The 56,892-nt window shown below is 62.6% G+C and carries 52 protein-coding genes (1 of these 52 only partly in view); 26 read left to right on the top strand and 26 right to left on the bottom strand.

Annotated features, from left to right (window positions below):
• From VGO04_RS04335 to mnhG, 9 genes are all read left to right on the top strand, one after another.
• Nucleotides 1-677 carry the final stretch of a cisplatin damage response ATP-dependent DNA ligase gene (locus VGO04_RS04335; protein ID WP_327494728.1) on the top strand. 946 nt of this gene lie to the left of the window's left edge, so 677 of the gene's 1,623 nt are visible here — the last part of the coding sequence; the start codon falls outside the window, past its left edge; its stop codon occupies nt 675-677.
• Nucleotides 678-783: 106 nt separating this feature from the next.
• A complete protein-coding gene (locus VGO04_RS04330) occupies nt 784-981 on the top strand; it encodes a DUF3008 family protein (protein ID WP_327494727.1) in 198 nt (65 codons plus the stop codon).
• A 123-nt stretch (nt 982-1,104) separates the two neighbouring features.
• A complete protein-coding gene (locus VGO04_RS04325; RefSeq protein WP_327494726.1) occupies nt 1,105-3,744 on the top strand; it encodes a bifunctional diguanylate cyclase/phosphodiesterase in 2,640 nt (879 codons plus the stop codon).
• A 331-nt stretch (nt 3,745-4,075) separates the two neighbouring features.
• A complete protein-coding gene (locus VGO04_RS04320; RefSeq protein WP_414650510.1) occupies nt 4,076-6,982 on the top strand; it encodes a monovalent cation/H+ antiporter subunit A in 2,907 nt (968 codons plus the stop codon).
• Complete coding sequence (locus VGO04_RS04315) at nt 6,982-7,329, top strand: Na+/H+ antiporter subunit C (RefSeq protein ID WP_327494725.1); 348 nt, start codon at nt 6,982-6,984, stop codon at nt 7,327-7,329. Before VGO04_RS04320 ends, VGO04_RS04315 begins: the two co-directional genes overlap by 1 nt.
• Entirely contained in the window at nt 7,322-8,941 is a 1,620-nt protein-coding gene (locus VGO04_RS04310; RefSeq protein ID WP_327494724.1) for a monovalent cation/H+ antiporter subunit D, read from the top strand. The genes VGO04_RS04315 and VGO04_RS04310 overlap by 8 nt, the downstream gene beginning before the upstream one ends.
• Nucleotides 8,942-8,944: 3 nt before the next feature.
• Nucleotides 8,945-9,430 (top strand): Na+/H+ antiporter subunit E, encoded by a 486-nt coding sequence (locus VGO04_RS04305; protein ID WP_327494723.1) that lies wholly within the window; start codon nt 8,945-8,947, stop codon nt 9,428-9,430.
• Nucleotides 9,427-9,708: a K+/H+ antiporter subunit F gene (locus VGO04_RS04300; RefSeq protein WP_327494722.1), complete on the top strand. Its 282-nt coding sequence runs from the start codon at nt 9,427-9,429 to the stop codon at nt 9,706-9,708. The genes VGO04_RS04305 and VGO04_RS04300 overlap by 4 nt, the downstream gene beginning before the upstream one ends.
• Nucleotides 9,705-10,076 carry a monovalent cation/H(+) antiporter subunit G gene (mnhG, locus tag VGO04_RS04295; RefSeq protein ID WP_327494721.1) on the top strand — a complete coding sequence of 124 codons (372 nt, stop codon included), beginning with the start codon at nt 9,705-9,707 and terminating at the stop codon, nt 10,074-10,076. The genes VGO04_RS04300 and mnhG overlap by 4 nt, the downstream gene beginning before the upstream one ends.
• A 2-nt stretch (nt 10,077-10,078) precedes the next feature.
• On the opposite strand, the gene cobM is transcribed toward mnhG, so the two are convergent.
• Both cobM and cbiE read right to left on the bottom strand, forming a co-directional pair.
• On the bottom strand, nt 10,079-10,840 hold the full coding sequence (gene cobM / locus VGO04_RS04290) for a precorrin-4 C(11)-methyltransferase (RefSeq protein WP_327494720.1): 762 nt from the start codon (nt 10,838-10,840) through the stop codon (nt 10,079-10,081).
• Between the two features lie 16 nt (nt 10,841-10,856).
• Entirely contained in the window at nt 10,857-12,098 is a 1,242-nt protein-coding gene (gene cbiE / locus VGO04_RS04285; protein ID WP_327494719.1) for a precorrin-6y C5,15-methyltransferase (decarboxylating) subunit CbiE, read from the bottom strand.
• On the opposite strand from cbiE, the gene VGO04_RS04280 reads away from it, so the two are divergent.
• On the top strand, nt 12,067-12,852 hold the full coding sequence (locus VGO04_RS04280) for a cobalt-precorrin-6A reductase (protein WP_327494718.1): 786 nt from the start codon (nt 12,067-12,069) through the stop codon (nt 12,850-12,852). The genes cbiE and VGO04_RS04280 overlap by 32 nt on opposite strands.
• Here the strand turns inward: VGO04_RS04280 and VGO04_RS04275 are convergent.
• The 6 genes from VGO04_RS04275 to ung all read right to left on the bottom strand — a co-directional run bounded on the left by VGO04_RS04275 (nt 12,831) and on the right by ung (nt 18,018).
• On the bottom strand, nt 12,831-13,595 hold the full coding sequence (locus tag VGO04_RS04275) for a precorrin-3B C(17)-methyltransferase (protein ID WP_327494717.1): 765 nt from the start codon (nt 13,593-13,595) through the stop codon (nt 12,831-12,833). The two genes, VGO04_RS04280 and VGO04_RS04275, sit on opposite strands and share 22 nt — an antisense overlap.
• The gene (locus VGO04_RS04270; RefSeq protein WP_327494716.1) at nt 13,592-14,329 is read right to left on the bottom strand and encodes a precorrin-2 C(20)-methyltransferase; all 738 of its coding nucleotides are present in this window, start codon (nt 14,327-14,329) and stop codon (nt 13,592-13,594) included. Before VGO04_RS04270 ends, VGO04_RS04275 begins: the two co-directional genes overlap by 4 nt.
• Nucleotides 14,326-14,958, bottom strand: a complete 633-nt coding sequence (locus VGO04_RS04265) for a precorrin-8X methylmutase (RefSeq protein WP_327494715.1) — start codon at nt 14,956-14,958, stop codon at nt 14,326-14,328. Before VGO04_RS04265 ends, VGO04_RS04270 begins: the two co-directional genes overlap by 4 nt.
• 2 nt (nt 14,959-14,960) lie before the next feature.
• Entirely contained in the window at nt 14,961-16,334 is a 1,374-nt protein-coding gene (gene cobG, locus VGO04_RS04260) for a precorrin-3B synthase (protein ID WP_414650511.1), read from the bottom strand.
• A 108-nt stretch (nt 16,335-16,442) separates the two neighbouring features.
• On the bottom strand, nt 16,443-17,213 hold the full coding sequence (gene cobF / locus VGO04_RS04255) for a precorrin-6A synthase (deacetylating) (protein WP_327494714.1): 771 nt from the start codon (nt 17,211-17,213) through the stop codon (nt 16,443-16,445).
• 100 nt (nt 17,214-17,313) lie between these two features.
• Nucleotides 17,314-18,018, bottom strand: coding sequence for a uracil-DNA glycosylase (ung, locus tag VGO04_RS04250; RefSeq protein ID WP_327494713.1), 705 nt, complete (start codon nt 18,016-18,018; stop codon nt 17,314-17,316).
• 235 nt (nt 18,019-18,253) lie between these two features.
• Here ung and modA point away from each other — a divergent pair, with 235 nt between their 5' ends.
• The 3 genes from modA (at nt 18,254) to modC (ending at nt 20,986) form a co-directional block, all read left to right on the top strand.
• Nucleotides 18,254-19,045: a molybdate ABC transporter substrate-binding protein gene (gene modA, locus VGO04_RS04245; RefSeq protein ID WP_327494712.1), complete on the top strand. Its 792-nt coding sequence runs from the start codon at nt 18,254-18,256 to the stop codon at nt 19,043-19,045.
• A 169-nt stretch (nt 19,046-19,214) separates the two neighbouring features.
• Nucleotides 19,215-19,916: a molybdate ABC transporter permease subunit gene (gene modB / locus VGO04_RS04240; RefSeq protein WP_327494711.1), complete on the top strand. Its 702-nt coding sequence runs from the start codon at nt 19,215-19,217 to the stop codon at nt 19,914-19,916.
• On the top strand, nt 19,913-20,986 hold the full coding sequence (gene modC, locus VGO04_RS04235; RefSeq protein ID WP_327494710.1) for a molybdenum ABC transporter ATP-binding protein: 1,074 nt from the start codon (nt 19,913-19,915) through the stop codon (nt 20,984-20,986). The genes modB and modC overlap by 4 nt, the downstream gene beginning before the upstream one ends.
• Here the strand turns inward: modC and VGO04_RS04230 are convergent.
• Entirely contained in the window at nt 20,983-21,381 is a 399-nt protein-coding gene (locus VGO04_RS04230) for a winged helix-turn-helix domain-containing protein (protein WP_327494709.1), read from the bottom strand. The genes modC and VGO04_RS04230 overlap by 4 nt on opposite strands.
• 175 nt (nt 21,382-21,556) lie before the next feature.
• On the opposite strand from VGO04_RS04230, the gene VGO04_RS04225 reads away from it, so the two are divergent.
• From VGO04_RS04225 to VGO04_RS04200, 6 genes are all read left to right on the top strand, one after another.
• Nucleotides 21,557-22,888, top strand: coding sequence for an FAD-binding oxidoreductase (locus VGO04_RS04225; protein WP_327494708.1), 1,332 nt, complete (start codon nt 21,557-21,559; stop codon nt 22,886-22,888).
• Nucleotides 22,889-23,220: 332 nt separating this feature from the next.
• Nucleotides 23,221-24,453, top strand: a complete 1,233-nt coding sequence (locus tag VGO04_RS04220; RefSeq protein ID WP_327494707.1) for a 3-methyl-2-oxobutanoate dehydrogenase (2-methylpropanoyl-transferring) subunit alpha — start codon at nt 23,221-23,223, stop codon at nt 24,451-24,453.
• A gap of 1 nt (nt 24,454) precedes the next feature.
• Nucleotides 24,455-25,468, top strand: a complete 1,014-nt coding sequence (locus VGO04_RS04215; protein WP_327494706.1) for an alpha-ketoacid dehydrogenase subunit beta — start codon at nt 24,455-24,457, stop codon at nt 25,466-25,468.
• A gap of 1 nt (nt 25,469) precedes the next feature.
• Nucleotides 25,470-26,768 (top strand): dihydrolipoamide acetyltransferase family protein, encoded by a 1,299-nt coding sequence (locus VGO04_RS04210; protein WP_327494705.1) that lies wholly within the window; start codon nt 25,470-25,472, stop codon nt 26,766-26,768.
• A gap of 7 nt (nt 26,769-26,775) precedes the next feature.
• Nucleotides 26,776-28,170: a dihydrolipoyl dehydrogenase gene (gene lpdA / locus VGO04_RS04205; protein WP_327494704.1), complete on the top strand. Its 1,395-nt coding sequence runs from the start codon at nt 26,776-26,778 to the stop codon at nt 28,168-28,170.
• A 124-nt stretch (nt 28,171-28,294) separates the two neighbouring features.
• The gene (locus VGO04_RS04200; RefSeq protein ID WP_327494703.1) at nt 28,295-29,476 is read left to right on the top strand and encodes an acetyl-CoA C-acyltransferase; all 1,182 of its coding nucleotides are present in this window, start codon (nt 28,295-28,297) and stop codon (nt 29,474-29,476) included.
• 120 nt (nt 29,477-29,596) lie between these two features.
• On the opposite strand, the gene purU is transcribed toward VGO04_RS04200, so the two are convergent.
• Nucleotides 29,597-30,481, bottom strand: a complete 885-nt coding sequence (gene purU / locus VGO04_RS04195) for a formyltetrahydrofolate deformylase (protein ID WP_327494702.1) — start codon at nt 30,479-30,481, stop codon at nt 29,597-29,599.
• A 232-nt stretch (nt 30,482-30,713) separates the two neighbouring features.
• Here purU and VGO04_RS04190 point away from each other — a divergent pair, with 232 nt between their 5' ends.
• A complete protein-coding gene (locus tag VGO04_RS04190) occupies nt 30,714-31,250 on the top strand; it encodes a Panacea domain-containing protein (protein WP_327494701.1) in 537 nt (178 codons plus the stop codon).
• 361 nt (nt 31,251-31,611) lie between these two features.
• On the opposite strand, the gene maiA is transcribed toward VGO04_RS04190, so the two are convergent.
• The 4 genes from maiA to hmgA form a co-directional block, all read right to left on the bottom strand.
• Entirely contained in the window at nt 31,612-32,250 is a 639-nt protein-coding gene (gene maiA, locus VGO04_RS04185; RefSeq protein WP_327494700.1) for a maleylacetoacetate isomerase, read from the bottom strand.
• 30 nt (nt 32,251-32,280) lie between these two features.
• Nucleotides 32,281-33,297 carry a fumarylacetoacetate hydrolase family protein gene (locus tag VGO04_RS04180; protein WP_327494699.1) on the bottom strand — a complete coding sequence of 339 codons (1,017 nt, stop codon included), beginning with the start codon at nt 33,295-33,297 and terminating at the stop codon, nt 32,281-32,283.
• A 68-nt stretch (nt 33,298-33,365) separates the two neighbouring features.
• On the bottom strand, nt 33,366-34,235 hold the full coding sequence (locus VGO04_RS04175) for an MBL fold metallo-hydrolase (protein WP_327494698.1): 870 nt from the start codon (nt 34,233-34,235) through the stop codon (nt 33,366-33,368).
• Nucleotides 34,232-35,599 (bottom strand): homogentisate 1,2-dioxygenase, encoded by a 1,368-nt coding sequence (hmgA, locus tag VGO04_RS04170; protein WP_327494697.1) that lies wholly within the window; start codon nt 35,597-35,599, stop codon nt 34,232-34,234. The genes VGO04_RS04175 and hmgA overlap by 4 nt, the downstream gene beginning before the upstream one ends.
• Before the next feature lie 125 nt (nt 35,600-35,724).
• Here hmgA and VGO04_RS04165 point away from each other — a divergent pair, with 125 nt between their 5' ends.
• Entirely contained in the window at nt 35,725-36,195 is a 471-nt protein-coding gene (locus VGO04_RS04165) for a MarR family winged helix-turn-helix transcriptional regulator (RefSeq protein WP_327494696.1), read from the top strand.
• A gap of 70 nt (nt 36,196-36,265) precedes the next feature.
• Here the strand turns inward: VGO04_RS04165 and VGO04_RS04160 are convergent, their stop codons facing one another.
• Nucleotides 36,266-36,745 carry an Lrp/AsnC family transcriptional regulator gene (locus VGO04_RS04160; protein ID WP_327494695.1) on the bottom strand — a complete coding sequence of 160 codons (480 nt, stop codon included), beginning with the start codon at nt 36,743-36,745 and terminating at the stop codon, nt 36,266-36,268.
• A gap of 131 nt (nt 36,746-36,876) precedes the next feature.
• Between VGO04_RS04160 and hppD the strand changes: the two genes are divergently transcribed.
• Entirely contained in the window at nt 36,877-37,989 is a 1,113-nt protein-coding gene (gene hppD, locus VGO04_RS04155) for a 4-hydroxyphenylpyruvate dioxygenase (protein ID WP_327494694.1), read from the top strand.
• A 146-nt stretch (nt 37,990-38,135) separates the two neighbouring features.
• Here the strand turns inward: hppD and VGO04_RS04150 are convergent, their stop codons facing one another.
• The 8 genes from VGO04_RS04150 to VGO04_RS04115 all read right to left on the bottom strand — a co-directional run bounded on the left by VGO04_RS04150 (nt 38,136) and on the right by VGO04_RS04115 (nt 47,519).
• Nucleotides 38,136-39,092, bottom strand: coding sequence for a glycoside hydrolase family 26 protein (locus tag VGO04_RS04150; RefSeq protein ID WP_327494693.1), 957 nt, complete (start codon nt 39,090-39,092; stop codon nt 38,136-38,138).
• 23 nt (nt 39,093-39,115) lie between these two features.
• Nucleotides 39,116-39,619 (bottom strand): DUF995 domain-containing protein, encoded by a 504-nt coding sequence (locus VGO04_RS04145; protein WP_327494692.1) that lies wholly within the window; start codon nt 39,617-39,619, stop codon nt 39,116-39,118.
• A 62-nt stretch (nt 39,620-39,681) separates the two neighbouring features.
• Entirely contained in the window at nt 39,682-41,646 is a 1,965-nt protein-coding gene (locus tag VGO04_RS04140; protein WP_327494691.1) for a glycosyltransferase family 2 protein, read from the bottom strand.
• Nucleotides 41,643-42,626: a UDP-glucose 4-epimerase GalE gene (galE, locus tag VGO04_RS04135; protein ID WP_327494690.1), complete on the bottom strand. Its 984-nt coding sequence runs from the start codon at nt 42,624-42,626 to the stop codon at nt 41,643-41,645. Before galE ends, VGO04_RS04140 begins: the two co-directional genes overlap by 4 nt.
• Before the next feature lies 1 nt (nt 42,627).
• On the bottom strand, nt 42,628-43,668 hold the full coding sequence (locus VGO04_RS04130; RefSeq protein ID WP_327494733.1) for a UDP-glucuronic acid decarboxylase family protein: 1,041 nt from the start codon (nt 43,666-43,668) through the stop codon (nt 42,628-42,630).
• A gap of 542 nt (nt 43,669-44,210) precedes the next feature.
• Complete coding sequence (locus VGO04_RS04125) at nt 44,211-45,011, bottom strand: response regulator transcription factor (protein WP_327494689.1); 801 nt, start codon at nt 45,009-45,011, stop codon at nt 44,211-44,213.
• Nucleotides 45,012-46,145: 1,134 nt separating this feature from the next.
• On the bottom strand, nt 46,146-46,442 hold the full coding sequence (locus tag VGO04_RS04120) for a DUF2218 domain-containing protein (RefSeq protein ID WP_327494688.1): 297 nt from the start codon (nt 46,440-46,442) through the stop codon (nt 46,146-46,148).
• Nucleotides 46,443-46,589: 147 nt separating this feature from the next.
• Entirely contained in the window at nt 46,590-47,519 is a 930-nt protein-coding gene (locus VGO04_RS04115; protein ID WP_327494687.1) for a siderophore ABC transporter substrate-binding protein, read from the bottom strand.
• A 246-nt stretch (nt 47,520-47,765) separates the two neighbouring features.
• Between VGO04_RS04115 and VGO04_RS04110 the strand changes: the two genes are divergently transcribed.
• Genes VGO04_RS04110 through VGO04_RS04100 form a run of 3 tightly spaced genes read left to right on the top strand, consistent with a single transcriptional unit; the run spans nt 47,766 to nt 50,423 of the window.
• Complete coding sequence (locus VGO04_RS04110) at nt 47,766-48,710, top strand: ABC transporter permease (protein WP_327494686.1); 945 nt, start codon at nt 47,766-47,768, stop codon at nt 48,708-48,710.
• Nucleotides 48,700-49,668 (top strand): iron chelate uptake ABC transporter family permease subunit, encoded by a 969-nt coding sequence (locus tag VGO04_RS04105; RefSeq protein WP_414650509.1) that lies wholly within the window; start codon nt 48,700-48,702, stop codon nt 49,666-49,668. Before VGO04_RS04110 ends, VGO04_RS04105 begins: the two co-directional genes overlap by 11 nt.
• Nucleotides 49,665-50,423, top strand: coding sequence for an ABC transporter ATP-binding protein (locus VGO04_RS04100; RefSeq protein ID WP_327494684.1), 759 nt, complete (start codon nt 49,665-49,667; stop codon nt 50,421-50,423). The genes VGO04_RS04105 and VGO04_RS04100 overlap by 4 nt, the downstream gene beginning before the upstream one ends.
• Nucleotides 50,424-50,523: 100 nt before the next feature.
• Here the strand turns inward: VGO04_RS04100 and VGO04_RS04095 are convergent, their stop codons facing one another.
• Both VGO04_RS04095 and VGO04_RS04090 read right to left on the bottom strand, forming a co-directional pair.
• Nucleotides 50,524-53,619 (bottom strand): efflux RND transporter permease subunit, encoded by a 3,096-nt coding sequence (locus VGO04_RS04095; protein WP_327494683.1) that lies wholly within the window; start codon nt 53,617-53,619, stop codon nt 50,524-50,526.
• Nucleotides 53,616-54,779 carry an efflux RND transporter periplasmic adaptor subunit gene (locus VGO04_RS04090; RefSeq protein ID WP_327494682.1) on the bottom strand — a complete coding sequence of 388 codons (1,164 nt, stop codon included), beginning with the start codon at nt 54,777-54,779 and terminating at the stop codon, nt 53,616-53,618. The genes VGO04_RS04095 and VGO04_RS04090 overlap by 4 nt, the downstream gene beginning before the upstream one ends.
• A gap of 262 nt (nt 54,780-55,041) precedes the next feature.
• On the opposite strand from VGO04_RS04090, the gene VGO04_RS04085 reads away from it, so the two are divergent.
• On the top strand, nt 55,042-55,635 hold the full coding sequence (locus tag VGO04_RS04085) for a TetR/AcrR family transcriptional regulator (RefSeq protein ID WP_327494681.1): 594 nt from the start codon (nt 55,042-55,044) through the stop codon (nt 55,633-55,635).
• Between the two features lie 104 nt (nt 55,636-55,739).
• Here VGO04_RS04085 and VGO04_RS04080 read toward each other — a convergent pair whose 3' ends face one another.
• Complete coding sequence (locus VGO04_RS04080; protein WP_327494680.1) at nt 55,740-56,783, bottom strand: class I SAM-dependent methyltransferase; 1,044 nt, start codon at nt 56,781-56,783, stop codon at nt 55,740-55,742.
• Nucleotides 56,784-56,892 lie beyond the last annotated feature (109 nt).

Raw genomic sequence — 56,892 nt, 5'->3', positions numbered from 1 at the left:
ACATACTGTTTTCCGGCGACGAGGACGTTCGCCCGAGAAGCTTCGTCGAACGGCGGGCCCTGCTCGCCGAACTCGTCGACCGTGCATCGCCGCAGCATTTCGACCTTTCGCCACTGGTGCCGTTTTCAACTTGGGACGAACTCGATCGCTTGCGCGCCGACCCGCCCGAGCCCGTGATCGAAGGTGTCATGCTGAAACGGCTCGACTCCCCCTACACGCCCGGCCGTGTCAAAGGGCCGTGGTTCAAGTGGAAACGCGCGCCCTTCAACATCGATGCCGTGCTGATCTATGCGCAACGTGGTCACGGCAAACGGTCGAGTTACTACTCCGACTTTACCTTCGGCGTCTGGACCATCGCCGACGGCAAGGAAACGCTGGTGCCCGTCGGCAAGGCCTATTTCGGCTTCACCGATGCCGAACTGGACATTCTCGACCGTTTCGTCAGGGACAATACGACCGAGCGCTTCGGGCCGGTTCGTGCCGTGCGCGCCGAACCGGACTTCGGCTTCGTCGTCGAAGTCGCCTTCGAGGGCATCAACCGTTCGAGCCGGCACAAGTCAGGCGTCGCGATGCGCTTCCCGCGCATTGCCCGCCTGCGTCAGGACAAGCTGCCGCGGGATGCCGACAGGCTGGAAACGCTGCAGGCGATGATCGAAATGCGAGAGAACCCTGACTAAGACCATTCCAGCGATTTCACCGTTTCGACGATCAATGAAACGGTCTTGCGGAACATCCGGCGCCCCTTCGCGTTGGCCAAGGCAACCAACGGAAAGGTGGTGCCCCATGCCAGCGAAATCCAAGGCACAGCAACGCGCAGCCGGTGCGGCGCTCGCCGCCAAGCGCGGCGACGTCAAGAAATCCAGCCTCAAGGGCGCCTCGCGTGAAATGGAGAAATCCATGACCGAGGGCGAACTCGAAGACCTTGCGGAAACCAAGCACAAGAAACTTCCCGAACGCGTCGGCAACGACCCGAAGGCTTGAGAATAAAAGCGGCACCTAAAACAAGAATTATTAAGACCCTTTTGGGATTATCCGGCTCAAGATGTAGCCATTCGCGTGCCACCGGGGTGTTTTGTGCCTGCCAGACATGCTTTCAACCTCGGAATGAAGAAACTCGCACGAGTTTTGACGCCAAGCTATATCCCGGCGGTCATCGCAGCCTTCGTCGTATGCGTGGCGGGTATCCTCGCAGACAACCAGAACCAGGTCGTGGCCGAAGCGCGAATGCGCGCGAAGGTCGCCGACGAGCTGAACCCGATCCGTTCGAAACTCGAAGCCAACGTCAATGGCAACATCCAGCTCGTGCGTGGACTGATCGGCACGCTCGTCACCGAGCCGGGCATGGACCAGAAGCGCTTCTCAGCACTTTCGCGCGGCATCTTCACCGAACGCTCGCAACTGCGCAGCATCGCCGCTGCGCCCGACCTGGTCGTCTCGCTTGTCTACCCGGTTGCGGGAAACGAGAAGGCGCTCGGCCTCGACTACCGCAAGAACGCAGCGCAGCGCGCAGCGGTGATGCGCGTCGGGGATACGGGCCAGATGGTGCTTGCCGGACCGGTGGACCTTGTCCAGGGCGGGCGTGGCCTGATCGGACGCTTCCCGGTCTCCATCGATGCCGGTGGCGGCAGCAACCGCTTCTGGGGCATCGTCTCGGCAATCATCGACCTCGATCGGCTCTATGCTGACAGTGGTCTGCTTTCCGAACAGCTGGGCGTGGATGTCGCCATCGCCGGACGCGACGGCAGCGGTGCCAGCGGTTCCGTATTCTTTGGCGACCAGAAGATCTTCGAGCAGGCGCCGGTAGCGATGACCGTGCTCTTGCCGGGCGGCTCATGGCATATCGCGGCCGTTCCCAAGGGTGGCTGGCCCGCAACCGCCGGCAACGCCTGGTTCATCCGTGGCCTGATCGTCCTTGGCGGCCTGATGATCATCCTGCCGATGGTGTTGACCGGGCGCCTGATGAGCGAACGGCAAAGCAATATCCGAGCCTTGAGACACAGCAAGGCGCAATTGCAGGAACTGTCGCACCGGCTGAAGATCGCGCTTGATTCATCGCAGATCGGCATCTGGGAACTCGATATTGCCAGCCGCAAACTGCTCTGGGACGATCGGACAAAGGCCCTCTACGGCCACGCCGGATCGGCGCGTCAAGCCTATGACGACTGGAAAGAGACCTTGCACCCGGACGATCTCGACCGGGCAGAACAGGAGTTTGCCGAGGCTCTCGAAAGCGGTCTGGCTTACAATTCCGATTTCCGCATCCGCCTTCCCGACGGCAGTGCCCGCCACGTCCGTGCGATCGGCTCCACCTATGTCGGCGCCGATGGCCGCCGGAAGATCGTCGGGGTCAACTGGGACGTCACCAGCGACTTCGAAACCCGGGAAACGCTGTTCGAAGCCAAGCGTCTTGCCGAAGCGCACAGCGCCGAGCTTGAGGCCGCCCGCCACCGCATGGAGTTCAACGCGCTGCACGATCCGCTGACGGGCCTGCCCAACCGTCGTTTCCTCGATCAGGTCCTGGCCGACCGCAGCAGGCATTTCGACGCGCAAGCCAAGCTCAGCATCTTCCATATGGACCTCGACAGGTTCAAGCAGATCAACGACACGCTCGGCCACGCCGCCGGCGACGAGATCCTGCGTCATGCCGCAGCGCTTCTCAGCGGCAATGCAAATGAGAGGGATTTTGTAGCGCGCATCGGGGGTGACGAGTTCGTCATCGTTCGCCAGAGCGGCGGGGCAGAACCGGACGCCCGGCTCGCCGCCCGCATCATCGAAGCGATGAGCATGCCTGTCCGCTACAAGGATCAGGAATGCCGCATCGGCGTCAGCATCGGCATCGCGGCCCAGAGCCACGCCGCCGACGACCTGTCGCACGTCCTCGTCAACGCCGACATCGCGCTCTACGAAGCCAAACGACGCGGGCGCAACCGCCACGAGACCTTTACGGGCGAATTGAAAACGGCCGTCTTCAAGACCAAGCAGACGGCCGACGAGATCCTGCGCGGGCTCGAACACAACGAGTTCATCGCGCATTTCCAGCCGCAGTTCTGCCCGCGCTCGCTCGACATCATCGGCGTCGAAGCGCTGGCGCGCTGGGACCATCCGACCAAGGGTCTGCTTGCTCCCCACGCCTTCCTGAAGACGGCAGAGGACATCAACGTCGTGGCCGCGATCGACCAGGCGATCCTGGAGCAGGCGCTGTTCCAGATCTACCGCTGGGAAGCGAACGGCATCCGGATCCCCAAGGTCTCGGTCAATCTTTCCTATGCGCGGCTTCACGACGAAAACCTGATCGATCGCCTCGAACAGTTGCAGATCCCGGCGGGTCGCCTGTCCTTCGAACTCCTGGAGTCGATCTCCTTCGATGAGAGCGACGTGACGGTTCTGTCCAACATCCGTCGGATCAAGGAACTCGGCATCGACATCGAGATCGACGACTTCGGCACCGGCTACGCCTCCATCGTCAGCCTGTTGAAGCTGACCCCGCGGCGACTGAAGATCGACCGCCAGCTCGTGCTTCCGATCCTCAATTCGGCTGCGGAAAAGCGCCTGGTCGAATCGATCATCGATATCGGCACGTCGCTCGGCATCGAGGTGATCGCCGAAGGTGTCGAGACCCTCGAACACGCGCATATCCTCAAGGAGCTCGGCTGCCACGGATTGCAAGGCTACGCCTTTGCCCGGCCGATGAGCGCTAACGATCTGGCCACCTTCGCCTTCGAGCGCCGCTGGCTCGCAGCCTGAGAGGCGTTCGCGCCTGCGCCAAAAAAGCACGGGTGCGTGCATTTTTCGCATGCTCAAGGCTTGGCAGCCTCGCCGCGAATCGCCATAAAAACAATTGCCTGCCTCCGCCAAGCGGACCTGCCGGCATCATTTGCGACAGTCGCTGACGCGACCGTCCTCCAGGGCCTCTAGAGCGTCCCGCTTCAAGTGATATCACCGAAGGCGGACAAGATGCTCTAGAATCAAAATCCTAGGGTGTCCTTCGTGCGTTCGTCTGAACGCGCGGCTCCCTGGTGCCCGCCCTCCATGACAACCGAACGAAGGGAACGGTACGATCGAATACGCGGGAAAATTGCTTTCTGTCTTCATCCTCGCCCCATTTGCGGGAAGCCTCCTTGCAATCTTCTTTCCGCCCGAGCAGCGCGGTGCGACAGCCTGGTTCGCAGGCGCAATCGCGCTTCTGTGTTTCCTGGTCGCCGCCGGTCTCTACCCCTTCGTTACCTCGGGCGGCGTGCTGCGCTACGATATTGCCTGGCTCCCGCAGCTCGGCCTCAATTTCACGCTCAGGATGGACGGCTTTGCCTGGCTCTTCACGGTGCTGGTCACCGCGATCGGCGTGCTCGTCGTGCTTTACGCCCGCTACTACATGGCCGCGGAAGATCCGGTCCCTCGCTTCCTAGCGCTGTTTCTCGCCTTCATGGGCTCGATGCTCGGCGTGGTCCTCTCGGGCAATCTCATTCTGCTTGCCGTGTTCTGGGAACTGACGAGCATCGTTTCCTTCCTTTTGATCGGCTACTGGCACCACAACGCGCACGCCCGTGACGGCGCCCGCATGGCCCTGACCATTACAGGCACCGGCGGGCTCTGCATGCTTGTCGGCTTTCTCCTGATGGGCCGCATCGTCGGCAGCTACGATCTCGATGTCGTGCTTGCCTCGGGCGACCTCATCCGCAACTCGCCGCTCTACATACCGGTGCTGATCCTCGTTCTGCTCGGTGCGCTGACGAAAAGCGCGCAGTTTCCGTTCCATTTCTGGCTGCCGCACGCCATGGCCGCGCCGACGCCGGTTTCGGCCTATCTGCACTCGGCAACCATGGTGAAGGCGGGCGTCTTTCTGCTGGTTCGGTTGTGGCCGGTGATGGCCGGAACGGAGGCCTGGTTCTGGATCGTCGGCCTTGCTGGTCTTTCGACGCTGCTGCTCGGCGCCTATTTCGCCATCTTCCAGCAGGATCTGAAGGGTCTGCTTGCCTACTCGACCATCAGCCATCTCGGGCTGATCACGGTTCTCCTGAGCCTCGGCAGTCCGCTCGCCGCCGTCGCCGCGATCTTCCATATCGTCAACCATGCCACCTTCAAGGCATCGCTCTTCATGGCCGCGGGCATCATCGACCATGAGACGGGAACGCGCGACATGCGCAAGCTCGGAGGACTGATCCGCTATATGCCGGGAACAGCCGTGCTCGCCATGGTCGCAAGTGCTGCCATGGCCGGCGTGCCGCTCTTGAACGGCTTCATCTCGAAGGAAATGTTCTTCGCCGAAGCCATCGAAACGCACCAGGCCAATATCCTCGACACGATGACGCCCTATGTCGCGACGCTCGCCGGCATGTTTGCGGTCACCTACTCTCTGCGCTTCATCCACAGCGTCTTCTTCGGCAAGCCCCCCGAGGATTTGCCGAAGGTGCCGCATGAGCCGCCGCGCTGGATGCGCGTGCCGATCGAATTCCTGGTGCTCGCCTGCCTCGTTGTCGGCATCATTCCGGCAATCACCATTGGCCCCTTCCTGCACACCGCCGTCGTTTCGATCCTCGGCGCAAGCACCCCCTATTACAGCCTTGCCGTCTGGCATGGCTGGAACCTGCCGCTGATCATGAGCTTCGTCGCACTGGCTGGCGGCATCGGCCTCTACTTCCTGATGCGCAACTATCTTGCCACCAGCGTCGAGGGGCCGCCGATCTTCCGCCTGCTGCACGGCCAGCGCATCTTCGAGCGCGTGCTGGTGACACTATCTTGGAAATGGGCCCGCTGGCTGGAACAGAACCTCGGCACCCGGCGGCTGCAGCCGCAGATGCGCTTCCTCGTCTTCATCGCGGTGGTCGCTGGCGCCCTGCCGCTGCTTCTCACCCATTTCGAGCTGCCTCCGCTTGTCGTGCGCAGCATCGATCCGGCCTTTGCCCTCATCTGGGCCGTCGGCATCGCCTGCGCCATTGGTGCCGCAATCCTCGCGAAGTTCCACCGACTGGCGGCACTCGTGCTGCTCGGCGGCGCGGGTCTCACCACCTGCCTGACCTTCGTCTGGCTGTCGGCGCCGGATCTGGCCGTGACGCAGCTCCTCGTCGAAATCGTCACGACGGTGCTCATCCTGCTCGGGCTGCGCTGGCTGCCGAAGCGCATCGAAGATACGCAGGAAACCGAACTCCTGTCGCTGCGGGTTCGCTTCCGCCGCCTGCGTGACTTCCTTTTGGCCGTCACCGCCGGCGGCGGCGTGGCGCTCATCGCCTATACGATGATGACCCGTCCCATGCCCGAGACCATCGCCAGCTATTTCCTCGAGCGCGCCTACAAGGAAGGCGGCGGCACCAATGTCGTCAACGTCATCCTCGTCGACTTCCGCGGCTTCGACACGCTCGGCGAAATCGCGGTGCTGGCGATCGTCGCACTCACGGTCTTTGCCCTGCTCCTGCGCTTCCGTCCGCAGGCAGACAGCCTCGAAGCGCCCGAGCAGCAGCGCGTCCAGAACGCCTTTGACGACGACCATCCCGATCGCAGCAAGGGCGACAGCGTCGCCGAGTACCTGTTCGTGCCTTCGGTGATCATGCGCTGGATGTTCCCGGTGATCGGCATGCTCGCCGCCTATCTCTTCCTGCGCGGCCACGACCTGCCGGGCGGCGGCTTTGCCGCCGGCATCGCCATGTCCATCGGCTTCATCCTGCAATACATGTCCGGCGGCACGCGCTGGGTCGAGGAGCGGCTGCGCATCCACCCGCTGCGCTGGATGAGCATCGGCCTCCTGGTGGCGGCAGCGACCGGCATCGGCTCCTGGCTCTTCGGCTATCCGTTCCTGACGTCCCATTCGCAGTACGTCACGCTGCCGATCGTCGGAAAGTTCCCGCTGGCGAGCGCCCTGTTCTTCGATCTCGGCGTCTTCTCGCTGGTGCTCGGCGCAACCGTGCTGATCCTGATTGCGCTTGCCCACCAGTCGATCCGCGCGCCGCGTGCCCACCAGCGCGCGATGCGGGCCAGCAAGGAGGCGCGCTGATGGAACTTATTCTCTCGGTCGCGATCGGCGTGCTCACCGCCTCCGGCGTCTACCTGCTGCTGCGCCCGCGCACCTATCAGGTGATCATCGGCCTCTCGCTTTTGTCCTATGCGGTCAATCTCTTCATCTTCGGGATGGGGCGTCTCAGGGTCAACGCGCCGCCGGTGCTTGAGCCGGGTGGCGTCGGTGACCTCAGCCGCTACACCGATCCTGTACCGCAGGCCCTGGTGCTGACCGCGATCGTCATCGGTTTTGCCATGACGGCGCTCTTCCTCGTCGTGCTGCTTGCCTCGCGCGGCTTCACCGGCACAGACCACGTCGACGGTCGGGAGCAGCGCCATGACTGACTGGACGAACCACCTGCTGATCCTGCCGATCCTGCTGCCGCTGATGGTCGGTGCCGCGATGATCCCGCTCGACGAGCGCAACCGCATGCTCAAGGGCGTGATGGGTTTCGTCTCGACGCTTGCGCTCTTCGTCCTCTCGTTGGTGCTGATGCGCATGGCCTCGTCGAGCGAGGCGATGGCTGCCGGCAATGGCGTCTACCAGCTCGGCAACTGGCCGGCGCCCTTCGGCATCGTCCTGGTGCTCGACCGTCTGTCGGCGCTGATGCTGTGCCTGACGAGTGGGCTGGCGCTCGCAGCCCAGGCCTATTCGATTGCCCGCTGGCATACCGCCGGCCATCACTTCCATTCGCTGTTCCAGCTTTTGATCGCCGGCCTCAACGGCTCGTTCCTGACCGGCGATCTCTTCAATCTCTTCGTCTTCTTCGAGATAATGCTGGCGGCATCCTACGGCCTGCTGCTGCACGGCTCCGGCCCCTTGCGCGTCAAGGCGGGCCTGCACTATGTCGCGATCAACCTCGCCGCCTCGTCGCTGTTCCTGATCGGCGTCAGCCTGATCTACGGCGCGACGGGAACGCTCAACATGGCCGATCTGTCGGTAAAGCTGGCCACGCTCTCTGCGGGTGACCGGCAAATGGTCGAGGTCGGCGCCGGTGTGCTCGGGGTCGCCTTCCTGGTGAAGGCCGGCATGTGGCCCTTGAGCTTCTGGCTGCCGACGGCCTACGCGGCCGCGACGCCGCCGGTCGCGGCGGTCTTTGCGATCCTCACCAAGGTCGGCATCTACGTCATCCTCAGGCTGTCGCTGCTGGTCTTCGGGGCAAACGCCGGCGTATCGGCCGGCTTCGGCCAGACCGTTCTTCTCGCGGGCGGACTGTTGACGATTGCCTTTGGTGCAATCGGCGTGCTCGCCTCCCAGGCCATGGGTCGCCTTGCTGCCTATTCCGTGCTCGTCTCCTCGGGCACCCTGCTGGCTGCCATCGGCCTCGGCCATGCGAGCATGATTGCCGGTGCGCTTTTCTACCTCGTCAGCTCGACGCTGACGATCTCCGCCTTCTTCCTGCTGATCGAACTGGTCGAGCGCGGCCGCGACGCCGGCGCCGACGTTCTTGCGGTGACGATGGAAGCCTACGGCGATGCCGATGAAGATGAGGAGGAAGAGGAGGTCGGAGCCACGATCCCCGGCACCATGGCGATCCTCGGTCTCTGCTTCTGCCTCTGCGCGCTGCTGCTCGCCGGCCTGCCGCCGCTGTCCGGCTTCGTTGCCAAGTTTGCGATCCTCGGCGGCCTCTTCGGCCTGTCGGGCGCGGAAGCCGCCCCGGCAATATCCCCCGCCGACTGGACCTATGTGACCCTTCTCATCGTCTCCGGCCTTGCCGCGATGATCGCCATGAACCGCGTCGGCATCCGCACGTTCTGGGCGTCGATCGAAAACACCGTACCGCGCGTGGTGGTCATCGAGATCACCCCGGTCGTGGTGCTTTTGGCGGCCTGCATCTTCCTGAGCCTGCAGGCCGGGCCGATCATGCACTACATGCAGGCGACGGCGGATTCGCTGATGAACCCGGCAGGCTATGCGGAACGGGTGCTCGGCGCACCGCGGGCGGGAGGGCAATAGGCGATGCGCACCTGGTTTCCCTACCCGCTTCTGTCGGCCGGACTGCTGATCGTCTGGCTTTTGCTCAACCAGTCGGTCGCCCCCGGAACGATCGTCATGGGCACGATGCTCGCCACCGGCCTCAGTTGGGTGACGCTGAAACTCGGCCTCATCCGCTCGCGTCCGCGTCGCATCCTGTTTGCGTTGCGCTTCGGTTTTACCGTCGCGCTCGACGTGATCCGCTCCAACCTCGCGGTTGCCGCCGTCATCCTGCGCGCCAGACGCCGGCCGCCGAGCTCCGGCTTCCTGACGGTCGATCTCGACCTCGACGACGAAAACGCCCTGGCGCTGCTTGCGTGCGTCATGACGGCGACGCCGGGAACCGCCTGGCTCGAATATGATCGCCGCCGCAAGTCGCTGCTTTTCCACGTGCTCGACATGGAAAACGAGGATGTCTGGATCCAGACGATCAAGCGTTATGAAGCCGCCCTGAAGGAGATATTCGGATGATGGAACTCTCAATCATCTGGTCGCTGCTGATCGCACAGATCATGATCGGTCTGGCGATGGCCTTCGCCTTCTACCGCATGGTGCGGGGACCGCGCGCCCAGGACCGCATCCTCGGCCTCGACACGCTCTACATCAACGCCATGCTGATGCTTTTAACCTTCGGCATCCGCACCGCCAACTCGCTCTACTTCGAGTCGGCGCTGATCGTAGCACTGATCGGCTTCGTCTCATCGATTGCGTTCGGCAAATTCCTCATGCGCGGGGAGATCATCGAATGAGCCACCTCACCGACCTTCCCGTCTGGGCAGCCGTACTTGTGTGTGGATTGACGCTTCTGGGCGCGGCGATCGCACTGATCGGCGCGACCGGCCTGCTGAGGCTTACCAATTTCTATGAACGCCTGCATGCGCCGACGCTGGCGACCAGCGGCGGCGTGCTCCTGATCAGCATCGCATCGATCGTCTGCTTCGCCGTCCTGCAAAGCCGCTGGGTGTTCCACGAGATCCTGATCATCGTCTTCGTCGTCGTCACGACGCCGGTGACGCTGATGCTGCTTGGGCAGGCAGCCCTTTACCGCGACCGCGTGGAAGAAAAGCGCGGCGTCCCGCTCAAGCAACGGCCTCCGCGCGAAGAGCCGGCTGAGTAAGCTTACTCGCCACGCCCGCGGAACCGGCGCTGATAGGCCGGATCGTAAAGCGAGCTTTCACGGAAATCGGAGGCTTCAAGGCCGGGTCCGACGAAGATCAGTGCCGTGCGCTCGATCGGCTCTTCCGCCACCTTGGCGGCGATGTCACCGAGCGTGCCGCGCACCACCCGCTCGTCCGGCCAGGAGGCCTTGACGACGATCGCCACCGGGCAGTTGGCGCCATAGAGCGGTGTCAGTTCCTCGACCACCTGCGTGAGTGCGTGGATGGCGAGATGGATCGCCAGCGTCGATCCAGTCGCGCCGAAGGCTGCGAGCGTTTCGGTGTTCGGCATCGGCGAGGCACGGCCCGAGACACGGGTCAGCACCAGGCTCTGGGCGACCGCCGGAATGGTCAGTTCGCGTCCAAGGGCCGAGGCAGCCGCTGCAAAGGACGGAACGCCCGGCGTCATCGTATAGGCGATACCGTGCTTCTCCAGCCGCCGAATCTGCTCGGCAACCGCACTCCAGACGGAGAGGTCGCCGGAGTGGAGCCGTGCCACATCCAGGCCCTCGTTCGCCGCCTTCACATACTCCGCCTCGATCTCGTCCAGCGACATCGGCGCGGTGTCGACGATGCGGGCGCCGGGCGGGCAGTATTGCAGCAGTTCCGGCGAAACGATCGAGCCGGCATAGAGGCAGACCGGGCAGCGCCCGATCAGGTCGCGCCCGCGCACCGTGATCAGATCCGCAGCCCCAGGGCCAGCGCCGATGAAATGTACCGTCATGGGTTACTCCAACAAATTAGCTCTTCGTCCAGGACCACTGCGTCACCGGCATGGCCGGGCGCCAGCCGGTCATCGCGCCGACGGGGCCGGCCCGAGCGATGTCGATGCGGATCAGCGAGCCGCCGAACCGCGCGTGATGATCGAGCAGTACCGCTTCCATGTCCGTCGTTACCGCGTTGGCGACCAGCCGTCCGCCCGACCTGAGTGCCTCGATCGCCGCGGCCATCACGCCCGCTTCGCTGCCGCCGCCGCCGATGAAGATCGCGTCGGGCTGCGGCAGGCCGGCCAACACCGCCGGCGCCTCGCCTTCGACGACAGTCAGGCCCGGTACGCCGAACATAGTCGCGTTGCGGCCGATGCGCGCCGCCCGCTCCGGCTCAACTTCGATGGTGATCGCCTGCATCGTCGGGTCGGCGAGCATCCATTCGATACCGATCGAGCCCGATCCGCCACCGATATCCCAGAGCAGCTCACCCTTGCGTGGCGCAAGCGCCGACAGCGTCAGCGCCCGCACTTCCCGCTTGGTGATCTGCCCGTCATGCTCGAACAACGCGTCGTCACGGCCGGCCGCAAGCGGCAGAACGCGGGCGCCCTCGTCGGCCGTCACTTCAATGGCGCAGACGTTCAAGGGATGCACGAGGCCGAGCATGAAGCGCGAGGCGATCTGCGTCGTCACCCGCTCGCCGGCGCCACCAAGCGCCTCGAGCACCGTCAGTCGCGACTGACCAAAGCCGCTCGAAACGAGAAGCTCGGCAAGATCTCTCGGACCCGAACCGTCGGACGTCAGCGTCAGCACACGCGCCCCCGGATGCAGGTGCGGCCGCACCAGATCGAGCGGGCGGCCATGCACGGAGACGAGCGTCGCATCCTGTAGCGCCCAGCCGAGCCGCGAGGCGGCGAGACTGATTGACGACGGCGCCGGCAGCGTGCGGATTTCGGCGGACGCAATGCGGCGCGCCAGCGTCACGCCGACGCCGAAGAAGAACGGGTCGCCCGAGGCGAGCACGACGACAGGCGTGCCGCGGCGGTCGACGATTTCAACGACCGAGCGCTCAAGCGGGCTCTGCCAGTTGTGCGCTTCGCCCTTGATGAGCGGCGCGGCAAGCTCCAGGTGACGATGGCCGCCATAGACGACGGGGGCTTCGGCAATCAGCCGCTTGGCCTCGTCGCCGAGACCCGCTACACCGTCCTCACCGATACCGATGACGGTCAGCCAGGGGGATACGATGGCGGGTTCGCTGTTTGACACGTCAGCCATGGAAAAACCTCGCATTCTGATTCTGGGCGGCACCACCGAGGCGCGTGAACTGGCGAGCCGATTGGCCGCAGACGAGCGCTACGATACCGCGATTTCGCTGGCCGGCCGCACCGCCGACCCGAAGCCGCAGCCGGTCAAGACCCGCATCGGCGGCTTTGGCGGCACCGACGGTCTCGCCCGTTTCCTGCATGATGAAAAGATTGCGCTGCTGGTCGATGCGACCCATCCCTTTGCCGCGCGGATATCCCACAATGCCACTGAAGCGGCGGAGCGAACCGGCACCCGATTGTTCGCCCTTCGCCGCCCGGAATGGCAGACGGAGCCCGGCGATCGCTGGACGTCGGTCGAGAGCGTTGCCGAGGCCGTCGATGCGCTGGGCGCGGTCCCGCGCCGGGTGTTTCTCGCAATCGGCCGACAGGAAGCTTTCCACTTCGAGGCAGCGCCCCAGCATAGCTACATCATCCGCAGCGTCGATCCGGTGACGCCGCCGCTCAATCTTCCCGACCAGCAGGCGATCCTCGCGACCGGCCCCTTCGCAGAGGCCGACGAAGCCGCGCTGTTTCAGGCCCGGAAGATCGACGTGATCGTCGCCAAGAACAGCGGCGGCAGCGCCACCTATGGCAAGATCGCGGCTGCCCGCCGGCTCGGCATAGAGGTGATCATGGTCGAGCGGCGCAAGCCTGCAGACGTGCCGACGGTCGGCCGTTGCGACGAGGCGCTCGACCTGATCGCTCACTGGCTGGCCCCTGCATAAAAGCGCGGCGTGTAGACGAGGTCCGGCTGCCCATCACGCGCGACAATGCGCGTTTCCGGCGAGCCGATGATGACGCAGGTCGCCATGTCGGCGCGGTTGGGATCGGCCTCGCCAAGCGGCATCACCGTCATGCGCTCGTCCGGCCGTCCGGCCGCGCGGCCGAAGATCACCGGGACCGTTGCCGGCAATACGCCGCGCAGGATGTCGAAGGCTTCCCCGAGCTGCCAGGGCCGCGCCTTGCTGATCGGGTTGTAAAGCGCAATGACCAGTCCCGCTTCCGCTGCCAGCCTGAGACGCTTGGTGATGATGTCCCAGGGCTTCAGATTGTCGGAGAGCGACATCGCGCAGAAATCATGGCCAAGCGGCGCACCGATGCGTGCGGCAACAGCCAGCATGGCGGTGACGCCGGGCGTTATCACCAGTTCGACCGACTTCCATTCCTCAGGCCCCTTGTCGATCGCCTCGCAGACGGCGGCGGCCATCGCAAAGACGCCGGGATCGCCGCCCGAGACCATGCAGACCTTTGCGCCGGCCGCTGCCCGCGCCAGCGCCACTTGCGCCCGGTCGAGCTCTTCGCGGTTGTCGGAGGCAATGCGCAGTTGATCGGGTCTGAGGTTCAGCCGGTCGAGATAGGGAAAGTAGCCGTAGAATTCTTCAGCGGCGGCGACCGCTTCCGCCGTCTCCGGCGTCATCTGCTTCGGGCTGCCGGGGCCGGTGCCGACGACGTAGAGCGTGCCGGTCATGGCCTATCCTTCCAGCCGGGAACGAGCACCAGCGAGAAATAGGGCGCGTCGTCGTCGGCCTTGTCGGCCAGCGCGGTCATTGCGCCGTTCTTCATCGTGCCGCGCTCGACATAGACGGCCTGACCGAGACGGCCTGAAGCGGCGAGCGCCCGGCGGATCTTCGGCAGATTGCGCCCGACCTTCATGATGACGGCAGCTTCTGTGTCCTGAAGCCGGCGGCCAAGCTCAGCCTCTGCCATCGTGCCCGGAAGCACCGACAGCACGTCATCGCCCTGCACCAGCGGCAGGCCGGCAAGCGACCAGCAACCGGACATGGCGGTAATGCCGGGGATCACCTCGACCGGGAAGCGGTTGGCGAGCCGCACATGCAGGTGCATGTAGGAGCCATAAAACAGCGGGTCGCCTTCGCTAAGCACAGCCACGGTACGGCCGGCCAGAAGATGCGCCGCCACGGCTTCGGCCGACACGTTGTAGAAATCGGTGATCTGGCTCTTGTAGGCGCCGTCGTCCTTGTCGATCTCGGTCGTCACCGGATAGTAGAGCGGCAGCTCGACCATATCCGGCTTCAAGAGGCCCTCGACCACGGCGCGGCCGTTGCCACTGCGTCCAGCCTTGGCGAAATAGGCAAGCACATCGGCTTCGCCAAGCGCCTTCACCGCCTTGACCGTCAACAGCTCCGGATCACCCGGGCCGGTTCCAACGCCGATCAGGCGTCCAACGCCAGCGCCGCTCACAGGCCCGGCCTCGCGAGCGAATTGAGCGCCGCCGCGGTCATGGCGCTGCCGCCGAGGCGGCCGCGCACGATGGCGAAGGGAACACCATAGGAGTTTTCGGCAAGCGCATCCTTCGATTCCGCCGCACCGACGAAACCGACGGGCATGCCGAGGATCGCTGCCGGCTTCGGCGCGCCGTCGCGCAGCATCTCAAGCAGGAAAAACAGCGCCGTCGGCGCATTGCCGATGGCGACCACCGATCCGGCCAGGCGCTCGCTCCAGAGCTTCAGCGCGGCTGCAGAGCGGGTGTTGCCGATCTCGGCAGCAAGCCCGGGCGTGCGCGGATCGCTCAGCGTGCAGATTACCTCATTACCAGCAGGGAGCCGCGCGCGGGTCACACCGTGCACGACCATCTGCGCGTCACAAAGGATCGGCGCGCCGGCCTTCAGCGCCGTGCGGGCCGCGCTCACGAAATCGGGGGAGAACACGAACTGCCGGGCGGCCTCGACGGAGCCACAGGCATGCACCATGCGCACCGCCAGATCCGCTTGCTCTTCGGAGAAACCGGTGAGATCGGCCTCGGCGCGGATGATGGCGAAGGAACGCTCGTAGATGGCGTTGCCATCGCGAATGTAATCATACTCAGGCATGTCTATTCCTGTTCGAACGCTGCCGAGACGCGCGCAGCTCCGAGCCGTGTAAGACAGGACTGCGCCGATTCGCCAGCGTCTTTGTTTTGCCGCACCAGCCGGCCGAGCCGGGCAAGAGCGGTAATCATTCCATTCTCATCCGTGTAGGCGCTTGGCAAGCCATTGGCAGCCCCATTTACGACAAGCCCGTATCCTGATGGCGCACCGACGAGCGTCAGCTCCGATGGCTTCGGCCGGGCGCAGCCCTTGGGGCAACCCGAGAGATGCACGGTCAGCGAACCATCGAGCAACTCAGGCGCGGCTTCGACGAGCTCCAACGCCATGCCCTTGGTTTCCATGCGCGCAGACGCACAGCCCTTGCTGCCGGCACAGGTAGCGATCGCATTGCGCGGGTCGTCTTGAGCGATACGAAAGCCGTGTGCCGCAGCGAGGCTCTGCGCGACGGCCACCGTCTCATGGCCAAGGCCGAGCACGAAGAACGCGTGCCCCGGCGCCAGCCGGATCGCGGTCGCGCCGAGTTCCTGGGCCTGACGGAGGAAGGCGGCCAGCACGGGCGCTTCCCCCTGGGCAAAAGCAAGACCGAGGCCGAGGACCATTTCGGTATCTGCCAACGCGTGAATGCCGGGGATCGAAGCAGGCGAAACACCGTGGCTCGATGGCCGCTCGATCGTCGCGTCACAGCGACAGAGGATGCGGATGTCATCCGGGTTCAGATCGCGGCCGCGCGCCGCCGGTCCGAGCGTCGAGAGCCTCTGGAGAATTGCGACGAGCGCCGGCACCACCGCGTCGCCATCAATCCTCCCGACGACAGCTGCTCTCGACCCCGTTCCACCGAGCGACAGCAGCCATGCGCCACCCGCTGAGGCGGATAGTGCCTGAAGGCGGATGTCGGCGACAACGGAGCCAAGCCCGAAGCGGCCGCCGCCGTCGATGACGACCGATAGCTTGGGTGCCAGTTTCAACGCAGGCCGTTGCGCCCGCAAGGCCTCGCGAAGAACGGCGGCGATCGGTCGGGGATCAGCGATCTCCGAGGGGTCGATACCAGCAAGCGGCGGCACCTCGATCGCCAGCCCCTCGGCGATCGTGATCTCGGCGTCGCCGATCGCTTGCGCCAGCGCCGGCACATTTTCCGCGCTCAAGCCGCGGATCTGCAGGTTTCCGCGCGCGGTGATCTCGACGATGCCGTTGCCAAAAGCCTCGGCCGCCGCCGCCAGCGCAATGACCTTGGGAACGGTCAAGCTGTCGTCGTCGGGCCTGAGCCGCACCAGCAACCCGTCGCCGGTCTGCATGGGTGCAGCGAGCGACGGACAGGCGCCGCGCCGCATCGCGGCACTTGTACCGGGTTCCGCGGTCGATGGAAGGGCGCAGTTGTTCATCAAATCCGTCATCGCTTGAGGTTCTCCTCCATGAAGAAGCCTCCAGAGACGCTATAACACAGCCGCAAACCTTGAGTGAGATCAAACACGACGCGGGTCGCCGCCGTCCTATTCGTCGAAATCGGCACCCTTGCGCAGGAGGTAGATGTCCATGATCCATCCCATCTTCGCGCGCGCCGCTGCGCGGGTTTCGAGGATGCGATCTTTCACGTCTGCCAGGCGGCCGGAAATGACAATCTCATCAGGCGTGCCGAGATAGGCGCCCCAGTAGATCTCCGCATCGGGATCCTCGATCCGCTGAAACGCCTGCTCGCCGTCGAGCATGACGACCGAGGTCTGGCTCGTCTGGGGAAAGCTCTCGTGCAGCCGCCGTCCGGTGGTAATTTCCACCGGCTTGCCGACGAGATTCAGCGGGATGCGATGGCTGGCACAGAGCGCCTGCAGGCTGGTGATACCCGGCAGGACGTCATAGTCGAAGGCGACTTTCCCGCGCGCCCTGACGCGCTCGACAATGCGGATGGTGCTGTCATAGAGCATCGGGTCGCCCCAGACGAGAAACGCGCCGGTTCCCGCCTCGCCCAATTCTTTGATCAGAAGCCCTTCGTAGATTTCAGCGATCCGGGCGTGCCAGTCGTCGACGCTGCCGTCGTAACTGACGCCCTCGGTGCGGCGCACCGGCACCGCGAATTCGACGGTCCGGCTGTCGCTGCGGGTGACATAGCGGGCGCAGATATCGCGGCGCACTTCGGCAAGCTCGGTCTTCTTCTCCCCTTTGGTCGGGATGAAGAGCACATCGGCGCGGTTGAGCGCATTGATCGCCTGCACGGTCATATGTTCAGGATTGCCCGAACCGATGCCGATGATCAAAATTTTGCGCATGCCCGCCTCCGCCGTATTTGGTCTGGCGTCTTAGGCGCATCGCTATCGAGGGCGCAAGCTCTTCGCGCGACAGCAAGACCGCCGAGAGCGCCAACCGACCTCAGTTCATCTCGGCAGCAGGATTTTCAGGCAGCCGCCAGTCGATCGGATCGAAGCCCTTGTTTTCGAGAAAAGCATTGGCCTGCGAGAAATGCCGGCAGCCGAGAAAGCCTGAATGGGCAGAAAGCGGCGACGGATGCGGCGCGCGCAGCACCAGATGGCGCGACCGGTCGACGAAGGCCGCCTTCTTCTGCGCGTAGGAGCCCCAGAGCATGAAGACGACGGGATGCTCCGCCTCGTTGACGGCGCGGATGATCGCGTCGGTGAACTTCTCCCAGCCGCGCCCCTGATGCGAGGCCGCATTGCCGCGCTCCACTGTCAACACGCTGTTGAGGAGCAGCACGCCTTGCTTCGCCCAGCTTTCAAGAAAGCCGTGCTTTGCCGGTGGAATGCCGAGATCCGTGTTCAGCTCCTTGTAGATATTGACGAGCGACGGCGGCGTACGCACGCCCGGGCGCACACTGAAGCACAGCCCGTGCGCCTGACCGTCGCCGTGATACGGATCCTGGCCGAGAATGACCACGCGCACCCCATCAAGCGGCGTCAGGTCGAGGGCACGAAAATACTCAGGCCCGCGCGGAAAAATCTGCCGCCCCTCGTTCTTCTGGGCGACGAGGAATTGCTTGAGATCGGCCATGTAGGCGCTCGCAAATTCCGGCGCCAGCGCTGCCTTCCAGCTCTCTTCAAGCTTTATCGCCGTATCCATTGCACCTCCAGTCCATCTCTTCAGATCGAAGCCGCAATTTAGGCTGCCAGGCAGTCATCGCAACCCCTGCCACTGCCATCGCGACGTTGCTGCACCGGTTTTGCTGATCGGCCACGACCGCGCGGGCAATTTGCTAGCCCTTTTTAGGATCATTGTATTTCAATAGATACAACGGTAATCAGGTAGCGATATCGTTGTATCCTAAGAGATATCACGCTTTGTTGGAGGGAAATCGATGATCAAGAGAAGAGACTGGATGAAGGGCCTGGTGCTGGCGCTCGGCCTCGCCTGGGCAGGCAGCAGCGTCCTGCCGGCATCGGCGCAGGCCGAAGAAAAGGTAACCGTGTTTGCGGCCGCGAGCCTGAAGAACGCGCTCGATGCGATCAATGCCGAATGGCATAAGGAAAGCGGCAAGGAAACGACCGTTTCCTACGCGGCAAGCTCGGCCCTTGCCAAGCAGGTCGAACAGGGCGCGCCGGCCGACGTCTTCATCTCCGCCGACCTCGCCTGGATGGACTATCTCGCTGAAAAGAAGCTGATCAAGGACGACACCCGCGCAAACCTGCTCGGTAACCGCATCGTGCTCGTCTCCGGCAAGCAAGACGCAGCCCCGGTCGAAATCAAGCAGGGCTTCGATCTCGCAGCCGTCCTCGGTGACGGTCGTCTGGCCATGGGTGCGGTCGATTCCGTTCCCGCCGGCAAATACGGCAAGGCAGCACTTGAAAAGCTCGGCGCCTGGAAGGCCGTAGAGCCCAAGGTCGCCGGCGCTGAAAGCGTGCGCGCCGCTCTCCTGCTCGTCTCGCGCGGCGAGGCGCCCTACGGTATCGTCTACCAGACTGACGCGTCCGCCGACCCGGGCGTGAAGGTCGTCGGCACATTCCCCGAAGACAGCCATCCGCCGATCATCTACCCGATCGCGATCACGGCCGAAAGCAAGAGCCCTGATGCAGCCGCCTATATCGACTTCGTCAAGTCGGCGAAGGCTGCAGCGCTCTTCGAAAAGCAGGGTTTCACAGTCCTGAAGTAAACGGCCTCGAAAAGACGTTGGATCTTGGCTGTCCAGAGGCAGTCGAAGCATCTATCGTGACGCGTCGCCCGCGCCCAAACGCGGGCGACGTTATCATTTGGCGGAGGCAGGGGCGGAGTGAGGCGGACGGCCACACCTGACCAGCCTCGCATCGGGGGAGCGGCATCTGTTGGACTGGCTTGCAGTAAGCGACGCGGAATGGACGGCGATCCTTTTGAGCCTGCGCGTCGCAACCGTCGCGATGATCTGCAGCCTGCCCTTTGCCCTTGCCATCGCCATGCTGCTTGCGCGCGGGCGCTTCTGGGGCAAGACGTTGCTTAACGGCCTCGTGCACCTGCCGTTGATCCTGCCACCCGTCGTCACCGGCTTCCTGCTGCTGTTGCTGTTCGGCCGTCGCGGGCCGCTCGGCGCCTTCTTTGCTGATTACTTCGGCCTTGTCTTTTCCTTCCGCTGGACGGGTGCGGCCCTTGCCTGCGCCGTCATGGCCTTCCCGCTGATGGTGCGCAGCATTCGGCTGTCGATCGAGGCGGTCGATCGCAAGCTCGAAGACGCCGCCACCACGCTTGGCGCAAGCCCGCTCTGGGTGTTCGCCACCGTCACCCTGCCGCTGATCATTCCCGGCATCATCGCCGGCATGATCATCGCCTTTGCCAAGGCGATGGGCGAGTTTGGTGCGACCATCACCTTCGTCTCCAACATCCCCGGCGAGACGCAGACGCTTTCGGCCGCCATCTACACATTCACCCAGGTGCCGGGCGGGGACGCCGGCGCCATGCGGCTGACGATCATTTCCGTCATCATCTCCATGGCCGCGCTGATCTTTTCCGAACTGCTGGCGACCTTCGCCGCCCGCCGGGTGGCGGCCCAATGAGCCTTACCGTCGAAGCCCGCCACCAGCTCGGCAACTTTGCGCTCGACGCCGCCTTTACCTCCGATGGCGGCGTCACCGCCCTCTTCGGCCGCTCTGGCTCCGGCAAGACCTCACTGATCAACATCATCGCCGGCCTCTTGAAGCCGGAGAGCGGCCGCGTGCTGCTCGACGGCGATGTCATCGCCGACAGTGAGGCCCGCATCTTTACCCCCGTGCATCGCCGCCGCTTCGGCTACGTCTTCCAGGAGGCTCGCCTCTTCCCGCACCTGAGCGTGCGCCGCAATCTCGCCTATGGCCGCTGGTTTGCCGGCAAGAGCGGTGCCGGCGGTGACTTTGCCCGCATCGTCGACATGCTCGGCATCGGCCATCTGCTGGAGCGCAACCCGAACGCGCTTTCCGGTGGTGAAAGGCAACGTGTCGCCATCGGCCGCGCACTCCTTGCAGCCCCCCGCCTGCTTCTGATGGACGAGCCGCTTGCTGCCCTTGACGAGGCCCGCAAGGCCGAGATCCTGCCCTATCTCGAGCGCCTGCGCGACGATGCCGGAATTCCGATCGTCTATGTCAGCCACTCGGTCGGCGAAGTCGCGCGGCTGGCAAAGCGTGTCGTCGTGCTCGAAAATGGACAGGTGACCGCATCGGGCGCTGCCGCCGAGGTGCTGAGCGCGCCCGCTGCCTCGATCGCGACCGGCCGGCGGGAGGCGGGCGTGGTGCTGGAAGGCATCGTTGAGGGGACGGACACGGAACACGACCTGACGACGGTCCGGGTCGGCGAGGAACTGTTGCGCATTGCCAATGTGACAGCACCGTCGGGCAGGTCGCTCCGACTGCACATTGCCGCGCGCGATGTGATGCTCGCGACAACCCGTCCGGAGGGGATCAGCGCACTCAACGTGCTCGAAGGAACTGTTTTCTCGCTCGCCACTGAAGCGGACGGCAGCGTCGATGTCCGCATCGATTGTCGCGGCGTAACGATTGCTGCCCGCATCACCCGCTTTTCACGCGACGCGCTCGCGCTTGTCCCCGGAAAAGCCGTCTACGCTATCGTGAAATCCGTCGCGATCGACCACTAGGCGTCGTTTGAAACGGCGGCGTCTGAGACGGATGCCATGTCGCTGTTGCGAATGCTCTCAAGCCACGCAACGTCGTCGGCGATCGCGGCTTGCATCTTTGCCTCCATCTCCCGGTAGCGGCGGATCAGTGTTTCGCCAAACGGCGTCAGCGCTGCCCCACCCCCTTGTTTGCCCCCACGCTGCGATTCAACCGAAGGCTCCGTGAACATGCGGTTCAAGGCGTCGACAAGCAGCCAGGCACGGCGATAGGACATGTCCATCGCCCGGCCGGCAGCCGAAATCGATCCTGTGTCGCGGATCAATTCGAGCAGCATGATCTTGCCGCGGCCGAGCCGATCGGCAGGCGGGAAATCGATGCGCAGGACGGGGCGAAGATCGGGGCGGTTTTCACTCATGCGGCGACCATAAAAGCTTCCGGCGAAAACCGAAAGTCCGTCACACCGAACGCACGGCGTTTCGCGAGGGGCGACCGCGGCAGACCCTGCAACGGGCGATGGCCAGATAGAGGGTCTTGATCTCACGGCGTCGCCATGCACCGATGGCCCGACATCCCTCCAAGAGCGCTCCTCCATGCCCGGCCCGACACTCGACCCGATCGCAACCGATACCACCCTACCCGCACGGGCCGACGTCGTCATCGTCGGTGGTGGCATCATCGGCGTCAGCACCGCCCTCTTCCTTGCCGAACGCGGCGTCGACGTCGTGCTCTGCGAGAAGGGCATGCCGGGGGCCGAGCAGTCGAGCCGCAACTGGGGCTGGGTGCGGGTCATGGGCCGCGACGAGCGCGAGATCCCGCTGGCGATCGAGGCGCTGAAGATCTGGGATACGCTAGACGCCCGCATTGGTGGCGAAACCGGCTTCCGCCGCAGCGGCATTCTCTACATCTCCGAAAACGAGAGCGACATCGCCAACCGTGATGCCTGGCTCGCCATGGCCAAGTCCTATGGCGTCGACAGCCGGCAGCTTGGCCCGGACGCGACCGCAGAGGCGATGCCGGGTGCCGCCCTTCGCTATGAAGGTGCACTGTTTACGCCCACCGACGGCCGGGCCGAGCCGCAGAAAGCCGTGCCCGCGATCGTCGCCGGCGCTCGGCGGGCCGGCGCGCGCATCCTCACCGGCTGCGCCGTGCGCGGCGCCGAACGGACCGGCGGGCGGATTTCGGCCGTCGTGACCGAAAGGGGCCGGATCGAAACATCAACGGTGGTCGTCGCTGGCGGCGCCTGGTCGCGCCTGTTTCTGAAAGGCCTCGGCATCCGTTTGCCGCAGCTGAAGGTGCGCAACACCGTCTTGAGAACCGGCCCGGTTTCAGGTGGCCCCGAGGGTGCAGGCGCTACCGCGACCTACGCCTACCGCAAACGGCTCGACGGCGGCTACACGATCGCCGACGGTGCTGCCAACCTGCATGCGGTCGTGCCCGACAGTTTCGCCTTTTTCCGCGATTTCCAGCCGGCGCGAAAGGCCGAAGGCGAGGCCGTGCAGGTCGGCCTCAGCGCCCAGAGTTGGAACGAACTGTTCGAGATCGGCGCCTTCCCCCTCGATCGTCCCGGCGCCTTCGAGCGCCGCCGCGTGCTCGACCCCAATCCGGATTCGCGCCGGACATTGCATGCTCTCGACGCCGCGGCGAAAGCCTTCCCCTTGCTGCGCGAAACGAAAGTACAGCAGATCTGGGCCGGCTTGATCGACGTGACGCCTGACGCCGTCCCGGTGATTTCGACGGCCGAAGGTGTCCCCGGATTGATCATCGCGACCGGGTTTTCCGGCCATGGATTCGGCATCGGCCCCGGAGCCGGACATCTGGTTGCGGATCTCGTGACCGGAGAAAAACCGATCGTCGATTCCACGCCGTTCCGCCTCTCGCGTTTCCTGGACGGCACGCCGATCAGGCTTGCTCCGCCGGTCTGATCGCCTTCGTCCGAGAAGAGCCGCGAAAGAAAATTACAAGCTGCGACCGTCAAGACGAGGCGCCACACAACGCGTGGGCGCACTCCCGGCAGGATTCTATCTTTCTTCACGTCAGGCCGCGCCGAGACACCGAAAGACCTTCATAAGCCCCGGAACTCGTGGCAGTCTGAGAGCATTCCCGTCGGGAGAACGGGGGCTTTTAGGAGGAATCGGTGCAGACCCGGGCGGAGGAGCCTTGTGGGTCACATTGCACGTCCTCGTACACATAAGGCCTATGGTTCTCCCGCTCTCGAATTGGTGCACTGCGCACTCCGGAGGAGGCCGGATACCGCATGAGCGATCTCGATCGACTTAGCCTGCATGTTCCCGAACCGGCGGTTCGGCCCGGCGGCCAGCCGGATTTCTCCAACGTCAAAATTCCGAAGGCCGGCTCCGTGCCGCGACCGGAGGTGGATGTCGCGTCCGAAGAGATCCGTGATCTCGCCTATTCGATCATCCGCGTCCTGAACCGCGACGGTGAGGCGGTCGGCCCCTGGGCGGGACTGCTGTCGGACGACGAGCTTCTCGCCGGCCTCAAGCACATGATGACATTGCGCACCTTCGATGCGCGAATGGTCATGGCGCAGCGCCAGGGCAAGACCTCGTTCTACATGCAGCACCTGGGCGAAGAGGCCGTCAGCTGTGCCTTCCGCAAGGCGCTGGTGAAGGGCGACATGAACTTCCCGACCTATCGCCAGGCGGGCCTCCTGATCGCCGACGAATATCCCATGGTCGAGATGATGAACCAGATCTTCTCGAACGAGAGCGACCCGTTGCGCGGCCGCCAGCTGCCGATCATGTATTCCTCCAAGGAGCATGGCTTCTTCACCATCTCCGGCAACCTTGCCACCCAATATGTGCAGGCGGTCGGCTGGGCGATGGCGTCTGCCATCAAACGCGACACCAAGATCGCAGCCGCCTGGATCGGCGACGGCTCGACGGCGGAATCGGACTTCCACTCGGCGCTGGTCTTTGCCTCCACCTACAAGGCGCCGGTCATCCTCAATATCGTCAACAATCAGTGGGCGATCTCGACCTTCCAGGGCATCGCCCGCGGCGGCTCCGGCACCTTTGCCGCCCGCGGCCTCGGCTTCGGCATTCCGGCGCTGCGCGTCGACGGCAACGACTATCTCGCCGTCTACGCCGTTGCCAAATGGGCGGCCGAGCGTGCGCGCCGCAATCTCGGCCCGACATTGATCGAATACGTCACCTACCGCGTCGGCGCCCATTCGACATCCGACGACCCGAGTGCCTACCGACCGAAGACGGAATCGGAGGCCTGGCCGCTCGGCGACCCGGTCCTGAGATTGAAGAAGCACCTGATCCTGCGCGGCGCCTGGTCGGAAGAACGCCACGCGCAGGCCGAAGCCGAGATCCTGGACGAGGTCATCCAGGCGCAGAAACAGGCCGAGGGACACGGCACGCTGCATGCCGGCGGCAAGCCGTCGGTGCGCGATATCTTCGAAGGCGTCTATGCCGAGATGCCGCCGCACATTCGCCGCCAGCGGCAGAAGGCAGGATACTGATATGGCCAGAATGACAATGATCGAAGCCGTGCGCAGCGCCATGGATGTCTCCATGGAGCGCGACGACAATGTCGTCGTCTTCGGCGAGGACGTCGGCTATTTCGGCGGCGTCTTCCGCTGTACGCAAGGGCTCCAGGCGAAATATGGCAAGACCCGCTGTTTCGACGCGCCGATCAGCGAGAGCGGCATCGTCGGCACCGCGATCGGCATGGCGGCCTATGGGCTGAAGCCCTGCGTCGAGATCCAGTTCGCCGACTACATGTATCCGGCCTACGACCAGATCACCCAGGAAGCCGCCCGCATCCGCTACCGCTCCAACGGTGATTTCACCTGCCCGATCGTGCTGCGCATGCCAACCGGCGGCGGCATCTTCGGCGGCCAGACGCACAGCCAGAGCCCGGAAGCGCTGTTTACCCATGTCTGCGGCCTGAAGGTCGTCGTGCCCTCCAATCCCTATGACGCCAAGGGCCTGCTGATCGCCTCGATCGAAGATCCCGACCCGGTGATGTTCCTGGAGCCGAAGCGGCTCTATAACGGCCCCTTCGACGGCCACCACGACCGCCCGGTCATCCCCTGGTCGAAACACGATCTCGGCGAAGTGCCGGAAGGCCACTACACGATCCCGATCGGCAAGGCGGAAGTGCGGCGCCAGGGCTCCGCCGTCACCGTTGTCGCTTACGGCACCATGGTGCATGTGGCGCTTGCGGCGGCCGAAGAAACCGGCATCGACGCCGAGGTGATCGATCTCCGCAGCCTCTTGCCGCTCGATCTCGATACGATCGTCAAGTCGGTGGAAAAGACCGGCCGCTGCGTCGTCGTACACGAAGCGACGCTGACGTCGGGTTTCGGCGGCGAGATCGCTTCGCTCGTGCAGGAGCATTGTTTCTACCATCTGGAAGCCCCGGTCGTGCGCGTCGCCGGCTGGGACACGCCCTACCCGCACGCCCAGGAATGGGACTATTTCCCCGGCCCCGCGCGCGTCGGACGCGCGCTCGTCGAAGTGATGGAGGCCTGAGATGGGCGAATTCGTAATCAAGATGCCCGATGTCGGCGAAGGCGTGGCCGAGGCCGAACTCGTCGAATGGCACGTGAAGCCCGGCGATCCCGTACGCGAGGACATGGTGCTCGCCGCCGTCATGACCGACAAGGCAACCGTCGAAATCCCCTCGCCGGTGACCGGCACGGTGCTCTGGCTCGGCGCCGAAGTGGGTGACACCATTGCGGTGAAGGCGCCGCTGGTGCGCATCGAAATCGCAGGTGAAGGGGAAGCCGCGGCACCAGCTGCCGACAAGCCAGCTGCCAAGGCGGAAGACAAGCCCGTCGCAGCGGTGGAAGCGCCCGCTCCGGTCGCCAAGCCCGCTCAACCCGCCAAGGTGGAGGCGAAGGTTCCTGTTGTGAACGGCGCCCACGCCAACGGCGTGCACCAGCCGGGCGAACGGCTGGAAAAGGCATTGGCGTCACCCGCCGTGCGCCTGCGCGCCAAGGAAAGCGGCGTCGACCTGCGCCAGGTGACCGGAACGGGTCCGGCCGGCCGCATCACCCATGACGACCTCGACCAGTTCATCGCCCGCGGCGCCCAGCCGGTGCTGGCGCCCGCCGGCCTGCAGCGCAAGACCGCCGTCGACGAGATCAAGGTGACCGGCCTTCGCCGCCGTATCGCCGAGAAGATGTCGCTGTCGACCTCGCGCATCCCCCACATCACCTATGTGGAAGAGGTCGACATGACCGCAGTGGAAGAGCTGCGCGCCACCATGAACCGCGACCGCAAGCCGGATCAGCCGAAGCTGACGATCCTGCCCTACCTGATGCGCGCGCTGGTGCGCACCATTGCCGAGCAGCCGGCCGTCAACGCGATTTTCGACGACGGCCCGGGTATCATCCATCGCCATCATGCCGTCCATATCGGCATCGCCACGCAGACACCGGCAGGCCTTACCGTTCCTGTCGTGCGCCATGCAGAGGCACGCGGCATCTGGGATTGCGCCAACGAGCTCAACCGCCTGGCGGAAGCCGCACGCACGGGTACCGCCACCCGCGATGAGCTGACCGGCTCGACCATCACCATCTCCTCGCTCGGCGCACTTGGCGGCATCGTATCGACGCCCGTCATCAACCACCCGGAAGTGGCGATCGTCGGCGTCAACAAGCTCGCCATCCGCCCGGTCTGGGACGGCACGCAATTCGTGCCGCGCAAGATCATGAACCTGTCCTCGAGCTTCGATCACCGCGTCGTCGACGGCTGGGATGCAGCGGTGTTCGTGCAGCGGCTGAAGACCCTGCTCGAAACGCCGGCGCTGATTTTCGTGGAGGCCTGAGGCGATCATGAAGGAAATTTCCTGCAAGCTGCTCGTCATCGGCGCTGGCCCCGGCGGCTACATCGCAGCGATCCGCGCCGGCCAGCTCGGCATCGACACTGTCATCGTTGAAAAGGCCAAGGCCGGCGGCACCTGCCTCAATGTCGGCTGCATTCCCTCCAAGGCCGTAATCCATGCGGCCGAAGAGTTTCACAAGCTGCGCGCGGCCGCATCCGGCCGCAGCCCGCTCGGCCTATCACTCGCCAACCCGACAATCGACCTTGCCCGCACCATCGCCTGGAAGGACGGCATCGTCGGCCGACTGAATGGCGGCGTCACCGGCCTTTTGAAAAAGGCCGGTGTCAAAGCGGTGATCGGCACCGCCCGCTTCGTCGACGGCAAGACCGTCGATGTCGAGACCGAAATCGGACTTCAGCGCATTCGCGCCGAGGCTATCGTCATTGCCACCGGTTCGGCCCCGGTCGAGCTGCCGGACCTGCCCTTCGGCGGGGCGATCATTTCATCAACCGAAGCCCTGTCGCTGAAGAGCGTGCCGAAGAGCCTCGCCGTAATCGGCGGCGGCTATATCGGTCTGGAACTCGGCACCGCCTTTGCCAAGCTCGGCAGCCATGTCACCGTACTCGAGGCGCAAGCCCGGATCCTGCCGCTCTATGACTCCGATCTGACGAAACCAATCGCCAAGCGCCTTGGCGAACTCGGCGTCGAGGTCTTCACCCAGACGGTTGCCAAGAGCTATGCGGCGGATACCGGCAGCCTGCAAGCCGAACACAACGGCCGCGCCATCGATATTGCCGCCGAAAAGGTGCTCGTCACCGTCGGCCGCAAGCCGGTCACCGAAGGCCTCGGGCTGGAAGAAATCGACCTCGACCGCACCGGTCGCTTCATTCGCATCGACGACCAGTGCCGCACCTCGATGCGCGGCATCTATGCGATCGGCGACGTCACCGGCGAGCCGATGCTGGCGCACCGCGCCATGGCGCAAGGGGAAATGGTGGCGGAGATCGTCGCCGGCCACAAGCGCAGCTGGGACAAACGCTGCATCCCGGCCGTCTGCTTCACCGACCCGGAAATCGTCACCGCTGGCTTGTCGCCCGACGAGGCGCGCGCAAGCGGCATCGAGATCAAGATCGGCCAGTTCCCCTTCCAGGCGAACGGCCGCGCCATGACGACGCTTGCCGAAGACGGTTTCGTGCGCATCGTTGCGCGCGCCGACAACCACCTGGTGCTCGGCATCCAGGCCGTCGGCCACGGCGTGTCGGAACTTTCGGCAAGCTTCAGCCTGGCGATCGAGATGGGCGCGCGCCTCGAAGACATTGCCGGCACGATCCATGCCCACCCGACGCAGTCGGAAGCCTTCCAGGAGTCCGCACTGAAGGCGCTCGGGCACGCGTTGCATATCTGACGCCGAGGTTTGGGGGTAACCCCTCATCCGGCCTGCCGGCCACCTTCTCCCCGCATGCGGGGAGAAGGGAACGTGGGGCGCCCGCCCGCAACAAAAATTGCCTTTTGCCGAATGGGAGAAAGACATGAGCAGAACTGATCCGATCGTCATCGTTTCGGCGGCACGCACCCCGATGGGCGCCTTTCAGGGCAGCCTTAGGGATTTGACCGCGCCGGAAATCGGCGCCATCGCGCTGAAGGCAGCACTTGAGCGCGCCGGTCTTGATGCTGTCGACGAGGTGCTGATGGGCAACGTGCTGCCCGCCGGCGTCGGCCAGAACCCGGCGCGCCAGGCAGCCCTTGGCGCCGGCCTCGGCAAGGAAACGCCGTCGACGACCGTCTCCAAGGTCTGCGGCTCCGGCATGAAGGCGCTGATGCTTGGTCACGATGCGCTGCTTTCGGGCAGCGCATCGGTGCTTGCGGTCGGCGGCATGGAGTCGATGACCAACGCCCCCTATCTGCTGCCGAAGGCGCGCGGCGGCTTCCGCCTGGGGCATGGCGAGGTCAAGGACCACATGTTCCTCGACGGCCTCGAAGACGCCTACTCCGGAAGGCTGATGGGCACCTATGCCGAGGATACGGCCGAACACTACCAGTTCTCGCGCACTGACCAGGACGGCTTCGCGCTGCGCTCGCTGGAGCGCGCCAACCGGGCGGCAGAAGACGGGTCCTTTGCCGACGAAATCGTGGCGGTCACCGGCGCCGGCAAGCGGCAGACCACCAATCTCGACCGCGACGAGCAGCCGACCAAATCGGATCCGACAAAGATCCCGAAGCTGAAAGCCGCCTTCCGCGAAGGTGGCAGCGTGACGGCCGCCAATTCGTCGTCGATCTCCGACGGCGCTGCCGCACTGGTCCTGATGCGCGCCAGCGAGGCGGAAAAGCGCGGTCTGACGCCGCTTGCGATTGTCGCCGGCCATGCCGGCCACGCCCAGGAGCCGGCCTGGTTCACGACGGCACCGATCGGCGCGATCGACAAGCTGATGGCCAAGCTTGCCTGGGAGAAGGGCAGCGTCGGCCTCTACGAGATCAACGAGGCCTTCGCCGTGGTGGCGATGGCGGCGATCCGCGACCTCGGCCTGTCAGACGATATCGTCAACATCAACGGCGGCGCCTGTGCGCTCGGCCATCCGATCGGCGCATCCGGCGCCCGCATCATCGTGACGCTGCTGCACGCCATGCGCGCCAAGAACGTCAAGCGCGGCATTGCCTCGCTCTGCATCGGCGGCGGCGAGGCGACGGCGGTCGGGCTGGAGCTGTTGCAGTAGCTCAAATCTGGATGAAGCAATCGGCGCACGGTTTGCCGTCCGCATACCGCTCGCACTTACGAAAAACGCCGCCGGTGAGCCCGGCGGCGTTTTCATTTTCGGCGGGCGGTATCCCCGTCCTCAGCCCATTCGCTCGGAAGCGTAGGAGCCCGGGCTCGGCGGGAACACGACCACGCGGTTGCCGTTGATGAAGCAGCGGTTGTGGATATGGGCGTGCACGGCGCGCGCCAGCACCTGGCTTTCGACGTCGCGGCCGATCGAGACGTAGTCTTCCGCACTCTGGGCGTGGGTGATGCGGGCGATGTCCTGCTCGATGATCGGGCCTTCGTCGAGGTCGGCGGTGACGTAGTGCGCCGTCGCACCGATCAGCTTCACGCCGCGCTCATAGGCCTGCTTGTAGGGATTGGCGCCCTTGAACGACGGCAGGAAGGAATGATGGATGTTGATGATGCGGCCCGACATCTTCTTGCAGAGCGCATCCGACAGAACCTGCATGTAGCGGGCAAGCACGATCAGCTCGGCGCCGGTCTGCTCGACCAGTTCCATCAGCTGGGCCTCGGCCTTCGGCTTGTTCTCCTTGGTCACCTTGATGCAGTAGAAGGGGATGTCGTGGTTGACGACTACCTTCTGGTAATCGAAGTGGTTGGAAACGACGCCGACGATATCGATCGGCAGCGCACCGATCTTCCAGCGGTAGAGCAGGTCATTGAGGCAGTGGCCGAAACGCGACACCATGAGCAACACCTTCATGCGCTCTTCGCCGTCGCGGATTTCAGCGTTCATGTCGAAGCGCTTGACGACGGCCTCGAAGCCCACCTTCAGTTCATCGAGCTTGGCGCCTTCCTGGCTGATGAAGGTCAGTCGCATGAAGAACAGCCCGGTTTCCAGATCGTCGAACTGCGAGCAGTCTGAAATGTAACAGCCCTTTTCGGCGAGATAGCCGGTGATGGCGGCAACGATGCCACGGGTGGTCTTGCAGCTGACGTTCAGCACATAGCTTTTCATCGGGATGTCTCTCGCTCCAGAGGTTTTTCCGGCCCCCCTTATACGGCCAGTCAGACAAAACTAGCGCGGCCTTCCGGCCGCCGTCGATCCATTCGCGACATCCGCTTGACGGAACCGGCCAAGCTTGTGAACGCTAACGGCGCGCCTGGAAGTGTATGCGCATAAACCATTGAATAGCCTGAATTATAACTAATTCATTGAATTTAAAGGGTTAACAAACTATATATCCGTCATGACCCTAGTACGTTTCCGCTTCTCGCCTCAGAAGGCCTTCGCCGCGCTGCACTGGATGGTTAGTGACCATCCAGGAATTGATCTGCATGCAGCTTTAAAGGCGTGCTATTTCGCGGACAGAGAGCACCTTAACGGCTTCTACCGTCCAATCTTCGGCGCCACGTACCGCGCTATGAAGTTCGGACCTGTTCCTCTCGAGATATACGAGATGGCAAAAGGCGAAGCGCTTTGGTTGGCAGAAATCGGAGTCGAACACGTACCGTGGACCTTGCGAGGTTACCGGCTTGCACGAGCTGACAATGCTAGCAATGAGAATAGAGCGGTACTTTCAGACAGCGAACAAGAGTGTTTCGGGAACGCGCTGCGGCGCTCGCTCGACATGGACTTCAATGAGCGTACCGAGGCAACTCACAGCCATGATTGGCAGAAAGCAAATCTCGGTATCATGCACTACGAGGACATGATCGACGAAGGCGCGGATAAGGCTGACATCGTCGCGTACCTTCAGGAAAACGCGAGATTCATGAAGCTCTAAATGCTCAATCCACTTGAAGTCATCTGGATCTACGACAATCTGATTGAGCCACCTCACCCGAAGATGGTTGCGTGCGTTCACCCCGCGGAAGGATTATTTTATCGCATAAATTCTCGGCCTTTTTTGAAACCATGCGTTCCGCTCGTCAAAAATCCTGATCACCCTTGGCTGGATCACGACAGTTTTCTGCACATAGACCCGTTGATGCTCGACGATTACATCGTTGGCGAAGCGTTGAAGCGAAATGGGATTGTCGGAACGATATCGCCGACTTTGTCCAAAGATATCAAGCGACACACATTGGATATTCGCTACATGACTCTCGATGAGAGGCGTGCGATTTGTTCGTGCCTACCTTAGATCAACGCAGCGTGCGGTCCGGGTGGGCGCGGGCGAAGGCTTCGATCTCGGCACAGCGCTCGTCGATCGCGACGAGCCGCGGGCAGGTCGAGAGATCAACGTCCCAGCGGCGGGCGTTGTAGACCTGCGGCACCAGGCAGAAGTCCGCCATGGTCGGGCGATCGCCGTGACAGAAGCGACCGCTTGCCGGATCGTCGAGCAAGCGCTCGAAGGCGGCAAGCCCTTCGCCGATGAACTTGCGCATCCAGTTGCGCCGCGCCGCCTCGCCGTCCTCGGAATTGGCCATGACGTAGGAAACGACGCCGAGATTGCAGGTCGGGTGGATATCCATGGCGATCGCATAGGACAGCGTGCGCACCCGCTGGCGACCGAGGGCATCGGCCGGCAGGAAACCAGTATTGGACCGCGTTTCCGAGAGATATTCGATGATGGCGAGCGATTGCGTGAAGCGCTCGCCATCGATCTCGAGAACGGGAACGAGCCCTTGCGGGTTCAGCGCCAAGTGCTCCGGAGCCTTGTGCGCCTTGGCGAGCAGATCGACCGGCACCGAACGATAGCTTTCGCCGAGGCTATTGAGCGCGATGCGCACCCGATAGCTCGCCGACGATCGCCAGTAGTCGTGAAGGACGGTCTCGCTCATGCTTTTACCCGCGTCGGTCTTCCAGCCTTTTCAGGCCCTGTCGTAGGCTTTAACGGTCTGCTCGATCGCGCCGAAGATGGAGTGACCGGTCTTGTCCTTCATCTCGATGCGCACGACGTCGCCGACCCGGAGGAAATGCGTCTTCGGCGCACCGCCGACGATCGTCTCGATCATCCTCAGTTCCGCGATGCACGAGTAGCCGGCGCCACCTTCGGCGACCGGCTTGCCCGGGCCGCCGTCGAGCTTGTTGGAGACGGTACCCGAACCGATGATCGTGCCGGCGGAAAGCGGCCGGGTCTTGGCCGCGTGCGCCACCAGCTGCGCGAAATCGAAGGTCATGTCGATGCCGGCGTTGGCGCGCCCGAAAGGCTTGCCGTTGAGGTCGACATGAAGCGGCAGATGCAATTTGCCGCCGTCCCAGGCATCACCCAGTTCATCCGGAGAAACGGCAACCGGCGAAAAAGCCGAAGACGGCTTAGACTGGAAGAAGCCAAAACCCTTGGCAAGCTCGGCCGGGATGAGGCCGCGCAGCGACACATCGTTGACGAGCATGACGAGCTGGATCGCCGCGCGTGCTTCTTCGATCGTCGCGCCCATCGGTACGTCGTCGACGATGACGGCAACCTCACCCTCCATGTCGACGCCAAAGCTTTCGTCGGCAACCGGAATCGGATCGCGCGGCGCAATGAAACTGTCGGAGCCGCCCTGGTACATCAGCGGATCGGTCCAGAAGCTTGCCGGCATTTCGGCATTGCGGGCCTTGCGCACTAGCTCGACGTGATTGACGTAGGCCGAACCGTCGGCCCATTGGTAGGCACGCGGCAACGGCGAGAGAGCGTCGTGTTCGTGGAAGCGGATCGTCGGCTGCGACCCGGTCTCGATCCCCTCAGCGACGCGCGCAAGCCGCGGGCCGGCATGGGCCCAATCGTCGAGCGCTGCCTGCAGGCTGCGGGCGATGTGCCCGACCTCCGAGCAGCGGGTGAGATCGCGAGAGACGACCACGAGCTTTCCGTCGCGCGTACTGTCCTTGAGTGTCGCCAGTTTCATGCAGTCCTCCCTCTCAATCTTCTCATTGTTCCAGACCGAAGACCGCTTCGCGGCCGTCGCGGAATGCTTTAGGCAGACGAATCGTCCGCAATTCTCACAACAAGGCCGTCAGCGGCGATCGTCAAGGCGCCCGCCCAGCTTTTGCGGGTCGCCGCAATCCAATGCTCTTCCGAGATCTCGCGGTCATCTGCCGGGATCAGGTGATGCAGCACCAGCCGACCAACGCCGGCAGCCGCAGCGATCGTGCCCGCCTGTTCGGCGAATGTGTGGCTTGCCAGCAGGTGCTCCTTCAGCCGCGCGCCGTTACCGGTGCGCGCCACCAGCCGGTCGACGCCTTCGGCAAGCATCGCCTCGTGCACAAGGATGCCAGCCCCTTTGGCGAATTCGGCAAGCGGCGGGAAGTAGGCCGTGTCGGCGGAGAAAACCACCGAGCCTTCCGCGTGATCGAAGCGCAGCGCGAAACAATCGGTGACCGGTGGATGGTCGACACGCAGTGCCGAGAGCGCCAAGCCGTTCTCGGAGAAAACCAACCCCTCGGAAAACTCGACCACTTCGACCAGTGAACGCAGGTCCGGCCGCCCTTCGTCGACGATGCGAATGTCGATGTCGAATTCCATCGCCTGCAGGAACCCCTGCCAATAGGCGCGGGTGCCGGTGGGACCGAAGACGCGCAACGGATGCGCAAGCCCTGCGGTCCAGGCGGTGTGGATCAAAGGGCCGAGCTCAAGCACATGATCGGAATGCAGGTGAGTGATGACGATGAGATCGAGCGCCTTCAACGGCACGCCGGCATCGGTCACCCCGCGGGTGACGCCGAGGCCACAATCGACGACGATCGAACGGCCACCGATTTCAAGCAGCGACGACGTCGGCCACGGGCCGCCCGGCCGGATCGCCGGACCACCCTTGCTGCCGAGCAAAACGAGGCGTGAACTCAAGACCAATCGCCTTCCGGCGTCCCGTTGAAGCGCTTCTTCAGATCCGTCCAGCAGTCGATGTAGTTGTCCTGCAACGTCTCCAGTTCGGCGGCGTAGCGGGTCAGCTGCTGCGGGAAGCGGGTCTCGAACATGAAGGCCATCGTATGGTCGAGCTTCACCGGTTTCAACTCACTGTTTGTCGCCTTGTCGTAACCGGACGCATCCGGCCCATGCGCCAGCATCATGTTGTGCAGGCTCATGCCGCCGGGCACGAAGCCCTCCTCCTTGGCGTCGTAGCGGCCGTAGATCAGCCCCATGAACTCGCTCATGATGTTGCGGTGATACCAGGGCGGCCGGAAGGTGTGTTCTGCCACCAACCAGCGCGGCGGGAAGATGACGAAATCGATGTTCGCCGTGCCCTCCTCGCCCGAAGGGGCTGTCAGCACCGTGAAGATCGACGGATCCGGATGGTCGAACAGGATCGCGCCAACGGGCGAGTAGGTTTTCAGGTCGTATTTGTAGGGCGCGTAGTTGCCATGCCAGGCGACGACGTCGAGCGGCGAATGGCCGATCTCGGTCACATGGAAACCGCCGCACCACTTCACATGCACGCGGCAAGGCGTTTCCTTTTCCTCGAAGGCGGCGACCGGCGTCTTGAAGTCGCGCGGGTTGGCCAGGCAGTTGGCCCCGATCGGGCCGCGATCCGGAAGCGTGAACTTGGCGCCGTAGTTTTCGCAGACGTAGCCGCGCCAGACCTTCTCCTCGCCAAGCCGCGTCACCTTGAACATGGTACCACGCGGCACCAGGCAGATTTCCGACGGCTCCACATCCATCCTGCCGAGTTCGGTGAAAACCTGGATCGCACCCATTTCCGGAACGATCAGCAACTCGCCGTCGGCGTTGAAGAAATAGTCGTCCACCATGTCGGCGTTGAAGGCATAGGCATGCGCTGCCATGCCCGAATGCGACGGCGCATCGCCCGCGGTGGTCATGGTGCGGATGCCCTCAAGGAAGTTCAGCTTTTCCGTCGGCTCCGGCAACGGATTCCAGCGCAACTGGCCAAGCGCCAGCGAATGTTCGGCCACATGCGGCGCCGTCTTCCAGTGCGGATAGTCGATCTTCGAGAACCGGCCGGTGTGGCGGACGCTCGGGCGAATGCGGTAGAGCCAGGAACGCTCGTTGGTGCCACGCGGCGCGGTAAAGGGCGAACCCGAGAGCTGCTCGGCATAAAGGCCGTAGGCGCATTTCTGCGGGCTGTTTTGTCCCTGCGGCAGCGCACCGGGCAGACTTTCCGTCTCGAAGTCGTTGCCGAAGCCGGGCATATAGCCGAGCGCGTCACTTGTCTTCACCGGCGCGTCGGTCTGTTTTGCTGCCTTGTCGAGCATCGCTGATCCTCCTCCCAATCGAAAACGCCGCAGCACGGGGTTTCATCCAGGTGGACGCGGGCACCGCCTTCGGCATAATAGTTGCAATCGTAACTATCGATTTTGTAACTATCAAGGAAACACAGATGGCTGCCGACAGCTTCGAGCTCAGTGCCTTCCTTCCCTATCGGCTGAACCGTGCAGCCGAGTTCGTCGCGCTGCGTTTTGCCGCACAGTACAAGGCACGCTACCAGCTTACCCGCCCGGAATGGCGCACGCTTGCAGCGCTCGGCAGCACCGGTCGCCCGATGACGGCGACCGAGGTCGGCACCCATTCGGCCATGCACAAGACCAAGGTGAGTCGCGCGGTCGCAGCGCTCGAAGAACGGCGCTGGCTGACCCGCAGCGAGGACGAGGGTGATCGCCGCCTCGAGCATCTGCAGCTGACGAAAGCGGGTGCCGGGGCCTATGGCGAGCTGACGGCGCTGGCGGCCAGCTACCAGGCCGAACTGGATGCGCTGATCGGCCCGACCGGCATGCAGGCGCTGGCGGTCGGGCTGCATGCTGTGGAACGCGCCATCGGCAAGCTGGAGAGACGCGCCGCACGGGAAACGTGACGACAACTCCAGGGACAGTGTGAAACGGTCTCCCGTCTGGAATTGTGTCGTTTCAGAACCGGTGAAATGATTAGCCCTTCATCCGCTCCGGGATCGGAACGCCCTCAAAACTCTTCAGCGTTTCGAGCACGATCGACGTCTTCACATGCTGCACGCTGTCGTGCGGCAGAAGCACGTCGTTGACGAAGCGTGAGAGCCCGGCGAGATCCGGCGTCACCACCCGCAGGTGATAATCCATCTCGCCGGTCAGTGCATAAGCCTCGAGCACCTCCGGCAGGCCGGAGATGAGCTTGCCGAAGCGTTTGGCATTGTCGCGATTATGCGTGGCGAGCGTCACTGAGATCACCACCATCAGATCGAGGCCGAGCTTCTGGCGATCGATCTGCGCCTGATAGCCGGTGATGTAGCCTTCCGCTTCCAACCGGGTACGTCGCCGAGAGCATTGCGATGGCGAAAGCGCGATACGTTCGGACAGCTCGTTGTTGGTCAGATGTCCGTCGCGCTGCAATTCGCCGAGGATCTTGAGGTCGAAGCCGTCAAGCTGCTCCATTCGTGCACCCTAATACATTATTTTGCATGTTTCGTGCGCCATCCTGTCCAAACCGCGCAAGAATACAAGCATCATGCATGGGATTTGCGTCATACTCCAGCAAAGTTTGGAAGAATAAGAGGAGACTTCCGATGGGCCCCTTCCCGCATGACGCCCCGCCGGCAACCATTACCGCCGAGAACCCCGCTGGCACCGACGGCTTCGAGTTCGTCGAATTCGCCCATCCGGAGCCGGAAAAGCTCGCCGAGCTCTTTGCCCGCATGGGCTATGTCCCGGTTGCCAAGCACAAGAGCAAGAACATCACCGTCTGGCGCCAGGGTGACATCAACTACATCCTGAACGCGGAAGCTGGCTCGCATGCCATGCGCTTCGTCGACGAGCACGGCCCCTGCGCCCCGTCGATGGCCTGGCGCGTGGTCGATGCCAAGCACGCCTTCGATCACGCGGTTTCGAAGGGTGCCATCCCTTACGAAGGCAAGGACAAGTGTCTCGACGTTCCGGCGATCGTCGGCATCGGCGGTTCGCTGCTCTATTTCGTCGAGACCTACGGCGCCAAGGGTTCGGCCTATGACGCCGAGTTCGAATGGACGGGCGAGCGCAACCCGAAGCCCGAAGGCGTCGGTTTTTACTATCTCGACCACCTGACCCATAACGTCTATCGCGGCAACATGGACAAGTGGTGGGCGTTCTACCGCGAACTGTTCAACTTCACCCAGATCCACTTCTTCGACATCGACGGCCGCATCACCGGCCTCGTCAGCCGGGCGATCACGTCTCCCTGCGGCAAGATTCGCATTCCGCTGAACGAGTCCAAGGACGACACGAGCCAGATCGAGGAATATCTGCGCAAGTACAAGGGCGAAGGCATCCAGCACATCGCCGTCGGCAGCGACGGCATTTACGATGCCACCGACAAGCTGTCGGACAACGGCCTGAAGTTCATGCCGGGCCCGCCGGAAACCTACTACGCCATGTCGCACGACCGGGTGCACGGCCATGACGAGCCGATCGAGCGGATGAAGAAGCACGGCATCCTCATCGACGGCGAAGGTGTGGTGAACGGTGGCATGACGAAGATCCTGTTGCAGATCTTCTCGAAGACCGTGATCGGCCCGATCTTCTTCGAGTTCATCCAGCGCAAGGGCGACGAAGGCTTTGGCGAGGGCAACTTCCGCGCCCTGTTCGAATCGATCGAAGCCGACCAGATCCGTCGTGGCGAGCTGGGACCGCAGGCAGCCGAATAAGCAACCGGACAGGATCCGTCCGGCCACATCCAAGCCTTTGAACTCCGAGCCTCTCGCATCAAGCGAGGGGCTCTTCCTCTTCCGGCGGACATCCGCTCAAGACGCCGTGCGCCGCGCGTTTGCGGGCGCACGTCAATATCGACGCTTCAGTTCGTTGCCTCGTTGACCACGCGCCAGTTCGGCCGGCCGAGATCATGCGGCCAGTCAACGACGTCGCGGTCGTTGAAGTAAACGACTTCGGCGAGGTTCGGAAACTGCGGATCGGGCTGCGTCGCAGTATCCATCCAGGGCTGCATATAGGTCTGGCTGCCCTCCCATCCGGTCTCGGCGACCCAGATCGGCTTGTTGTATTGCGCCACCAGGTCGTAGCCTGGTTTCAGGGCCTCGGCGAACGTCCGCGGCGCGCCGTATTCGATCTTGTCGAATGCCTCCAGCCCGAAGACGGATAGCCCGACGAGATCGACATAGTCGTCACCGGGATAATACTCGCCAAGGTTCGGCAGCCCTTTTGGCGACCACATGATCTGCGCCTTCGGGGCCTTCTTGCGCACGATGTCCATCGCGTGCTTGTAAGCCTTGATCCAGTCCTGGGGCTCCCAGCCGGCCCAGGAGAACCGCCCGGAAGGGTCTTCCATTTCCTGGCCCCAGCGCACGATGACCGGGCTCTTCAGCTCGGCGATCATGTCGGCGATCGCCTCCATGTTGGCGTCGTATTCGCCTTTGAGCATCCGGTCACGCAGCTGGTCCGGCGTCAGTTTCCAGTCGAGAGACCAGGACCACGGCTCAATGGTGATGAGCAGGTTACGGCCGCGCTGGAGCGCATACTCGTCAGCGGTGCGCAAGGATGCCAGATCCACGTCTTCCCAAGGCAGGAACAAGGCCTCTGTCGAGACATCGCTCTGGCCGCCGAAATCGCCATGCGGATCATAGGCGCCGAATTTCGTTCCGCCCGGGTGGATGACGGGACGTTTGTCGATCATCATCTGACCGGCATTGGCCGCAGGATTGGCTTGCTCCTGCGCCAACACCGATACAAAGCTGCCTCCAAGCTCCAACTGCAGGGCCAGGGCAGTGCATAGGGCGAGTGCCAATTTGCGTTTCATTTCATCCTCCTGCGGCAGCAGATCTACTTCTTCGCAAGGAACTGTTCCTTCAGCCGAAGCGCCTTTGTCGTGATGTTGTCGTGGGCGACGAAGCGGTTGTATTCGTCATTGCTGCGGGGCTTGGCATGCCTGAAGACGTACCACTTCCCGTTCGGGACCTTTCGCTGGTAGATCGTGTCGCCGATCCTGGCGTGACCGAAGCAGCTGCGGGCGTTGCCCGCATTGGCGGAGGTCGTCCAGGTGGCCTGCATGCACATCATGCCACGGTCGCTGACATACCAGTTGCCCTCGGCAAACGACCGGTCGCCCTTGCCTTTGTCGACAAAGGCGACGAGCTTACGGTCATGCGCGGTGAAGCGGGCGCCACCGGTGGACCATTCCCAGGTCTTGTTGCGATAGAGCGAATAGACTTCATAGGCGCTGAGGGGCGTCGGCTTGATTTCCATCTTCGCCCGAACCGGCTGGGCACCCATGTAGAATGCGGCGGCTGCAAGCGGCAGCAGCAGCGGTAGAACAACAACTTTCAAGGACCCTTTCATTGCGTTACTCCTCGCATTGGAGACCTATCAAACTCGACTGCTCGCCGTCGTCATGACGGCACTTGTACCCGGGCGACCTTCCTGGTCGTCGTCACGTCCCCCGTCCTTGGTTGAGCGAAACTCGATGCACTGGCTTCGACACGCGAGCCGCTGTCGGACGGCTGTGCAAAGCCTCTCCATTTCAAGCGGAAGCGGACGATCTTCAGGTTTGTGCCGCGCCCGGCGCCGGCAACCGTGTACCTGGTCTCGGTAAAGGCGATAAAGCCCAGGCCGTGGGACAGGGCCTCCGTCGCCTCGGCGCCGTGGCGCACCGCCGACTGGGCCGACAGCACGGAGACCAGCACCAGACATCCGGCCGTCGCCGCCGTCATCGTTGAACGCGGCATCAACGCCAGTCCGTTTTCCCGTGCATGGCAGACGTGGATGACCACCACGAGCCCCGCATAGATGAGGGTATTGATCCCGGCAAAGATGTAGAAGCCGCGCGCCGTCCCGGCATCGGATACGAACCAGGCAGCAAGAGCCGAGGCCACGGAAAGAACGAGATAGGGCATCAGGACACGCAGCGGCAAGGAACCGGCTGCAGCACCGCCCTTTGGCGTGATGCGGAAATCGACGAACGAGCCCCTGAAGTGGTCACGCACCGCAGCAAGGCACCCGAGCAACGACCAGGGCCACCGCGCAAACAGGAACAACATGCTTTCCCAGCTCAGCACACGTGCGTCGTGCGGTCGGAACGTGCCTGTCGAACGCCAGAAATAGGCGAGTACGATCAACACCAGCGACAGCGGCGCAAAGTGCAATAGGAATTCGGGATAGGTGACCGCAACGAAAGCACGCCCCATGAACAGCGCGGCGATCGGCATCACGAACATCAGCGCCATGAAGGACGAAAACAGCGGATACCAGAGCTGCGAAAACAGGAACTGGAAGCGCAACCGCGGCGAAAGACGGGGCACGTAGACAGGCGAGTATTTCAGCAGGATCGTCACCAGGCTGCGCGCCCATTGAAATTCCTGGACGGCGAGATCGGCAAAATTCGCCGGTCCGTCACCGTGAGCGATCGCGTTCAGCGCATGCACGCCGCGCCATCCATGGGCGTTCATGATGAGCGTGGTCGAGTGATCTTCGGCCAGCTCGGGCCCCAGTCCGCCGATCTGCTTCAGGGCCTTGGTGCGAACCGCGTAGTGCGAGCCGATGCACAGCGGCGCCCAGCCATTGTTGTAACCGGCCTGCAACGCGCCATGCATGCTCGCCTCGGCGTAGAGACGCCCGCGCGCCGCCCAGCTCGTTGCGGCATTGGCGTCACAAATGCTCGGCGCCGACACGTAGCCGACCGACGGATCGTTGAACGGACGCAGGATCTCGACGAGATAGGTGGTTTCGGGCACATGGTCGGCGTCGAACTGCGCAACGAAGTCATAGCGCTCGTAGCCGTAGTGATCGTAGAAATAGGCGAGGTTCCCCTCCTTGCAGCGGGTCCGGCGCGGCCAGGCGGAGCGATGGTAGTCGGCAACGCCCTTGCGCGTGGAGACCCGAACGCCATGCGCCGCACACCAAGCCATCGTGTCTTCAGACGGATCTTCGTCGGCGAGCCACACATCGAAATCGCAGCCGGTCTGGTCGAGCATCGCAAGCAAGGTCTTGCGAACGACGGCGAAGGGTTCGGAAGGAGCCTTTGTCACGACCATGGCAATCCGACCTTGCGGTACGGGTCCGGTCTGCGCCGTCGCCACCTTTGCGCCCGAAAAAATCGCGATGAAATAGACCGGAAGCAGGGTGATCCAGCCGATCACGATCGTGATGAGAAGATAGGACGGCCACGCGACGACGTGGGCCGGATCGATCCACCACTGCCAGAAATAGAGGAACGCCCCGCACCAGGCGGCAACGCCCAAACCATGAAGCCATTGCCTGCGCCCTGAAAACAGAGCCGTCAGCCGCAACCCGGCCGGCGCTGCACGCGTGACGTCGGCATCGAGATTACGGCCGGCACTTGTCGTCGATCCGGTCATCGCCGCACCTCCAGCCCGAAGCTCGGCGCAGCGGTTGCAATAATGGTGTCTATGTCGGAAAGCACCGGGCGGAACCCCAGCTTTTGCCGCGCCCAATTCGTGTCGGCAAAGAGCACCGGCGGATCGCCCGGTCGGCGGGGCAGCATCTGCACTGGAACTGTCTGTCCCGTCACCCGGTCGATCGCCGACAAGACCTCTCGGATCGAGGTTCCATGCCCCGAGCCAAGGTTGGCATGCAGAGCCTCACCGCCGTCGCTCAGATAGTTCACTGCCGCGACGTGCGCGTCGGCAAGATCGGTGACGTGGATATAGTCACGGATGCAGGTGCCGTCCGGCGTGGCATAGTCGTCGCCGAAGATGTCGAGCCGGTCGATCCGGCCGGCAGCCGCCATCAAGGCGCGCGGGATAAGATGCGTCTCGGGATCATGCTGCTCGGTAAGCTGCCCTTCCGGGTCTGCGCCCGCCGCATTGAAGTAGCGCAGCGCCACCGACCGCATGCCGTAGGCACGGGCGTAATCGGCGAGCATCAGCTCGATCATCAATTTCGTGCGTCCATAAGGATTGATCGGCTCCTGGACGGTGTCCTCGGTGATCGGCAGACGTGGAGGCACGCCATAGGTGGCGCAGGAACTGGAAAAGACGATGCGCCCGACCCCAGTCGCGCGGCAGGCTTCGAGCAACGAAATGCTGCCGGCGACGTTGTTGCGATAGTATTTTCCCGGATCTTCGACCGATTCACCCACGTAGGCGGAAGCGGCAAAGTGGATAAGGCATTCGGGCGAAACAGTGCGGATCGCCTCCGCCAAGCACTCGGCGTCTTCGATCTCCCCTTCGACGAGAGGACCCCACTTGACGTTTGCCCGATGGCCCGTGGACAGATTGTCGTAGACGACGGGAACGATGCCCTGCTGCGCCAGGCGCTTGCAGGTATGGCTGCCTATAAAGCCGGCTCCGCCGGTGACGAGAACGACGCGGGACATGTCATACCGCCTCTCCCGCCATCACGCGGCCAGCCGCGCTCAGGCGCTCGTCAAAATAGGCGATGGCGCGTTCGAGCCCATCGCGCAGCGCAACCTTCGGCTCCCATGCGAGCTCCGAAAGCGCCTGCGAGATATCCGGCCGCCGCTGGCGAGGATCGTCGACGGCAGCTGCCTGGTGCACGATGCGTGAGCGCGATCCGGTCAGCAGGCGCACCATCTGCGCGAGCTCAAGAACGGTGAATTCCCCCGGATTGCCTAGATTGATCGGCCCCGTGCAGCTGTCTGGCGAGACAGAGAGGCGCAGAAAGCCGTCGATCAGATCGTCAACGTAGCAGAACGATCGGGTCTGTTGCCCATCGCCGTAAATGGTCAGATCCCGGCCGAGCAGTGCCTGGACGACGAAATTGGAGATAACGCGACCATCGTCCGGACGCATCCGCGGACCGTAGGTGTTGAAGATACGAGCAACCTTGATCTTCACCCCATAGGTGCGGTGGTAGTCGAAGAACAGCGTCTCGGCAGATCGCTTGCCTTCGTCGTAGCAGGCACGCGGACCGATCGGATTGACGTTGCCGAAATAGGTCTCGCGCTGCGGACTGACGAGCGGGTCGCCATAAACTTCCGACGTCGAGGATTGGATGACCGTGGCACCGGTGGCGCGCGCATTTTCAAGAGCGTGCAACGCACCAAGAACATTGGTCATCAGCGTGCCGACCGGATCCGCCTGGTAATCGGGCGGCGAGGCCGGCGACGCGAAATTGAAGATCACGTCGGCATCGATCAAGTAAGGTTTGCGAACGTCGTGATCGATAATGTGGAGATGGGGATTGCGCACCAGATGAGAGAGATTTTCTCGGCGCCCCGTCGAAAAATTATCAATACAAATAACCGTATGACCAAGAGAAAGAAGTCTTTCGCAAAGATGAGAACCCAGGAAGCCGCTTCCACCCGTTACCAGAATTCTCTTTGGTATTCCTGCGAGTTTCTTTAGAAATTCCCGTTGCCCGACGACAGACAGCGGCCCTGAAACGACCTTTCGCATGCGCACCTCCAATTATTTTACACACCATTTCTCTGGTGATTTGGAGACGGACTGCGAATGAAAAATATAATAAGGAAAATTCTCTTTATTACACAGTCACGCACAACCCGTTTTAAAACGAACTATACAATTCGATCTAATATCTTACATTATTTCAAATTCAATATTAGATAACTATCAAATAACCAACATCGCGTCAAACATAAAGGATGGTTAATGTCAATATTTAACCCTAATTCGCAATATTTATGCCTTGACATAGCCCAATGTGATTACGAATACTGCCAGTCATACCGCAAAATGTAACATTTCATTTACCAATGTAATCTTCCGAACAACGCTCGTCATTTGGAGGCGTGCCACGCCATACCCATCCGCGGCCACGCGCGTTTGCAGCACCGCGCTCCCGCGCGGAAGCCGGTACAGTCTAAGTCGAGTGATGTCGGGGAACGCCTCAGGGAGAAGCACCTGAGCACCAGGGGAAAGGTCTTGCGCCAGCTTCACAGACAGGGGCGCAAGACCGGTTTCGAGACGCGCGAGGCTCAGTTCTTCCAGCGTGACAGGAGGACGTCGCCGTTGCGCTCCGAGGTCGCGTCGTTGGTAAAGTAACGCGACGCCGCTTCGGTCCGGTTGCGCACGTTCATCTTCTTATAGATGTTGCGAACATGAACCTTGACGGTGTTTTCCGAAAGCCCGAGCCGATCGGCGATGATCTTGTTTTGCGTACCCTTGCAGATCAGATCGAGGATCTGGACTTCGCGCGTCGTCAATCCGTCAGGACCAGCATCGCGCTTGCGCCGGCCCGTTGCCGAGACAGAGCTCGGTCCGGACAGGTCCGCGCGCCGTCCATAGAGGCCGGCTGCAGAAAAGGGCTCGGGAGAAAGCCGCCGCAGCAGGGCGGCGGGAAAATGCTCGCCACCCTTCATCAGTAGATCGATGGCGGCAAGGCAAACGTCCAGATTGAGGTTGAGCGGCAAGACGCCATGGATCAGGCGTTCTTCCACGAAACCTGCAATCGACGGATCAAGTTCATCTGCATTATCCACCACCAGGCCAATCGATGCCCTGGGATGAAACTCGTGAATGGTACGCAGAATTGCGGGAAAGGATTTGGGAGGCATCCGATAAAGCATAATCAGCGTTACATCGACGAGGTTGCCGTCAAGGAGATTATCAGGATCGGAAAGGCTGACCATTTCGTGACCTTGGAACCTGGAACCGACTGCCTGCATCAGGCACTCGGCGAACAGGTCGATCTTGGCGAGCATGACGATCTTTTTCTTTTGTGACAAAGCCTTATTGTTTTCTTCAAAATCACCCACGTTGGAGCTTCCAGGATACATTACGCCCTCCTAGGATTTTTCCATTTATTTTTATGGGTGCTCCGGCTTGAACGCCGTACACCCCACTTTCAGAAAATTTATTAGAAACCATAAATGTCACGATGTTTCCTGCGCAGGGAAAATTCGCGATAGCTAATGTAACGTAAAGATCTACAGAACGAAACAGCCCAAAAGGATTAGTGAAGCTGCAGATAGGCACTTAAATCGTTATAAATCGAACCATCTTTGGGTTATACCGCAAACCTTTTGTTTACCGAGGCGCGGAAAGCCCCCTAAATCAAGGTGATAGGCTAGCCGCACCGCGAGCAGGAGCCCATCCATTTTCACCGCGAAAAGCCTCGCGTCATGCGAAAATGGATTAGTTGCCCACCCCGCGGAGGCGACGTTCAACCATCTCTCGCCTTGCGATATACCCAAGAATACTTCGTTCGGGCTAGTTTTCGTACTTTTCTAATCGGCAAGGGCTCGCGTGCCGGCACAAACGAATAGTGCCCACCGAGGCATACCCATGGCCCTAATGTTAGTAATTACTGAAATTAGCTTGCAGCAACAAGGGCTTGCCATCGATGAGTAAGCCGGAAAGAGCCAGTAATTACAAACCTCTAACCAAAATTGGTATCTTCCGCGCCGCCGCGTTTGGAGTCAGATTGAGCGTTCGTTCTGAGAAGTTTGAAAGGAACCCGTTGGGTTTCAACCGGAGCCTCTGTTGAGAGGCGCTAAACAACTCGGAGTGTTGCGTAGGCGTTCCCCGGAGTAAGCGTAGAATAAGTACATATATTATGCGGGACGCAACCCGCACGTGCATTATTGAAAAATGTAAAAAAGAAATCGATTTAGCAAAAAAGCGAAGATATCTGCATCACAATATTGGCCATTCCTCAAAAGGAGCCAGCACCAGAAAATACCGTAAAAATTAAAGGTATTTGGTGTTGGCTTCCCTTTGGCCCAGAACCAGTTCCCGCCTTCGATGGAAAAGTCTAGCAGACCCTGCTTCACCGCGCGGTCTCTGACGCGTTGCTCTGGCGCACCAGGGCAGGCCCCTTGCGTTTGGAATTGGCACAGATCTGAGCGCTACGGTGCTCCAGCGCCCTTCCGTTTCCTCGCAGTCGCGGTTCCGCTCTTGGCGCGGCCGCGTCAGTCCACACCGTCCTGCCAGGCGAGCGATTTCAACTCTTCGCGAAACGCGAAACGGATGATGTGGCTTTCAATGATGCCCTTCCCCCGGGTGAGCCCTTCGGCATCCGGCGCCTCGACGGCAAACGCCAATTCATCGCCCCTCGCTGCCATACGCGCTACCGAACCGCCCGGGAATGTCACCACCGCGTCCGTCTCGGTGTAATCAACGACCGTCTTGTGCGCGAAATGCTTCGACATCTGCTGGAGATAACGTGACGCACGATCCGTCCTGAACCTGCTGACCGCCTTCCGCATGCTTTTCTCCCTTCCCCAGAGCGCGGTGCGCTCCTGCCCCTTGATCAGGCCGATCGCAACAAACAGAAAGCGGCGGCGTCCCCAGGGGGATGCCGCCGCGACAGGCCCGATCGACCGGCGATATCGCAGGTGCGGGTCGCCCTGCGGCTACTTCTTGCCCAGCGCCTGCGTCAGCTGGTCGACGATGTCCTGTTGCGACTTCAGGCCGGAAGCCGTCAGATAAAGCTTGGCGGAGTCGAGATAGACGACGTGGCCGTCTTTCCAGGCTTTCGTCTGGCGCACGAGTTCGTTGTCGAGCAGGGCCGCTGCCGGCTGCGCCTGCTGGCCGATCGCCGCGTCGCGATCGACGACGAAGATCCAGTCAGGATTGGTTTCGAGAATGTATTCGTAGGAGATCGCCTGGCCGTGGGTCGCGACCTGCAGCTCGGGATCGGCCGGTTTGATCCCGAAGACGTCATGCAGCGTGCCGAAACGCGACCCCGAGCCATAGGCGCTGATCTTGCCACCGGTCGTCAGCAGGATGAGGCCGGTGCCCTTGTCAGCCGCAAGGCCGCGCAGGGCTTCGATCGAAGCGTCGAGCTTGGCGATGTTCGCCTTGATCTCCTCCTCCTTGCCGAAGATCTGACCGAGGATCGTCGCGTTCTTCTTGATGCTGCCGATCAGGTCCTTGTCGTCGGATGTCAGGTCGATCGTTGGCGCGAGCTTGGCGACCTCGGCATATTTGGCCTGCGACCGGCCACCGACGATGACGAGGTTCGGTTCGGCTGCGTTGATGGCTTCGAAGTCGGGTTCAAAGAGCGTGCCGATCTTCGGATAGGTGTCGGCCTTGTATTTTTCGAGCGAGGGCGGGATTGCCGAGCCGGGAACGCCGGAGACGGGGATACCCAGCATGTCGAGCGTCTCCAGCATGCCGAAGTCGTAGACCAGCACAGTCTTCGGATTCTTCTCCACTTCCGTGGTGCCGCTGCTGTGCTCGATCGTCAGTGTTTCGGCCATGGCAAACGTCGCGCCGCCAACCGTGAGCGCCGCCGCGACGATCAGACTGCGAAGACCATTAGAAAGTGGCGATATATTCATGACTTATTTCCTCATGTTTTCTCGATCCTCCTAGCGCGATTTCGCCGCGAGGGCAACGTTTGCGTATCGCGTGGCGCGCGCAAAACTTGACGAAACCGATCATATATGACTAAGGCGGGCCTTCGATTTTGCATCATGCCTGTGGCGACGTACCCAGGGCTTTGCTGCAGCGGTCGATGGGCGAAAGCAGTCCCTGGAAGTGAGAGCCGTGATAAAAACGAGTAGAAGGCGGAGCACGGCGAGACGATGAGACCGATCCTGCTTGCCGTCCCGCTCGTCGTGTTTCTTGCCGCCATCAGCGTCTTTACCGGCGTCGGCAGCCTTGCCACCGGCGATGATGGACGCGGCTGGCTGCTGATCGTCGAAAGCCGCCTGCCGCGCACGCTTGCATTGATGCTTGCAGGCGCCGGCCTCGCCGTTTCCGGCACGATCATGCAGATGCTGGCACGCAACCGTTTCGTCGAGCCGTCGACCGCGGGCACGGCGGAGTCTGCGGCCCTCGGCATGCTCCTGGCCACGCTGATAGCACCAAGCCTGCCGGTGGCCGGCAAGATGGCCTTTGCCGCGCTATCTGCGCTTGTCGGAACCGCTCTCTTCCTTCAAATCCTGCGGCGGGTGCCCTTGCGTTCTCAGCTGATGGTGCCGCTCGTTGGCCTGATGCTCGGCGGCGTCTTCAACGCCATCACCACGTTCATCGCCTATCGCTACGATCTAATGCAGTCGATGGGCGCGTGGACCTCGGGCGATTTCTCTGCGGTTCTGCGCGGCCGATACGAACTGTTGTGGATTGGCCTCGCACTCACCCTCGTCGCTTACGCCACCGCAGCTCGCTTCACGGTCATCGGCATGGGCGAAGCGATTGCCCGCAATGTCGGGCTCGACTACGACAAGGTGGTCACGCTCGGGCTCGTCATCGTCTCGATGGTTACGGCAACAGTCGTCGCAACCGTCGGCATGATCCCGTTCCTCGGTCTCGTCGTTCCCAACATCGTCAGCTTGATCCTCGGCGACAACCTCAGGCGCACCTTGCCCCTGATTGCGGCTGCAGGCGCCGGGCTGGTGCTCGCTTGCGACATCGTCGGCCGTGTGGTGATCGCTCCTTACGAGGTACCGGTCGGTACCGTCATGGGCGTGATCGGCAGTCTGGTCTTCCTTCATCTGCTGCTTTCGAGGCGCACCCATGCGGGCTGACGTGAAGAGGATTTCTCCGTCTGCCGTCCTCATCGTGTCGGCTGCACTGGCAGTCGCATCGATGGTCGCGTTCATGACCGTCGGCGCCAAGGGCAGCTGGTCCTTCCTCCTGTCTTTCCGGGGCACGAAACTTCTCGGTATGGTGCTAGTCGCCTATGCGATCGCCGTTTCCACGGTGCTGTTCCAGACGATATCCGGCAACCGTATCCTGACGCCGTCGATCATCGGCTTCGACGCTATGTACGCGCTCCTTCAGACGATCATGGTGTTTTTCCTCGGCGCAGCGGGTATGACGACAACGGACCCGCGGCTTCAATTCACCCTGGAGACGGCCGCCATGGTCGGTTTCTCGCTGTTGTTGTTTCGCGCCCTCTTCTCCGGCGCCAGCCGCAGCTTGCACCTCTTGATGCTGGTCGGCATCATCCTGGGCGGACTGTTCCGCAGCCTGTCGTCCTTCCTGCAACGCATCCTCGATCCCAATGATTTCATCGTGCTGCAGGACCGGTTGTTCGCAAGCTTCAACAGCGTCGATGCCGATCTTCTCGGCATAGCCGCGGTCGCGACGCTCGCCGTGACCTTCGTGCTGTGGCGGCTTTCGCCCACGTTCGACGTGCTCTCGCTCGGGCGCGAAGCGGCGATCGGACTTGGCGTCGATCACCAACGCGTCGTCAATTTGCTTCTGGTGCTGATCGCCATCCTCGTGTCGGTCTCGACCGCGCTGGTCGGCCCGGTCACCTTCTTCGGCCTGCTGGTCGCAAGCCTCGCCTGGCAACTGACGCCGACAGCCAGCCATCGTTTCGTACTGCCGGTCGCCGTCTCTATCGCGATCACAACACTTGTCGGCGGCCAGGTCATCCTCGAGCGGCTGTTTTCCTTCAACACGGCGCTCAGCATCGTTATCGAGTTCTTCGGTGGCCTTGTCTTCATCTTCCTGCTTGTCCGAGGCTCTGCCCGATGATCGAAATCCAAGAGGTAACAAAATCCTACGACGGCAACGCGGTCGTCGACCGGGTGTCCCTCACCCTGCCGGCCGGCGGCCTGACCTCGATCATCGGCCCCAACGGCGCCGGCAAGTCGACGCTGCTGTCGATCGTTAGCCGGCTGATGCCGATGGACCGCGGAAAAGTGCTGGTCGATGGCCTGGACGTCAATGACACGGCGGGTGACGTGCTCGCCCGACGGCTCTCGATCATGCGTCAGGACAATCACATCACCGCCCGCCTCAGCGTGCGCGACCTCGTCGCCTTCGGCCGCTATCCCTATTCCAAGGGGCGGTTGACGGCGGATGATGTGGAACACATCGATCGCTCGATCGCCTATCTCGGGCTCGAGCCGTTTGCAAATCGCTTTCTCGATCAGCTTTCGGGCGGCCAGCGCCAGCGCGCCTTCATCGCCATGGTTCTGTGCCAGGACACCGATTACATGCTGTTCGACGAACCGCTCAACAATCTCGACATCAAGCACGCAGTCGAGACGATGAAGCTCCTGCGCCGGCTCGCCGACGATTTCGCCAAGACCGTCGTTGTCGTGCTGCACGACATCAATTTCGCCTCGGCCTATTCCGATCGTATCGTCGCCATGCAGGGCGGACGGCTCGCCTTCGAAGGGGCGCCGCAGGACGTGATCGTGCCATCGAGGCTGCAGGCGATCTTTGATGTCGACTGCCGCGTTCATGCGGTCGGACAAACGCGGTTGGTCAACTACTTCGAATGATCAGGACGAATAGAGGGCGCGCCGCGACGAAATCTCTTTCGTGCGGCGCGCGCTGCCTGTTTGGATCTGCGGATACCAGAAAAGAGAACGACCTTGCCGTTTAGCCGGCGGCCTGCACGCTCTCCTTGCCGATCCGTACCGCATCCGCAGCGTGATCCTCTTCCGTCACCGAGGAAAACCGCTTCAACCATCGGCCGACCTTGGTGTTGATGTCGTCCATCACGGTGAACATCACAGGTACGAAGACCAGGCTCAGCGCCGTCGAGGTGATGAGCCCGCCGATGACCGCGATTGCCATCGGCGCACGGAAGGCGGCGCCGGCACCGACACCGATAACGGCCGGCACCATGCCCGCCACCATGGCGATGGTCGTCATGATGATCGGCCGGGCGCGGGTGACGCCCGCCGTCAACAGGGCCGTTCGCCGGTCCGCCCCCTCGTTGCGGCACTCGATCGCGTGGTCGACCAGCAGGATCGAGTTCTTGCACACGATGCCCATCAGCATCAGGATGCCGATCATCGACGAGAGATCGAGCGCAGCTCCAAACAGGATCAGCGCCAACGCCGCCCCACCGATCGACAGGGGCAAGGCCACGAGGATGGTCAGCGGCTGCAGGAAATCCTTGAACAACAGCACCAGAACCGCAGCCACCATCAAGATGCCGGCAAGCAGCGCGAGGGCGAAGTTCCGGAACATTTCCGACATGTATTCCGCTTCGCCATAGTTGGCCTGCGACACGCCTGCCGGCAGCTCGGTCATCGCCGGAAGTGCCGCGATCGCCTCGAACGCAGTGCCGAGCGTAATGCCGCTGAGGTTGGCCTCGACAGCGATCAGCCGCTTGCGATTGAGGCGCTCGACGCTGCTTTCTTCCGCGCCGAAGGATATGTCAGCGACCGAGGTCAACGGCACCACGCTGCCCGCATTGGTGCCGACCCTCAGATTGCGCAGAGTGTCGAAATCGCCACGTGCCGACTGGTCGAGCATCACCCGGATCGGAACCTGGCGGTTGCCGAGGTTGAAGCGTGCGGAATTGCTTTCGCTGTCGCCCATCGTCGCGATACGGGCAACGGTGCCGATCGAGGTCACGGAGACGCCGAGCCTTGCCGCCTCGTCAAAGCGCGGCCTGACCAGCAGTTCTGGAGACAGCATGGGCTCGGTTGAGCGAACGCCGACCAGTCCTGGAAGCGCCCGCATCTCCTTTTCGAGCCGACGTACCGAATCCAGCAGCACTTCCGGGTCGTCGCCGGTCAGGTAGATGGAAAGGTCCTTTGCCCCCTCGACCGACGAGAAAGTCGCCTGGATGTCCGGGGTCTCCGTCAGCAGCGATCGCAGCGACAGTTCGAAGGATTTTCGGTCGAGTTCGCGCTCCTTGCGCGGCTTGAGCTTGATGCGCAGCGACACTTCGTTGACGGTCTCCGCGGTCGCCAGAACGCTCTCGACCTCTGTCCGTTGCTTGATCCTGCTGACAAGATCATCTGAAATTCTGATCGTCTCTTCGAGCCGCGTTCCCGCAGGCAAAGTGACCTTGAGCTGGGAAACGTTGCTGTCGCTCGTCGGTATAAACCCGGTCGGCAGCATGGTGAGCAGCGCGATCGAGCCAACGAAGATTAAGACAACCATCGACAGCGCGGTCTTGCGGTGATCAAGCGTCCATCCGAGCAGGCGGCTATAGGTGTCGGAAATCCACGACGGCTTTCCGGAATGACCGCCGCCAGCCTTCGGCTGCAGCAGATAGGCGGCCATCAGCGGCGTCAGCAGCCGGGCGACGAGCAGCGAGAACAGGACGGCGATCGCCACCGTCAGACCGAACTGCTTGAAATACTGCCCAACCGCGCCGCCGATGAAGCTGACCGGAGCAAACACCGCAACAATCGTCAGCGTCGTCGCAACGATCGCCAGGCCGATCGCGTCCGCCGCGTCGATCGCTGCGATGAAAGGGCGCTTGCCCATGTCGACGTGGCGCTCGATATTCTCAATCTCGACGATCGCATCGTCGACGAGAATGCCGATCACCAGCGTCAGAGCGAGCAGGCTGATGCTGTTGAGCGTAAAGCCGAGCAGATCCATCACGATAAATGTCGGCAGGATGGAGAGCGGCATGGCAAGAGCCGAGATCAGCGTGGCACGCCAGTTGCGCAGGAAGACAAAGACCACGACGACGGTCAGCAATGCGCCTTCGATGAGCGCGGTCACCGCCGCGTCGTAGCTCTCCTGCGTATACTCGACGAGCGAGATCTGTTCGGTGAATTCGACACCCGGCGTACGGGCCTGGATCTCCTTCAAGCGCTGAGCGGCGGCTTCGGCAACGACCGTGTCGCTCGCTCCCTTGCTTCGCGACACCGAGAAACTGACGACGGGTGCACCATCGACGCGGGCGAAGCCGCGTGGTTCGGAAGATGTGTCTTCGATCGTCGCGATGTCGGACAGTTGCACCCAGCGGCCACTCGCGAGCGGGATCGACAGCCTCGAAAGCTCTTCGACCGAGCCGGCGCTGCCGATGGTGCGGATCGACTGCTCGCGTCCGCCGATTTCGCCACGCCCGCTCGGCACGTTCGTATTGATTTCCCTGAGCGCCGTGTTCACCTGGTCGGCCGTTACGCCGAGGGCCAGCAGGCGCTCCGGGTTAAGCGAAACCCGTACCTCGCGGCTGACGCCGCCAAGACGCTGCACCTTCTGCACCCCGGGCAGCGTCAGCAGTTCACTGTTGATCGTATCGTCGACAAACCAAGACAGTTCCACTTCCGACATGGCAGGCGCGCGCACGGCATAGTAGACGATGGCGCTGCCGTCGACGTCGACGCGCGAGACGATCGGATCCTGGATGGATTGCGGCAGGTCGGCGCGGATCTGCGCCACCGCCTCGCGCACGTCGTTGGCCGCGCGATCGGGATCGATGCCGATCTTGAACTCGACCGTGGTCGAGGAGAGGCCGTTGGCAATCGTCGAGCGGATGTGGTTGACGCCGACAATGCCTGCGGCGACCCCTTCCACGCGGCGCGTCACCTGCGTTTCCATCTCGCGCGGCTGCGCGCTTGGCTGGGTAATCGTCACCGTCACGACCGGGAACGAGACACTCGGGTTCGCATTGACCGGCAGCCTCAAGAACGAGGCGATGCCAATCAGCGTCAGGACGACGAAAAGAACGACTGTCGGAACGGGCTTTCGGATCGCCCAGGCAGAAATATTGCTGGTCATTGCTGGTTGCTCGCCTGCGCCGGATCCACGTCCTTGCCCACCACCGCCTCGCCTTCGCGAAGCGTCACACCGGCCTTGATGACGACGCGATCACCGGTCGCCAGGCCAGAGACGATTTCGACCTTTCCGGCCTGGCGCATGCCCGGCTTCACGACTTTGCGCACCACCTGCCCGCGTTCGACGACGAAAACCGAGACAGTTCCGTCCGGTGCCCCGTAAAGGAGCGCGGAATCGTCGACCATGATCGCACTACGCTCGGCGACCACGATCGCGGCGCGTCCGAATGTGCCCGCAAAGGGTGGCTTTCCGGTATCGAGCGTGATCTGCGCGGTTCCAAGCCGGGTTTCACGGTCGATCTTCGGATTGATCACGCGTACCCGCCCTTCGATCCAGTCGCTGCGACCGGAGAGCTTGACCTTGACCGACTGGCCGATGGCAAGCAGCGAGAGCTCGGTCTCCGGCACTTCGGCCGCAAACTCGATCTCGCCGTCTCGGATCAGCTTGACCAGGGGATCCGTTCCGGCAAGGGCCCCTGCCCGGGCGAGCCGCTCGGAGACGATACCGGCTGCCGGCGCCAGGATGACGGCGCGTTCGAGCTTGCGGCGCGCCTCGGCTTCAAGCGCTTCGGCCTGCTCGTAATCGGCACGCGCGACCTTGACTGCCTGCTCGGCGATTGCGAGCGCGGAAACGCGCTCCTCGAGCGTCGTTGCGGCCTGGAGGTGGCTGAGCTGCCGGGCGCGCGCCAGCTTCCGCTGCTCCTGCGTCACCGTTTCCTCTTCCCGCGCCATCGTGGCACCGGCACGTGCAACGCGTCCTTCGGCCTCGCGCAGCAGATTTTCGAGCATCTCGGTTTCGAGGCGGGCAAGTACCTGGCCCGCAACCACCCGGTCGCCGATCTCGACCTCGACCTTGGCGATGCGCTGGTCAGTCAGCGTGGTGCCGACCGCGATCTCCTCGCGAGCGACGAAGATGCCGGCAAAAGACCTCGTCCATTGCTGCGGGCGGCTGTCGGCGACAAGGGTCGAAACCGTGCGGTTGATCGGGTCGGCGTCTTTGGGAACGGACGCAGCAGCCTCCCCGGAAGCATGCGCCACGCCGCCGGCGATGGCGAGCACAAGCCATGCGGCAAGCACAACGTTCAACTCATTCGTGCATCTCATTTCACTGGCTTTCCGTGGCGGGTCGCGGACAACAACCTGTTGGCGTGGCCGGACCCAAGGGCATACACATGCGATCAATAATTATTAGATTAATCGATCTAATAATTAGATATGAACGCGTCAATTGTGAGGCAGATCACACACTAGCATTGCGGGAAGATGGCGGTGTCCCGGCCACGGGCGCGCTTGACACCGGCCGCCCTCCATACGAAATCAGACTGACTGGTCTAATAAAGTGCCTGCCCCACAGGGAGAAACGCCGATGCGCAAGGTCGACCCCGAAAAACACGCCGCCAAGCGCCGACTGATTCTGGATGCGGCAATCGCCTGCTTCTCGCGCAAGGGATTCCACGGCACGTCGACCGCCGAAATCTGCGCCGAAGCGGGCATGAGCCCAGGCAATCTCTTCCATTATTTTCCGACCAAGCACACCATCATCGCGGCGATCGTGGAGGAGGAACGTCAAGAAACGGCGGAGATTTTTCGGAAGCTGAATGAAGAGGCCGACCTGTTGGCCGCATTGCTCGGCTTTATGGACACCGTTCTCGATCTTGCGGGCGACCCGGCCTATGCAAGCCTGGCGCTCGAAATCGCCGCCGAGTCGATGCGGGACGAACGCATTGGAATACTCGCCGCGACGAACGACGCGGAACTGAAAGCGTCGCTGGCGGCCCTGCTTCGGGAGGCCGCCGGCCGAAACCAGGTCGATCCGGCGATTGATGCCGAAGGTGCAGCCCGCTGGATCGCCGCGGTCATCGACGGCATTTTCAGCAGGGTCGCGGTCGATCCGGGGTTCAAGCCCAAGGAGGAGCGTTCGATGATGCGGCGTCTTCTCGGCCGCTTTCTCCGCCCCTAAGGCGACGCTTGCGAAAACATTGCCCGCAACGAGCGATCAGCGCGCTGCGGACTTTTCTTTCGCGCTCCCGGCCTTAGCCGGAGCGATGTGCAAAAGTCGCAACCTCAGGCGCGCTTCTGGATGACGCCGTAGACGACGTTTCTGTTGGCACCGAAGAAGACGCGAGCGTCGATCGCAGACTTGCCGGCGCTCTTGTGGATGATGTTCCACATGTCGACCTCGGAGCGCAGCAGCAGCGCCCAGTTCATGAACGTTTCCATGTAGCCGTCGACGCCGATGTCCGTTGCAAAATTGGCAAACAGGAAAACGCCGTTCGGCTTCAGCATCTGCAGGCAGCGATGCGTCAGCTTGATGGCCACTTTGTCGTTAAGATAGTCGTAGAGACCCGCGGCATAGATGAAATCGAACGTGCCGAGCTTCTGGTCCCGACCGAGGAGGCTGCGCACGGACCCATCCACCGCTTCGATTGCCGTGCCACGGAAATCGCGGCTGATCGATCCGACGCTGAGCGGATCCTGGTCAAGCGCCACCCAGCGCTTGATGCGCCCTTCTTCAAGCGCGACCGAGCGATTGGCTTCGCGCAGGTGCCCGGCAGCGATCGTCAGGATTTCAGCCTGACCTCCGCGGCTTGCCGCGATGTCATCGACGTGCCGGGTCAGAATATCGCGACGCTCGCGCACCGCCACCGATGAGGAAGCATCCTTGGTGTAGTCGTAAAGGGCACGGCCGACGGTGGACGCCCGCTCGATTTCAGCAGCGACGCTTGGGTGGCCATAGATGAAGTCAAGCAACTGCGCGTCACCCGAATAGCCCCGAGGCTTCTCGAAGGACCAGCGCGTGAAGGGATCCTGCAGGAAGAATTCCGAAACCGGGTGATCCTGCGCAATCGGGATTAGTTCCTGCCACACGGTGGGGTGGTACTTGGCACGGACTTCGTGAAGAGCGGCCGCGAGCCGGTCGATGATTTTCGCTGGCTCCGTCCCGTTCAAAAATTGTTCCTGGGCGACCCTGAGTATCAATGCAAGCTCGGCCTTGCCGGTCGAGAGCTGTTCGTTATGCCGTTCGCCCCGGGGCGAAACGAACTCATCGGCCATAGCCTTGGGAGTAATGAGGCTCTGACCGTCGAAAACAGTCTGAAATTGGCGCACGCGAGACCATCCGTTAAAGGTTTGTTAACAATGGTTGCGAAGATGTGCGCATTCCAGCTCGGATTGCAAGTTTTTGTATATAATAAGGTAAATTCCTGTGTCTCATCCC

This window comes from Ensifer sp., from assembly GCF_035999185.1.
Classification (GTDB): domain Bacteria; phylum Pseudomonadota; class Alphaproteobacteria; order Rhizobiales; family Rhizobiaceae; genus Ensifer.
The sequence above is the reverse complement of the archived record's forward strand: the minus strand, read 5'-3'. Positions and strand labels throughout refer to the sequence as shown.

Coding starts and splice junctions, on each gene's coding strand:
- VGO04_RS04330 (WP_327494727.1), top strand. CDS start 784: ATGCCAGCGAAATCCAAGGCACAGCAACGCGCAGCCGGTGCGGCGCTC.
- VGO04_RS04325 (WP_327494726.1), top strand. CDS start 1,105: ATGAAGAAACTCGCACGAGTTTTGACGCCAAGCTATATCCCGGCGGTC.
- VGO04_RS04315 (WP_327494725.1), top strand. CDS start 6,982: ATGGAACTTATTCTCTCGGTCGCGATCGGCGTGCTCACCGCCTCCGGC.
- VGO04_RS04310 (WP_327494724.1), top strand. CDS start 7,322: ATGACTGACTGGACGAACCACCTGCTGATCCTGCCGATCCTGCTGCCG.
- VGO04_RS04305 (WP_327494723.1), top strand. CDS start 8,945: ATGCGCACCTGGTTTCCCTACCCGCTTCTGTCGGCCGGACTGCTGATC.
- VGO04_RS04300 (WP_327494722.1), top strand. CDS start 9,427: ATGATGGAACTCTCAATCATCTGGTCGCTGCTGATCGCACAGATCATG.
- mnhG (WP_327494721.1), top strand. CDS start 9,705: ATGAGCCACCTCACCGACCTTCCCGTCTGGGCAGCCGTACTTGTGTGT.
- cobM (WP_327494720.1), bottom strand. CDS start 10,840: ATGACGGTACATTTCATCGGCGCTGGCCCTGGGGCTGCGGATCTGATC.
- VGO04_RS04280 (WP_327494718.1), top strand. CDS start 12,067: ATGGCGGGTTCGCTGTTTGACACGTCAGCCATGGAAAAACCTCGCATT.
- cbiE (WP_327494719.1), bottom strand. CDS start 12,098: ATGGCTGACGTGTCAAACAGCGAACCCGCCATCGTATCCCCCTGGCTG.
- VGO04_RS04275 (WP_327494717.1), bottom strand. CDS start 13,595: ATGACCGGCACGCTCTACGTCGTCGGCACCGGCCCCGGCAGCCCGAAG.
- VGO04_RS04265 (WP_327494715.1), bottom strand. CDS start 14,958: ATGCCTGAGTATGATTACATTCGCGATGGCAACGCCATCTACGAGCGT.
- cobG (WP_414650511.1), bottom strand. CDS start 16,334: ATGAACAACTGCGCCCTTCCATCGACCGCGGAACCCGGTACAAGTGCC.
- cobF (WP_327494714.1), bottom strand. CDS start 17,213: ATGCGCAAAATTTTGATCATCGGCATCGGTTCGGGCAATCCTGAACAT.
- ung (WP_327494713.1), bottom strand. CDS start 18,018: ATGGATACGGCGATAAAGCTTGAAGAGAGCTGGAAGGCAGCGCTGGCG.
- modA (WP_327494712.1), top strand. CDS start 18,254: ATGATCAAGAGAAGAGACTGGATGAAGGGCCTGGTGCTGGCGCTCGGC.
- modC (WP_327494710.1), top strand. CDS start 19,913: ATGAGCCTTACCGTCGAAGCCCGCCACCAGCTCGGCAACTTTGCGCTC.
- VGO04_RS04230 (WP_327494709.1), bottom strand. CDS start 21,381: ATGAGTGAAAACCGCCCCGATCTTCGCCCCGTCCTGCGCATCGATTTC.
- VGO04_RS04225 (WP_327494708.1), top strand. CDS start 21,557: ATGCCCGGCCCGACACTCGACCCGATCGCAACCGATACCACCCTACCC.
- VGO04_RS04220 (WP_327494707.1), top strand. CDS start 23,221: ATGAGCGATCTCGATCGACTTAGCCTGCATGTTCCCGAACCGGCGGTT.
- VGO04_RS04215 (WP_327494706.1), top strand. CDS start 24,455: ATGGCCAGAATGACAATGATCGAAGCCGTGCGCAGCGCCATGGATGTC.
- VGO04_RS04210 (WP_327494705.1), top strand. CDS start 25,470: ATGGGCGAATTCGTAATCAAGATGCCCGATGTCGGCGAAGGCGTGGCC.
- lpdA (WP_327494704.1), top strand. CDS start 26,776: ATGAAGGAAATTTCCTGCAAGCTGCTCGTCATCGGCGCTGGCCCCGGC.
- VGO04_RS04200 (WP_327494703.1), top strand. CDS start 28,295: ATGAGCAGAACTGATCCGATCGTCATCGTTTCGGCGGCACGCACCCCG.
- purU (WP_327494702.1), bottom strand. CDS start 30,481: ATGAAAAGCTATGTGCTGAACGTCAGCTGCAAGACCACCCGTGGCATC.
- VGO04_RS04190 (WP_327494701.1), top strand. CDS start 30,714: ATGACCCTAGTACGTTTCCGCTTCTCGCCTCAGAAGGCCTTCGCCGCG.
- maiA (WP_327494700.1), bottom strand. CDS start 32,250: ATGAGCGAGACCGTCCTTCACGACTACTGGCGATCGTCGGCGAGCTAT.
- VGO04_RS04180 (WP_327494699.1), bottom strand. CDS start 33,297: ATGAAACTGGCGACACTCAAGGACAGTACGCGCGACGGAAAGCTCGTG.
- hmgA (WP_327494697.1), bottom strand. CDS start 35,599: ATGCTCGACAAGGCAGCAAAACAGACCGACGCGCCGGTGAAGACAAGT.
- VGO04_RS04165 (WP_327494696.1), top strand. CDS start 35,725: ATGGCTGCCGACAGCTTCGAGCTCAGTGCCTTCCTTCCCTATCGGCTG.
- VGO04_RS04160 (WP_327494695.1), bottom strand. CDS start 36,745: ATGGAGCAGCTTGACGGCTTCGACCTCAAGATCCTCGGCGAATTGCAG.
- hppD (WP_327494694.1), top strand. CDS start 36,877: ATGGGCCCCTTCCCGCATGACGCCCCGCCGGCAACCATTACCGCCGAG.
- VGO04_RS04150 (WP_327494693.1), bottom strand. CDS start 39,092: ATGAAACGCAAATTGGCACTCGCCCTATGCACTGCCCTGGCCCTGCAG.
- VGO04_RS04140 (WP_327494691.1), bottom strand. CDS start 41,646: ATGACCGGATCGACGACAAGTGCCGGCCGTAATCTCGATGCCGACGTC.
- galE (WP_327494690.1), bottom strand. CDS start 42,626: ATGTCCCGCGTCGTTCTCGTCACCGGCGGAGCCGGCTTTATAGGCAGC.
- VGO04_RS04130 (WP_327494733.1), bottom strand. CDS start 43,668: ATGCGAAAGGTCGTTTCAGGGCCGCTGTCTGTCGTCGGGCAACGGGAA.
- VGO04_RS04125 (WP_327494689.1), bottom strand. CDS start 45,011: ATGTATCCTGGAAGCTCCAACGTGGGTGATTTTGAAGAAAACAATAAG.
- VGO04_RS04120 (WP_327494688.1), bottom strand. CDS start 46,442: ATGCGGAAGGCGGTCAGCAGGTTCAGGACGGATCGTGCGTCACGTTAT.
- VGO04_RS04115 (WP_327494687.1), bottom strand. CDS start 47,519: ATGAATATATCGCCACTTTCTAATGGTCTTCGCAGTCTGATCGTCGCG.
- VGO04_RS04110 (WP_327494686.1), top strand. CDS start 47,766: ATGAGACCGATCCTGCTTGCCGTCCCGCTCGTCGTGTTTCTTGCCGCC.
- VGO04_RS04105 (WP_414650509.1), top strand. CDS start 48,700: ATGCGGGCTGACGTGAAGAGGATTTCTCCGTCTGCCGTCCTCATCGTG.
- VGO04_RS04100 (WP_327494684.1), top strand. CDS start 49,665: ATGATCGAAATCCAAGAGGTAACAAAATCCTACGACGGCAACGCGGTC.
- VGO04_RS04095 (WP_327494683.1), bottom strand. CDS start 53,619: ATGACCAGCAATATTTCTGCCTGGGCGATCCGAAAGCCCGTTCCGACA.
- VGO04_RS04090 (WP_327494682.1), bottom strand. CDS start 54,779: ATGAGATGCACGAATGAGTTGAACGTTGTGCTTGCCGCATGGCTTGTG.
- VGO04_RS04085 (WP_327494681.1), top strand. CDS start 55,042: ATGCGCAAGGTCGACCCCGAAAAACACGCCGCCAAGCGCCGACTGATT.